General features: G+C 48.5%; 77 protein-coding genes and 2 tRNA genes (1 of these 79 only partly in view). 8 read left to right on the top strand and 71 right to left on the bottom strand.

From position 1 onward, the window contains the following. Window positions 1-593, top strand: the end of a protein-coding gene (locus MJZ26_09280; GenBank protein MCQ2105970.1) for a site-specific integrase. 646 nt of this gene lie to the left of the window's left edge; 593 of the gene's 1,239 nt are visible here — the last part of the coding sequence; its start codon lies beyond the left edge, outside the window; the stop codon is at window positions 591-593. 25 nt (window positions 594-618) lie between these two features. On the opposite strand, the gene MJZ26_09275 is transcribed toward MJZ26_09280, so the two are convergent. The 39 genes from MJZ26_09275 to MJZ26_09085 form a co-directional block, all read right to left on the bottom strand. Then, complete coding sequence (locus MJZ26_09275; protein ID MCQ2105969.1) at window positions 619-882, bottom strand: hypothetical protein; 264 nt, start codon at window positions 880-882, stop codon at window positions 619-621. Window positions 883-901: 19 nt separating this feature from the next. After that, window positions 902-1,108, bottom strand: coding sequence for a DUF3873 domain-containing protein (locus tag MJZ26_09270; GenBank protein ID MCQ2105968.1), 207 nt, complete (start codon window positions 1,106-1,108; stop codon window positions 902-904). Window positions 1,109-1,122: 14 nt separating this feature from the next. Next, window positions 1,123-1,431 carry a hypothetical protein gene (locus tag MJZ26_09265; protein ID MCQ2105967.1) on the bottom strand — a complete coding sequence of 103 codons (309 nt, stop codon included), beginning with the start codon at window positions 1,429-1,431 and terminating at the stop codon, window positions 1,123-1,125. A 12-nt stretch (window positions 1,432-1,443) separates the two neighbouring features. Then, on the bottom strand, window positions 1,444-1,644 hold the full coding sequence (locus MJZ26_09260; GenBank protein MCQ2105966.1) for a hypothetical protein: 201 nt from the start codon (window positions 1,642-1,644) through the stop codon (window positions 1,444-1,446). Window positions 1,645-1,656: 12 nt separating this feature from the next. Beyond that, complete coding sequence (locus MJZ26_09255) at window positions 1,657-1,941, bottom strand: hypothetical protein (protein MCQ2105965.1); 285 nt, start codon at window positions 1,939-1,941, stop codon at window positions 1,657-1,659. A gap of 156 nt (window positions 1,942-2,097) precedes the next feature. Then, entirely contained in the window at window positions 2,098-2,328 is a 231-nt protein-coding gene (locus tag MJZ26_09250) for a hypothetical protein (GenBank protein MCQ2105964.1), read from the bottom strand. Next, window positions 2,325-2,660, bottom strand: a complete 336-nt coding sequence (locus MJZ26_09245) for a hypothetical protein (protein MCQ2105963.1) — start codon at window positions 2,658-2,660, stop codon at window positions 2,325-2,327. Before MJZ26_09245 ends, MJZ26_09250 begins: the two co-directional genes overlap by 4 nt. A gap of 45 nt (window positions 2,661-2,705) precedes the next feature. After that, window positions 2,706-2,855: a hypothetical protein gene (locus tag MJZ26_09240; GenBank protein ID MCQ2105962.1), complete on the bottom strand. Its 150-nt coding sequence runs from the start codon at window positions 2,853-2,855 to the stop codon at window positions 2,706-2,708. Window positions 2,856-2,880: 25 nt separating this feature from the next. After that, window positions 2,881-3,105, bottom strand: coding sequence for a hypothetical protein (locus tag MJZ26_09235; protein MCQ2105961.1), 225 nt, complete (start codon window positions 3,103-3,105; stop codon window positions 2,881-2,883). 12 nt (window positions 3,106-3,117) lie between these two features. Further along, window positions 3,118-3,309, bottom strand: coding sequence for a hypothetical protein (locus MJZ26_09230; GenBank protein ID MCQ2105960.1), 192 nt, complete (start codon window positions 3,307-3,309; stop codon window positions 3,118-3,120). Between the two features lie 15 nt (window positions 3,310-3,324). Then, complete coding sequence (locus tag MJZ26_09225; GenBank protein ID MCQ2105959.1) at window positions 3,325-3,519, bottom strand: hypothetical protein; 195 nt, start codon at window positions 3,517-3,519, stop codon at window positions 3,325-3,327. A 208-nt stretch (window positions 3,520-3,727) separates the two neighbouring features. Further along, window positions 3,728-4,267: a hypothetical protein gene (locus tag MJZ26_09220; GenBank protein ID MCQ2105958.1), complete on the bottom strand. Its 540-nt coding sequence runs from the start codon at window positions 4,265-4,267 to the stop codon at window positions 3,728-3,730. After that, window positions 4,264-4,848: an N-acetylmuramoyl-L-alanine amidase gene (locus tag MJZ26_09215; protein ID MCQ2105957.1), complete on the bottom strand. Its 585-nt coding sequence runs from the start codon at window positions 4,846-4,848 to the stop codon at window positions 4,264-4,266. Before MJZ26_09215 ends, MJZ26_09220 begins: the two co-directional genes overlap by 4 nt. Continuing rightward, complete coding sequence (locus tag MJZ26_09210; GenBank protein ID MCQ2105956.1) at window positions 4,832-5,323, bottom strand: phage holin family protein; 492 nt, start codon at window positions 5,321-5,323, stop codon at window positions 4,832-4,834. The genes MJZ26_09215 and MJZ26_09210 overlap by 17 nt, the downstream gene beginning before the upstream one ends. Window positions 5,324-5,396: 73 nt before the next feature. Then, entirely contained in the window at window positions 5,397-5,807 is a 411-nt protein-coding gene (locus tag MJZ26_09205; protein ID MCQ2105955.1) for a hypothetical protein, read from the bottom strand. Between the two features lie 13 nt (window positions 5,808-5,820). Continuing rightward, a complete protein-coding gene (locus MJZ26_09200) occupies window positions 5,821-6,243 on the bottom strand; it encodes a hypothetical protein (protein MCQ2105954.1) in 423 nt (140 codons plus the stop codon). Between the two features lie 76 nt (window positions 6,244-6,319). Next, the gene (locus MJZ26_09195) at window positions 6,320-6,619 is read right to left on the bottom strand and encodes a hypothetical protein (GenBank protein MCQ2105953.1); all 300 of its coding nucleotides are present in this window, start codon (window positions 6,617-6,619) and stop codon (window positions 6,320-6,322) included. Window positions 6,620-6,658: 39 nt separating this feature from the next. Next, window positions 6,659-7,141: a hypothetical protein gene (locus MJZ26_09190; protein ID MCQ2105952.1), complete on the bottom strand. Its 483-nt coding sequence runs from the start codon at window positions 7,139-7,141 to the stop codon at window positions 6,659-6,661. 11 nt (window positions 7,142-7,152) lie between these two features. Next, a complete protein-coding gene (locus MJZ26_09185) occupies window positions 7,153-7,506 on the bottom strand; it encodes a hypothetical protein (protein ID MCQ2105951.1) in 354 nt (117 codons plus the stop codon). Window positions 7,507-7,528: 22 nt separating this feature from the next. Continuing rightward, the gene (locus MJZ26_09180; GenBank protein ID MCQ2105950.1) at window positions 7,529-8,332 is read right to left on the bottom strand and encodes a hypothetical protein; all 804 of its coding nucleotides are present in this window, start codon (window positions 8,330-8,332) and stop codon (window positions 7,529-7,531) included. Between the two features lie 283 nt (window positions 8,333-8,615). Next, complete coding sequence (locus tag MJZ26_09175) at window positions 8,616-8,984, bottom strand: hypothetical protein (protein MCQ2105949.1); 369 nt, start codon at window positions 8,982-8,984, stop codon at window positions 8,616-8,618. A 3-nt stretch (window positions 8,985-8,987) separates the two neighbouring features. Next, window positions 8,988-9,440 carry a hypothetical protein gene (locus MJZ26_09170; GenBank protein ID MCQ2105948.1) on the bottom strand — a complete coding sequence of 151 codons (453 nt, stop codon included), beginning with the start codon at window positions 9,438-9,440 and terminating at the stop codon, window positions 8,988-8,990. 3 nt (window positions 9,441-9,443) lie between these two features. Further along, complete coding sequence (locus MJZ26_09165; protein ID MCQ2105947.1) at window positions 9,444-9,866, bottom strand: hypothetical protein; 423 nt, start codon at window positions 9,864-9,866, stop codon at window positions 9,444-9,446. 6 nt (window positions 9,867-9,872) lie between these two features. Further along, a complete protein-coding gene (locus tag MJZ26_09160) occupies window positions 9,873-10,022 on the bottom strand; it encodes a hypothetical protein (GenBank protein MCQ2105946.1) in 150 nt (49 codons plus the stop codon). Window positions 10,023-10,030: 8 nt separating this feature from the next. Beyond that, window positions 10,031-11,308 (bottom strand): hypothetical protein, encoded by a 1,278-nt coding sequence (locus MJZ26_09155; protein MCQ2105945.1) that lies wholly within the window; start codon window positions 11,306-11,308, stop codon window positions 10,031-10,033. A gap of 1 nt (window position 11,309) precedes the next feature. Then, window positions 11,310-14,882 (bottom strand): tail fiber domain-containing protein, encoded by a 3,573-nt coding sequence (locus MJZ26_09150; GenBank protein MCQ2105944.1) that lies wholly within the window; start codon window positions 14,880-14,882, stop codon window positions 11,310-11,312. 3 nt (window positions 14,883-14,885) lie between these two features. Further along, entirely contained in the window at window positions 14,886-15,299 is a 414-nt protein-coding gene (locus tag MJZ26_09145; protein MCQ2105943.1) for a hypothetical protein, read from the bottom strand. Beyond that, window positions 15,296-18,598 (bottom strand): hypothetical protein, encoded by a 3,303-nt coding sequence (locus tag MJZ26_09140; GenBank protein MCQ2105942.1) that lies wholly within the window; start codon window positions 18,596-18,598, stop codon window positions 15,296-15,298. Before MJZ26_09140 ends, MJZ26_09145 begins: the two co-directional genes overlap by 4 nt. A 2-nt stretch (window positions 18,599-18,600) precedes the next feature. Then, window positions 18,601-18,813: a hypothetical protein gene (locus MJZ26_09135; GenBank protein ID MCQ2105941.1), complete on the bottom strand. Its 213-nt coding sequence runs from the start codon at window positions 18,811-18,813 to the stop codon at window positions 18,601-18,603. Then, on the bottom strand, window positions 18,810-19,325 hold the full coding sequence (locus MJZ26_09130; protein MCQ2105940.1) for a hypothetical protein: 516 nt from the start codon (window positions 19,323-19,325) through the stop codon (window positions 18,810-18,812). Before MJZ26_09130 ends, MJZ26_09135 begins: the two co-directional genes overlap by 4 nt. Window positions 19,326-19,340: 15 nt before the next feature. Continuing rightward, window positions 19,341-19,402 (bottom strand) — tRNA-OTHER (locus tag MJZ26_09125). A 33-nt stretch (window positions 19,403-19,435) separates the two neighbouring features. Beyond that, window positions 19,436-19,963 (bottom strand): hypothetical protein, encoded by a 528-nt coding sequence (locus tag MJZ26_09120; GenBank protein MCQ2105939.1) that lies wholly within the window; start codon window positions 19,961-19,963, stop codon window positions 19,436-19,438. Between the two features lie 11 nt (window positions 19,964-19,974). Continuing rightward, entirely contained in the window at window positions 19,975-20,385 is a 411-nt protein-coding gene (locus MJZ26_09115) for a hypothetical protein (protein ID MCQ2105938.1), read from the bottom strand. Next, window positions 20,382-20,825, bottom strand: a complete 444-nt coding sequence (locus MJZ26_09110) for a hypothetical protein (GenBank protein MCQ2105937.1) — start codon at window positions 20,823-20,825, stop codon at window positions 20,382-20,384. The genes MJZ26_09115 and MJZ26_09110 overlap by 4 nt, the downstream gene beginning before the upstream one ends. Before the next feature lie 7 nt (window positions 20,826-20,832). After that, window positions 20,833-21,159, bottom strand: a complete 327-nt coding sequence (locus MJZ26_09105; protein ID MCQ2105936.1) for a hypothetical protein — start codon at window positions 21,157-21,159, stop codon at window positions 20,833-20,835. Further along, complete coding sequence (locus tag MJZ26_09100; GenBank protein MCQ2105935.1) at window positions 21,159-21,482, bottom strand: hypothetical protein; 324 nt, start codon at window positions 21,480-21,482, stop codon at window positions 21,159-21,161. Before MJZ26_09100 ends, MJZ26_09105 begins: the two co-directional genes overlap by 1 nt. Window positions 21,483-21,502: 20 nt before the next feature. Further along, on the bottom strand, window positions 21,503-22,624 hold the full coding sequence (locus tag MJZ26_09095) for a major capsid protein (protein MCQ2105934.1): 1,122 nt from the start codon (window positions 22,622-22,624) through the stop codon (window positions 21,503-21,505). A 28-nt stretch (window positions 22,625-22,652) separates the two neighbouring features. Next, window positions 22,653-23,210: a hypothetical protein gene (locus tag MJZ26_09090; GenBank protein MCQ2105933.1), complete on the bottom strand. Its 558-nt coding sequence runs from the start codon at window positions 23,208-23,210 to the stop codon at window positions 22,653-22,655. 7 nt (window positions 23,211-23,217) lie between these two features. Further along, complete coding sequence (locus tag MJZ26_09085; protein MCQ2105932.1) at window positions 23,218-23,937, bottom strand: hypothetical protein; 720 nt, start codon at window positions 23,935-23,937, stop codon at window positions 23,218-23,220. Window positions 23,938-24,105: 168 nt separating this feature from the next. On the opposite strand from MJZ26_09085, the gene MJZ26_09080 reads away from it, so the two are divergent. The 3 genes from MJZ26_09080 (at window position 24,106) to MJZ26_09070 (ending at window position 25,090) form a co-directional block, all read left to right on the top strand. Then, window positions 24,106-24,336 (top strand): hypothetical protein, encoded by a 231-nt coding sequence (locus MJZ26_09080; protein MCQ2105931.1) that lies wholly within the window; start codon window positions 24,106-24,108, stop codon window positions 24,334-24,336. A gap of 45 nt (window positions 24,337-24,381) precedes the next feature. Further along, window positions 24,382-24,588: a hypothetical protein gene (locus MJZ26_09075; GenBank protein ID MCQ2105930.1), complete on the top strand. Its 207-nt coding sequence runs from the start codon at window positions 24,382-24,384 to the stop codon at window positions 24,586-24,588. A 217-nt stretch (window positions 24,589-24,805) separates the two neighbouring features. Then, the gene (locus MJZ26_09070; protein ID MCQ2105929.1) at window positions 24,806-25,090 is read left to right on the top strand and encodes a hypothetical protein; all 285 of its coding nucleotides are present in this window, start codon (window positions 24,806-24,808) and stop codon (window positions 25,088-25,090) included. Window positions 25,091-25,598: 508 nt separating this feature from the next. Here the strand turns inward: MJZ26_09070 and MJZ26_09065 are convergent. From MJZ26_09065 to MJZ26_08910, 32 genes are all read right to left on the bottom strand, one after another. Beyond that, window positions 25,599-27,413 (bottom strand): toxin glutamine deamidase domain-containing protein, encoded by a 1,815-nt coding sequence (locus MJZ26_09065; protein ID MCQ2105928.1) that lies wholly within the window; start codon window positions 27,411-27,413, stop codon window positions 25,599-25,601. Between the two features lie 203 nt (window positions 27,414-27,616). Beyond that, window positions 27,617-29,569 carry a DUF285 domain-containing protein gene (locus MJZ26_09060; GenBank protein ID MCQ2105927.1) on the bottom strand — a complete coding sequence of 651 codons (1,953 nt, stop codon included), beginning with the start codon at window positions 29,567-29,569 and terminating at the stop codon, window positions 27,617-27,619. Window positions 29,570-29,571: 2 nt separating this feature from the next. Then, on the bottom strand, window positions 29,572-29,931 hold the full coding sequence (locus MJZ26_09055) for a hypothetical protein (GenBank protein MCQ2105926.1): 360 nt from the start codon (window positions 29,929-29,931) through the stop codon (window positions 29,572-29,574). A 24-nt stretch (window positions 29,932-29,955) separates the two neighbouring features. Beyond that, a complete protein-coding gene (locus MJZ26_09050) occupies window positions 29,956-31,335 on the bottom strand; it encodes a phage portal protein (protein ID MCQ2105925.1) in 1,380 nt (459 codons plus the stop codon). Between the two features lie 18 nt (window positions 31,336-31,353). Next, window positions 31,354-33,786, bottom strand: coding sequence for a phage terminase large subunit (gene terL, locus MJZ26_09045; protein ID MCQ2105924.1), 2,433 nt, complete (start codon window positions 33,784-33,786; stop codon window positions 31,354-31,356). Window positions 33,787-33,795: 9 nt separating this feature from the next. After that, a complete protein-coding gene (locus tag MJZ26_09040; GenBank protein ID MCQ2105923.1) occupies window positions 33,796-34,266 on the bottom strand; it encodes a DUF5681 domain-containing protein in 471 nt (156 codons plus the stop codon). Window positions 34,267-34,269: 3 nt separating this feature from the next. Continuing rightward, complete coding sequence (locus tag MJZ26_09035) at window positions 34,270-36,489, bottom strand: ParB N-terminal domain-containing protein (protein MCQ2105922.1); 2,220 nt, start codon at window positions 36,487-36,489, stop codon at window positions 34,270-34,272. Between the two features lie 111 nt (window positions 36,490-36,600). After that, the gene (locus MJZ26_09030; protein MCQ2105921.1) at window positions 36,601-36,747 is read right to left on the bottom strand and encodes a hypothetical protein; all 147 of its coding nucleotides are present in this window, start codon (window positions 36,745-36,747) and stop codon (window positions 36,601-36,603) included. Between the two features lie 18 nt (window positions 36,748-36,765). Further along, the gene (locus MJZ26_09025) at window positions 36,766-37,515 is read right to left on the bottom strand and encodes a hypothetical protein (protein MCQ2105920.1); all 750 of its coding nucleotides are present in this window, start codon (window positions 37,513-37,515) and stop codon (window positions 36,766-36,768) included. 82 nt (window positions 37,516-37,597) lie between these two features. After that, window positions 37,598-38,104 carry a hypothetical protein gene (locus MJZ26_09020; GenBank protein ID MCQ2105919.1) on the bottom strand — a complete coding sequence of 169 codons (507 nt, stop codon included), beginning with the start codon at window positions 38,102-38,104 and terminating at the stop codon, window positions 37,598-37,600. Then, window positions 38,101-38,469, bottom strand: a complete 369-nt coding sequence (locus MJZ26_09015) for a hypothetical protein (GenBank protein ID MCQ2105918.1) — start codon at window positions 38,467-38,469, stop codon at window positions 38,101-38,103. Before MJZ26_09015 ends, MJZ26_09020 begins: the two co-directional genes overlap by 4 nt. Before the next feature lie 172 nt (window positions 38,470-38,641). After that, window positions 38,642-38,923 (bottom strand): hypothetical protein, encoded by a 282-nt coding sequence (locus MJZ26_09010; GenBank protein ID MCQ2105917.1) that lies wholly within the window; start codon window positions 38,921-38,923, stop codon window positions 38,642-38,644. Between the two features lie 68 nt (window positions 38,924-38,991). Further along, entirely contained in the window at window positions 38,992-39,135 is a 144-nt protein-coding gene (locus MJZ26_09005; protein ID MCQ2105916.1) for a hypothetical protein, read from the bottom strand. Between the two features lie 133 nt (window positions 39,136-39,268). After that, complete coding sequence (locus tag MJZ26_09000) at window positions 39,269-39,559, bottom strand: hypothetical protein (protein ID MCQ2105915.1); 291 nt, start codon at window positions 39,557-39,559, stop codon at window positions 39,269-39,271. Window positions 39,560-39,713: 154 nt separating this feature from the next. Then, window positions 39,714-40,076: a hypothetical protein gene (locus MJZ26_08995; protein MCQ2105914.1), complete on the bottom strand. Its 363-nt coding sequence runs from the start codon at window positions 40,074-40,076 to the stop codon at window positions 39,714-39,716. Continuing rightward, window positions 40,073-40,249: a hypothetical protein gene (locus MJZ26_08990; GenBank protein ID MCQ2105913.1), complete on the bottom strand. Its 177-nt coding sequence runs from the start codon at window positions 40,247-40,249 to the stop codon at window positions 40,073-40,075. Before MJZ26_08990 ends, MJZ26_08995 begins: the two co-directional genes overlap by 4 nt. Window positions 40,250-40,251: 2 nt before the next feature. Continuing rightward, entirely contained in the window at window positions 40,252-40,539 is a 288-nt protein-coding gene (locus tag MJZ26_08985) for a hypothetical protein (protein ID MCQ2105912.1), read from the bottom strand. Window positions 40,540-40,667: 128 nt separating this feature from the next. Continuing rightward, the gene (locus MJZ26_08980; GenBank protein ID MCQ2105911.1) at window positions 40,668-41,027 is read right to left on the bottom strand and encodes a hypothetical protein; all 360 of its coding nucleotides are present in this window, start codon (window positions 41,025-41,027) and stop codon (window positions 40,668-40,670) included. Between the two features lie 6 nt (window positions 41,028-41,033). Next, entirely contained in the window at window positions 41,034-41,345 is a 312-nt protein-coding gene (locus MJZ26_08975) for a hypothetical protein (protein ID MCQ2105910.1), read from the bottom strand. Window positions 41,346-41,373: 28 nt separating this feature from the next. Then, a tRNA-Arg gene (locus MJZ26_08970) sits at window positions 41,374-41,447 on the bottom strand. 498 nt (window positions 41,448-41,945) lie between these two features. Beyond that, window positions 41,946-42,089, bottom strand: a complete 144-nt coding sequence (locus tag MJZ26_08965) for a hypothetical protein (GenBank protein MCQ2105909.1) — start codon at window positions 42,087-42,089, stop codon at window positions 41,946-41,948. 32 nt (window positions 42,090-42,121) lie between these two features. Continuing rightward, complete coding sequence (locus tag MJZ26_08960) at window positions 42,122-42,316, bottom strand: hypothetical protein (GenBank protein ID MCQ2105908.1); 195 nt, start codon at window positions 42,314-42,316, stop codon at window positions 42,122-42,124. Continuing rightward, window positions 42,313-43,308, bottom strand: a complete 996-nt coding sequence (locus tag MJZ26_08955; GenBank protein MCQ2105907.1) for a hypothetical protein — start codon at window positions 43,306-43,308, stop codon at window positions 42,313-42,315. Before MJZ26_08955 ends, MJZ26_08960 begins: the two co-directional genes overlap by 4 nt. Beyond that, the gene (locus tag MJZ26_08950; protein ID MCQ2105906.1) at window positions 43,305-43,970 is read right to left on the bottom strand and encodes a hypothetical protein; all 666 of its coding nucleotides are present in this window, start codon (window positions 43,968-43,970) and stop codon (window positions 43,305-43,307) included. Before MJZ26_08950 ends, MJZ26_08955 begins: the two co-directional genes overlap by 4 nt. A 1-nt stretch (window position 43,971) precedes the next feature. Next, window positions 43,972-44,760: a hypothetical protein gene (locus MJZ26_08945; protein MCQ2105905.1), complete on the bottom strand. Its 789-nt coding sequence runs from the start codon at window positions 44,758-44,760 to the stop codon at window positions 43,972-43,974. A 61-nt stretch (window positions 44,761-44,821) separates the two neighbouring features. Further along, complete coding sequence (locus MJZ26_08940; protein MCQ2105904.1) at window positions 44,822-45,553, bottom strand: hypothetical protein; 732 nt, start codon at window positions 45,551-45,553, stop codon at window positions 44,822-44,824. A 19-nt stretch (window positions 45,554-45,572) separates the two neighbouring features. Continuing rightward, window positions 45,573-46,004 carry a hypothetical protein gene (locus MJZ26_08935; GenBank protein MCQ2105903.1) on the bottom strand — a complete coding sequence of 144 codons (432 nt, stop codon included), beginning with the start codon at window positions 46,002-46,004 and terminating at the stop codon, window positions 45,573-45,575. Between the two features lie 4 nt (window positions 46,005-46,008). After that, window positions 46,009-46,749 carry an MBL fold metallo-hydrolase gene (locus tag MJZ26_08930; GenBank protein MCQ2105902.1) on the bottom strand — a complete coding sequence of 247 codons (741 nt, stop codon included), beginning with the start codon at window positions 46,747-46,749 and terminating at the stop codon, window positions 46,009-46,011. Further along, window positions 46,750-47,640, bottom strand: a complete 891-nt coding sequence (locus MJZ26_08925) for a recombinase RecT (protein MCQ2105901.1) — start codon at window positions 47,638-47,640, stop codon at window positions 46,750-46,752. It abuts the gene before it with no gap. Window positions 47,641-47,651: 11 nt separating this feature from the next. Beyond that, window positions 47,652-49,592 (bottom strand): hypothetical protein, encoded by a 1,941-nt coding sequence (locus tag MJZ26_08920; GenBank protein MCQ2105900.1) that lies wholly within the window; start codon window positions 49,590-49,592, stop codon window positions 47,652-47,654. 42 nt (window positions 49,593-49,634) lie between these two features. Then, on the bottom strand, window positions 49,635-49,832 hold the full coding sequence (locus MJZ26_08915; protein ID MCQ2105899.1) for a helix-turn-helix domain-containing protein: 198 nt from the start codon (window positions 49,830-49,832) through the stop codon (window positions 49,635-49,637). A 12-nt stretch (window positions 49,833-49,844) separates the two neighbouring features. Continuing rightward, on the bottom strand, window positions 49,845-50,012 hold the full coding sequence (locus tag MJZ26_08910) for a hypothetical protein (GenBank protein ID MCQ2105898.1): 168 nt from the start codon (window positions 50,010-50,012) through the stop codon (window positions 49,845-49,847). A gap of 398 nt (window positions 50,013-50,410) precedes the next feature. Here MJZ26_08910 and MJZ26_08905 point away from each other — a divergent pair, with 398 nt between their 5' ends. The 4 genes from MJZ26_08905 to MJZ26_08890 are packed head-to-tail and all read left to right on the top strand — an operon-like array spanning window position 50,411 to window position 52,230. Continuing rightward, complete coding sequence (locus MJZ26_08905; protein ID MCQ2105897.1) at window positions 50,411-50,818, top strand: DUF3450 domain-containing protein; 408 nt, start codon at window positions 50,411-50,413, stop codon at window positions 50,816-50,818. A gap of 22 nt (window positions 50,819-50,840) precedes the next feature. Continuing rightward, complete coding sequence (locus MJZ26_08900; GenBank protein MCQ2105896.1) at window positions 50,841-51,269, top strand: hypothetical protein; 429 nt, start codon at window positions 50,841-50,843, stop codon at window positions 51,267-51,269. Next, window positions 51,266-51,904, top strand: a complete 639-nt coding sequence (locus MJZ26_08895) for a GIY-YIG nuclease family protein (GenBank protein MCQ2105895.1) — start codon at window positions 51,266-51,268, stop codon at window positions 51,902-51,904. The genes MJZ26_08900 and MJZ26_08895 overlap by 4 nt, the downstream gene beginning before the upstream one ends. Beyond that, the gene (locus tag MJZ26_08890; protein MCQ2105894.1) at window positions 51,901-52,230 is read left to right on the top strand and encodes a hypothetical protein; all 330 of its coding nucleotides are present in this window, start codon (window positions 51,901-51,903) and stop codon (window positions 52,228-52,230) included. The genes MJZ26_08895 and MJZ26_08890 overlap by 4 nt, the downstream gene beginning before the upstream one ends. Window positions 52,231-52,308: the final 78 nt, after the last annotated feature.

The following is a 52,308-nucleotide window of genomic DNA, read 5'->3' as shown; positions in this document are numbered from 1 at the left end:
ACCTGGATGTGGATGAAATCCGGAGGCTGTTCTCCTTCGTTCCGGAGCCCTGGTTCCTGGAGGCCCTGGATATCTTCAAGCTGTCGTTCTTCCTCCGCGGCATCAACATCGAGGATCTGGTGCATTTGAAAAAGTCGGATTTCATCGCGGGTCGCATCCAGTACTCCCGCGCCAAGACTCACAAGATGTATTCTGTCAAGGTGGAGCCGGAGGCCCTGGAAATTATCGGCCGTTATCCTGGCCATGGTGATTTTCTTCTCGATGTTCTGGAAAGGTACGCGAGCACCCATAATTATATGCGTCGCGTCAATTGGGTATTGAAGCATCGGGTCGGCCCGGTTGTCTCTGTCGGAAAATACGGCCGGAAAATCTACGAGCCTCTGTTCCCGGAGCTGACCACCTACGTTGCCCGTCATTCCTGGGCCACCCTCTGTGCTGCCCTGGATATCCCGAAGGAGACGATCTCTGCCGGATTGGGCCATTCCATCGGTTCTCCGGTGACCTCTGTGTATATCGCTTTCGACCAGAAAAAGGTCGACGATGCAAACCGGAGGCTTCTGGATTGGGTGCTTTATAATAAGGTGAAAAAGTAAGGGAGGCTGTTGTGCCTCCCTGCTCTTAAAGGTTGTCGTTCTCTCGGCAGACCAGCTTCCCGTTCTCATCTTCTACCCAGAGTTTGTATCCATTAGCATGGTTCCACCACTGGTAACCATCTATTTGTTGAATCATGGGCTTTTGCAGACTATGTCGGTATGTTGCAAATCCAAAAGCATACCCATCAGCCCAGGCTGTTGCGTTTGTGCTGTCTTTCTGGTTTGTAAATGTAGCCAGTGTCTGTGGCTCTTTTCCCTTCTCCTCGATTTCTTTTACTAAGTATTTCATATCTGTATGGTTTAAAATGTTATGCTTTCTTGCTTATCCATTCGTCTCTTCTTCTCCGGCATTCCTCCAGTGTTGGTGCGCAGCAGCTGAAAAGGTCGCCATCTGTGTGTCTGTAGTCATACTGGTAGGCCGTTTTCTTTCTCCGGCCTATCCCGTATGTGTATTTCTCGTAGTTCTCTGTTCCTGGTGCCTTGCATGTGCTGCACCCATGTTCGTCGTTCATCATTGTTGTTCCTCCTTTTATTTAAAGTTCTTTGCGTCTTCTTCCAGGGCCTTGTCGATTAGGTCGCGCTCGATGTGGCCTTCATCCTCCAGGATGTTGCAGATGATTGCCAGTGCCATGTCCAACTTTGGCCATCCGCAGTCCTCTGCCCCGTCATGGGCCATTTGGACTTGTTCGTCCACCAGTTCATCCCATGTCTCGTATCCACCGCTGTAATCGCTCTCTGGTATTGGCTTGAAGAGCTTTTTCAAGTTCTCGCATCCCATGCAGGTGTTGTAAACCTGCATTGATTCTTCGTCCTCAAAATAAAACCATGTCTTTGCCATTGTCTGTCCTCCTTATTTATTTATGTATTCGTGGTAGAATTCATTCCATCCATTCTCCTGCATGTACTGCTGTCTCTCTTCGTCGCTCTCGAAGCACTCGCGGAAGACCGCCATGAGTGTTTGAATCTCTGGAGTGTGAAAGGTTCTATATGCCATGATTTTGCCCTTGAACATTCTGTAGATGCTTGCTGTGATCTGTTCGTTCGTTTTCATCTTGGTTCCTCCTTATTTATTAATCTGCAATGTTGCGTCGATGATTGCACTCATCAAGAATGTGTCAGTCCAATATAAGCCAAGTTTGTGCAAGTCCTCTTCTGTGAAGTCCACCTTTCCGTTCTCGAGTCTTACCATGGCCTTGTTTACCTGCTCGAATGTTGTAGTGCATCCTACATTGTCGTCCTCTACCCAGAATCCGTTTTCATTCAGCCAATCCAGGCAGTTTGTCTTATTGCTCTTTGGCAGGTATGTGTTGTTCCAACCTTCCATCTTTGTTCTTCTTGTTGCTTTCATTGTCTTGCTCTTTTTTTGGGTTATTTCTTTTCTTTTTTTGTACCACAAAGATAAGATAATTACTTGATATAACGCAATATAAAGCGCAGAAAATCAATCATTTATTAGTTATTAAGAGTTAATAAAAAAAGGGAGGTTTTACCCTCCCTCCCTGGCTCATGGCAGTACGTAGATCTTCTCTTTCCCCTGCTTCTGTGCCTCGATCTTCGCCTGGCGCACCGCCTGGCTGTAGAGCCCGTCTGCCCAGAAGACCTTGTCCGGGTTGTCGTAGCCTGCCCGGTCTCCGATTGAAAATGCCCAGGAGCCATGGCCTCGTGGTTGGCTCACGTGTTCTCTGGTGTATAGGAATGTTGAAACCTGGATGCTTGATAGTGCTACCGCTTTCATTTTCTGTCCTCCTCTATTTTTGTTATGTTGTCGTTTTCTGTATAAATGTCGATGAATGTCTTCTTACTCTCTGTCCCGTCCTTCTTTGGCCATGCAAAAATCACCCAGATGTATCCTTGTCTCTCCTCGAATCCTTTATAAAAGACTGGCTTCCAAGGTCGATCGTTTCGGATGATCTTGTCTCCCGGCTTGATGCCGTGGATTCGCTCGTACTCCTTCTGTATCTCCTGGGCGAGTTTCTTCCTCATGGTTGTTTTGTCCTCTCTAATCTGTCGCTCAGCTTTTTTCAAGCTCTCGATGTCGCTTTTCAGCTGTTGAATGATTCCGTTCATTGTTCTGGTGTGTTGTGGTGGAGGTCGGAACCTTCACCCGGTTATTTACTTGTTTTCCTTTTCCTCTCTGTTAACGATTGCGATGGCTCTTTTGTATGCCTGGTTCCAGGCTGCTGTCTCTCCCCAGTTGTGCTCCGCGTACAAAGTCTGGAAGATCTTAGTGGCTATCTGCTGTATCTTTTCCTCGCGTGTCATTTGTTCGCCCTCCTTTGGTTTTTAATTATGGTATGTACCAGAATAAATCCTCCGGTTTGTTGATCTCGTATACTGGTCTCTCCGGGCAGTCTTCCATTTGAATGGTTGCATTCCCCTTTGTTGGTTGATTGTAAAGGTATGCAATCTTTGTCTTCTTGAATACGATATTGTATGCCCCTGGCATTTTTACCGCCTTCTCCAAGTGGTACCCTCTTTTCTCGAGGGCCTTTTTGATTTCTGTGATTGTCATATGGCTTATGTTTTAGAATTCGAATCTCTTACCTGGGTTCAGTCTCTCGAGTCTCTCGATGATCTCCTCTACCGAGTTCTCGTTTCCGTGTGCCTGGCTCCAGGTCGGCTTTGCGTATCTCTGTCCGTTCTTCTTAACGCTGTAAATCCATGCACCTCTCTGGCTGTGGTATCTGTCTACCTGGATTGTCTGTAATGCTGTCATGGTGCTGTCCTCCTATTATTCAACTACGACTCTCATTCTATTTCCGCTTGCTCTGTACTGGTAGCATCTTGATCCTGGTGTTCTGCTCTTTCCTACGATCATGTCCGGGTGCTCTGTTGCCAGAATCTTGTAGAATGACTCAGCTTCGATTGCTGTCATTGTAAGCTCTCCGCTCTTCTCTCCGTTCTTGTAGAATGTTGCCTTTTTCATTGTCTTTGTTTTTTATTGTTTCTTTTTCTATTGCAAATATAACACTTTTATTTGATATTGCGCAATGTAATCAAATAATAATCAATAGATTAGAGTTATTATTAGTTAATAGGAAATTAGCAAAAAAAGAGGCACCTGCCCTCCCGGGTTATGCCTCTTTCGTAATACCTAAAAAAATAAATTTGTATTGTGGTGCTCCTGGTGTCTCTTAAAACATCCACCCGATTCCAAAGGTTAGACCTGGCTGTATTCCCTTCGGTGTTATCGCTCCTCCGGCAGAAATGACAAACCCGATCCGCTTCTTCCTTGTGATGGTGTTGGTGATTATCTTTGTTTCTGTTTGTGTCTTCTGGTACGTCTCTATCGAATCCATGCGCACCGCAGCTCCGCTGATCCATGCCGTGTATGTGGAGTCGTCCGTGTAGACCTTCTGCTCTACCGGGATTGCCACCTGGGTGCTGTCCTCCACCAGAATCGTATCCGTTCTGGTTGTCTCCCGGTTGACCAGGAGGATTGATGGTACCTGGATGAACCGCAGCTCCGGAAGATCAGCCACCTCCCTGGCCTCTGGTGCCCGGTGTCTCATGGTGTCTATCCTGGTTTGAAGGATTGCTATGGTGTCGCTCTTCATCCGGATCTCCTCGCTCAGTCTCTTCATCCCAAGGATTGCATTTATGAATGCAAAGCCAAAGGCCACCGCTATGATTGTGACCGCTGTCGGCAGGATGAGTTTCAGTGCTTGTTTCATCTTCCTATGTATTTCTTTATCGCCTGGACGTGAATCCTGGCCAGTGTTTTCATTCCCTCCTCGGTAAGCAGGTACTCCACGTCGCTCCGGCTGTCCATGAATAGGTTCTCTGTCAGCACCGCTGCGCATAACGTGTCCCGGCAAATCGCCAGGTTCTGTCTCCAGTACTTCTGGTCGGCCGCAGGCTGTCTGGTTTTCAGTCCGGCTTCCTTCGCTGCATCGGCCAGGCACTCTGCCAGTCTCTTCGATCCTGCTCCCGCGTTCATGGATATATGTGCGCTCCACCCGGTCGCGCTCATCCACTGGCTCCCGTTTCCGCTTGCATTGATGTGCAGTGAAACGGCCATGCAGTTTCCGGTACCTCGCTCACGGCAGAACTCGTTTATCCTCCTGCACCTCTCGCTCAGCTTGATGTCCTCGTTCTCCGGTGTGACCAGGTGGGTCTCGATGTTCTCATCCTTCAGCATGGCCACCACCCAGTCTGACAGGAGCCTGGTGTATGAGAATTCCAGGACTCTTCCGTCCGGTGACCTCTTTCCCGGGGTCTCTGCCCCGTGCCCGTTATCAATCAGCACTACCATCTGTCTCTGGGATTGTCTGGTTAATGTATGCGGAAAGGTACGGGATCTTCTTCACAAACTCCACACTTAAAATGTGGTATAGGAATTTCACGGCCGAGTGTGCCGCTGTCCCTTGCTTGAAGATGTTCTGGAGGTTCCTCAGTACGTTGACGCTGTAGAAATAAGTAACTGCGTAAACTACGAACGATACGCACTGGAGTGCCCCGGATGCGTTCCCCTTGAATTTGCCGACCGCGAAGATCGAGGCAATCAAGACAAAGAACATGGCCGCTTCGATAACGCACCGGAATGCCTTTTTAAAGTCGAAGTCCTCGCCCTTGCAATATGCGGCTATCAGCCCGCACAGAAAGTTCACCACGAAGACCAGGAGCAGGCTGTAAACGTCTCCGGAAATCGGGTGCAAGAATGCCGTTAATCCGGTAAAGATGCCTACAAGCAGTGTTTTTATGTGATCCATTTTTTTCTTTTCTTCCATTTGGTTTTACCTGCTTACAAATTTACGGATTTTCGCTTGTTATACAAGCAGTTTTTGCTCTTTTTTTTGTTTTTTAATGCTCCCGGCAGTGTTGGCAGAGCAAGTCCCGGACTTTGGGGTACATCTTCATGGCAATGTCTCCCATGATGTAGCAGATTTCCTCTCCCTCTGTGCTTATCCGGAACTGCTGTGCAATGTGGCATGCAAGGTGCCCGGTCTCGTGCATCAGCGAGTTCAAGAACTCCTTTGCCGATGAAGTCCTGCCGATGACAACCACCGACATTCGCTCCATCTTGTTCGTGTAGCAGATCCCGGTGTTCTCATTTCCTCTGGCAAGTTGCGCGTATGCCGTGTCGAGGTCTCTGCCTCTGCAACCGATGTGCATCAGTGCATGGGTCACCTCCCGCGTGTTTAGGTGTGTGACCGCCACGTAGATTCTGGCCATCCAGTCGTATTGCTCCAGGTAGATGTTGAATGCCCGCATGGTGTCCTCCTTCCTATTCCATGTCCTCCCATTCCACCGGGATTCCCGCACGGATCATGTCGCTGTACCATCTTGCGAAGATGAACCCGTCGCCCTGGTCTCTGTCGTCGATGAAGTCCTTTATCATCCTGGCCATGTGCTGTTCGTCCTCAATTGAAGACCTCCAGAAATCCGCGCGTATCATGTTTGCCACATAGACGTGGTCGTACCCGGCCGCGTTCTCGAGCTTGATGCCGTTCCTCTTTAGGATATCCTCCACCTCATCCTTTCCGATTGCCTCCACTGGCTCCATCTTCCCGGTCGACTGGTTGTATCTCCTCATTCTTGTAACGGCAAGGTTGCAGGCATTCTTCGAGAAATGCCACCCGTTGTGCCGCAGGTATGATTTCATGGCCCTTGGCATGTCCATGTAATAATCGAGTGCTTGTCTGTTCATAATCAATGATTTAAAAAGGGCACTTCAAATAAGCATGTTTAAATGTGCCTATTTTCCATGCCCTCTAGGTTGCTGTTTACATAAATCTGCCTCGGCTGTCACGCATTCTGCGCATACCCATCACAGGGTTGCCGTACTCGTCATAGTGAGGCTCTTCCTCGTCCTCACGATAGCCCATGCTTCTGCCACCATAGTTGCCACGCATACCAATCCGGTATCCAGAACCACCGCCATTATAGCCAGAGCCGTTCCTGTAGCCAGTCTCACCGCCACCGCAAAGCTCCTCTGCCACTTGCATGGCCTTACCGATATAGCGGATACCCTTCTCAAGGTTTTCTGCGATATTGCCAACCTTTTCGGTCTCAAATTCATACATATATCCCATAGTAGTATCTTTTTATACGTTACACACCTGTCAGCGAGTGCTGAGAGAGTCCAGAATCTTGTCCAGTTTCTCGTCGAGCGAGTTTATCCTCCTGTCCATGTCATCAAGCCTCTTGTCCTTTGCGAACGATGGATTGATAGTGGCCAGAATGTCGTCATACGCCTTCAATGCCTTTTCATGCAATGGTGTTGTCTCTACATGCTCTGCCGACATCTGCCGCATCTTCTCCACCTCCATGTTCATGGCATCCCTTGAGTCTGTGACCACGACATTCTTAAACCTGTACAGGCCCTCTCTGGATGGCAACTGGGGGATGTCAAAGGTCTCATCGCCAACGCTTACCTTCAAGTCCATGACACATTCAACTTGCGGATTCACATAGCTGAACGAATTTGGGTACTTAGGCACAGGCTGAGTGTAACTCACGACCTTGCCAACCTCCAGTTTTGGAGCATCGATTCTTTCCTTTGTCAAGATATAAACTTGACTTCCTTCTCTCAAATCGCTAAACATATAATTCTCAATTAATTAGTTATACCGAACACTTGTAACTTCTGGTTAGCTCCGTTATAGAAGCAAATCAGCACCCCACCAGTTGTAGTGACTAGCTCTGCGGCTGTTGCCTGTGCGCCATTGAACATATACAATGGCTTAGTCTCGGCAACACCTCTTGTAGCAAAAACGACTGGCTGAGCTCCGGTTGCTATTGTCCCGTCAACGAATACATAGAATCCGCCTGTCCACTGGTTGCCCATAGCAGCATGTGGCTCAAAGGTAATTACCAGATTGCCACTTGTAGCGTCAACGGATGGAATACCCTTCAACAAGGGAAAACCCTCAGTATTAGCCCTGTTCGGATAGGTTAAGAACTCTGCCATAATAATACAAACAATTTAAGGTTTAACTCCAAATCTGTCCGCTTCTGCCACCGCCATAAGGGAATCCGCCATAAATTGCAGCGTTCCATGCCACGCAGTTAGGAATAGGTGTTACTGGCGAGTAAGGAATGGTCACCGTGTTAGGCTGCTTGCACTTGATTTCGTTGATGTCTGCTTGCATAGGTGCAACCATCGATGCGAATGTTGCACTCTGGTGCTCCTGTGACAACTGATTTGTCAAGGCCAGATTCTTAGCACGCTCTGCATCCAACTTGTTCTGCATCTCACGCATCTCCAACTGACAGAACTTATCGTTAATCAGTGTGGTCTGCGCATCAATCTTGCCACCCAGGAAAGCAGCCTGAGCCTGATCAGCCAGTCTTCCCTCATAGTTAAGGTTAGTCATTAATGTTTTCATGTCACAGCAACATGATTGCAATGTGTTGGCCAGGGCTGCATCTCCATTATTGATGGCGTTTACAACCTGCATAAAGCTGATGCCATCCTGTGAGGCTTTGTTCGCAATCTGCTGCTGAATAGCATTGATAGCTCCTTGCATAGCATTGTAGTTGCAATTTGTAGCTGCTGCCAATTCCTTTGTTGCTGTCACATTTGCCGTGCCCTGTGTTGTGATAGCATTCATCAGCAGAGTGTTGCCTTGATTTGTATTCAAGGTGTCTTGAATCTGCGACAACTGGCTGTTATTGCCGTTCCCATCAAATCCCCACTGACGAAGCAGACCTACAATGATAAGCGCCCAGATTGGGTTGTTGAATGCTCCGCCACCGAAGCCACCGCATCCGTTCATCATACTGCCAAGCAACATACCTTCCATTCCGTTGCCCCCGAAATTACCGCCATCGGGAACAAACACTCTTGTTACGTCTCCCATAATTCAAAAAATTTTTTAGTTGAGTTTTTAGTTTTCCCACCTCTATGTGGTTTGTTGCAAAGGTAGCGAGTTCCTTTGTCCGGTGCAATTCTTCGTTTTTCAGTTACTTTCGCGTTTCTTTTGGATTTCTTTCCGGTTGCTTTCATGCACAAAAAAAGCAGCGACCCGTCACGGGCAGCTGCTCTCAAACCTTATTTAATATCTATGAAAAAAACAATCAGTACTTTCCGGTAATCTTTCGGATGTGGTTTATCGGCTTCCATATATCGAAGTCCTCATCTATGCTGTGGGCAAAGTCCAGGAGCCGCTTGCCCACCTCCTTAACCAGGACATGGAATGCGTATTTCTCCGTCCAGTAATACTCAATCCTGGCCTTTACCGAATTGATGGAGTGCGCGTTGTTTGTTTCAGTGCACTGCACCATGCTCTCTACTGAAAATCCGGCAGCTGTGGCCCAGAAGACACAGATCGTCCTGGCTGTGACCACGTCTTCCTTCCTGCACCCGTCCATGATGTCCTCATGGCTGACGTTGCAGACTTCCGCTGTGATTTCCACGATCTTGTCGAAAATTTCCTTTTTTGTCATAGGCTAACAGATTACGTCCTGGATTGCTATCATCTGTTCGGTGTTCCAGTCGTTGCCTCCGATGAGCTGCATGAACGATTCGTCGGTGATTTCCTTTACGTCGATCTCGTTCTCCTTCTCTGCCTCCTCCTTCAAGCATTCATTGATGCTCTTGTTATATTTCTCAAAGTATGAATTAACGGCCACTCGCTCCTCCGGTGTTAGAGTTTTCTTCTGGCCATCTTCCTCCTCCTTCTGCCATCGCTGTGCGAGTTCCAGGATTTCTTCATGGTTCTCTCCCTTCAGTGCCTCCACTGAATCTGCACGGAAAGACTCGAAATCCTCCGCCACCTTCTTCAGCGCACGGGTTGTCTTGATGATGTTAAACTTGTCGGCATCGACTGCCACCTTGTTAATCTTCGCAGCCTTCAGCAGATTGTATGCTGATACGGCTTCCTTTGTCTTTAATGTCTTCATGATTTATAAATTTTTCTTGATTACTGAATCTCCAATAGTTCCGATAGTTCCATTTCCGATTTCTACGTTAAATCCTTCACCGCCAATCTTTTCAAAATTAGCCACCTTTGCTTCTGCTGTTGATAGCTTCTCCCTCAGTTCTGCCATAGATGTGGTTTGACGCTCGATTGTTCCAGTCTTCTCGGCTACCTCGGCTTCAAGTTCACCAATTCGTCTTAGGCTTTCAACCTTGAAAGCCTCAAGTTCATTGAGCCTCTGCTGCTGCTCTTGTGGTGTCAATAGCACCAGGTCGCTTACCTCAGTCCACTCGTTACAGCCACCTCCAGTTAACCAAATCTCCCTTACTATCTCGCTTCCCTTGGTCATCACATATCCCTCATGCGCCTTGATGTGGGTAAGTCCGTTGCTCGTTGTGTCAGTGTACATCTTTACTTAAATTAAAGCGTTAATAACTACGGCTGCGACTATCGCTACGATAATCATTACAGCCACGATGTCTGCTCTCTTTGACTCCTTCTCGTCATTCTTGGTGGTGTTAATGCCTACACCGCCATAGTCTTCGTCCTTATGTTCTAATCTCATGATTATAATTATTTAGTTACCTCATTTGAACTATTTTGTAAATCAAAATATTTGCCCTCGTTCATTGTTTGACAAAGCACTGAAATAGTGATAGGGTCAGTCGTGTTGAATCCGGCATCCAAGTAATCAAAAGCAAGTCCGGTGATTCCATTATACACGATTGTGTCAGCAGTTGCACTGGTTATCGTTGAAGCCAATTTGTTTGCTGTGATAATTTTCGGTGTTGATATATAGTCGTTCTGCCCTTGCCTTGCGCTGACTACAGAATAGATACCCCATCCACCGATTGATACACTTGAACCCGCTTTTTTCAGTCTTCCGCTCAGTGTCATCGTTATATTGATTCTTCTGCTTGTGCGTGTGGCCGTTATGGTTGTTGTCCATACAACATCAGTGCTAATCGGTGGAACTACAACCGATGTGCTATTAGTTGCTACACAAACCTGGTGTGCGCATGGTAGAGGGTAGAAGATTGCTTGCTGATTTGCCGTTGCTCCCGATGCGGTCGTTCCATCATTAAACGCTTCTTTGCTCGATGACATTACCGGGATAATCCAGTAAGTACCGGAGCCATCAAATAACTTGCATAACTTTGCCCCGGCAGATAGGCTCGATGTGCTTTCAATCATCAGTTCGTTATTTGAACCGGAAACAAGATACCTTGGATTTGAACGTGCCGTGATAGTTGCTCCAACCTTATAAACGACAATTCCGAAATATCGCTTGTTGCTATCTACCTTCCCAGTGTTATTCATGCTGCCCATTTCCCACGGCAACACCTGGCTTTCGCCATAAGGGCAATAAACACTGAAAGGGATTCTTGTTTGTGCCGGGGGCTGTGCAACATTGATGCTGTCGAATGACTCGAATAGCATAAGGTTGTTCCCTACGTTATTGTTGTAACCTCTAAAGTCTCCAATTCTGCAAGGAGAATCCGCTCCTCCCGATGGCTTTTGGTAGTACCATCCGTTTTTGATTGCAACCAAATCGCTACCGCTACGGGTTAGATTCTTGCCGCTTGCTGTACTGATCCCGGCAAGGAAATTGCAAAGTTCCTGGGCAGTCAGCAATGACGGATAAAGATACCCGTAATCAACTGAGGCAAAATCAGCCTCAGTCATTCCGGTATCTTGTTTCTTCCGTACTGGTTTGTAACGACTGCAAGGTTTGACGTTTGCGTGCTTGCAAAGTTCGGTCAAATTGTTCGTACTGGCTTGTATTGCTGTTTTAACGTCTGCTCTTGTAATCGTATCGGTTCTGCTTATAATTCCACCGCTTACACTCATATTAACTTGCCTTTAAAAGTTTTACCTCATTCTCTAACTTACTGACTCGCTTCTTAAGCATCTCTATTTGCTTGTCATGCTTATTTGTTTGGCAAGCAAGAACAGCCGTGATTGCTCCGTAGTTCAGTGACAAGTAACTATCCTCGGTTTCCTCGCCATGCACCAATTCGGGATATAGTTTTCTTACCTCTTGCGCAATAAAGCCGATGCTCTGCTTGCCGTCCTTAACGAATGACTTTGGCATCAATGCGCCACGGAAATCCAAATCCTTGATGTCGGTTTTCAGTCTGGCATCGGAGTAGGCTGTGGACTCGCCAGTTACAAGGATATTTCCGTAAACACTTGCACCATCTACTAAACTAATAGAGTATTTAGGTGTTATTGATGTTAATGTAGGGGTTTGTAAATCAATTTGTCCTACAGCACTAATAGATACACTATTATCAGAACCTCCTTTATAATAGATATAGACATCACCACCAACATCGCTTGCGTGTGGAACTATTGCAACCTTTTCTATCAGTCTTGAATTGGCAGCACCACTAATTTGTGTAATAGCACCTTTTGCATCGTGTGTGTCGTTTACTGAAACAACATAACTTTCATTATTAACAACACTGTAAGCTCTATTAATGTAGATAATAGCACCATTTCCATATACAGAAGCATAAACCATTCTACCAATCTTATACCATCCAGCAGCAGATAATGAAGTATTAGTTGTTCTGCGTAAACTCACAGCATAAGTAGTAGTAGTTCCATAAACGTGTAGTTTAGTGGAAGGTGATGTTGTTCCTATACCTACATTACCACTTGTGGTAAATGTCATGTGTGTGCTGTTATTCGCTCCCAAATTAAAGGAATTATTAGTAGCACCTCCTACCCATCCAAAATATCCTAATGTCCATCTTGCATTATTTGTTCCAATTTGATGAGTGTTATCAGCAATCGGAATTAATGAGCCTCCAATGTTTGAAGAACCATCAAAACTATTGCCCCATAATGAACGTGCGGTTTGGAGTTTGGTGGCACTTGTCACGTTATCATCTATATATGCTACGGTCTGCCAATCACTCCAACCATTGTAAGATAGGTGTCTTGTTTGCAATCCTCTCCCACCATCTTTAACGGCTAATTGTGATTCCCACTTGCCATTATCCCAACTACAATGTATAATTTGGCTATCGCCTTGTGTAGGTTTTCCAGTTGTCATTGATGATGTAGCCAAATAATAATGCAAAGCACCATCAGCAAAGTTGTTGTTGGCTGTAGTATATCTTGTATTTGTTGATGGATGGTCTTTATCCCTCGTTCCGTGTGCATACATGACACTTTGTGAGCCAATATTTCCAGTTGTTATTGCATCAGTTATTCCGTAGCCCGATATGGTTGTAGGCTTAGCACCTATCTCGCTAAAGTTGTATGATGGTTTAGACGCTCCAATCCAAGTTGGCTTATCGGTCAAGTCGTTCCAAGAAGAAACACCGCCAGAAATGTTTATTTGGCTGATGTCGATTACACCATCAACCGAATTGAAGATTTGAGAGCCGTACTTGATTGATGATGCTCCATCACCGCCTCCACCACCGATATTCAGTCCTTCTCCGTTGTAATATCCTACAAGTTCTCCCTCGCTGACTACATGGTATTTTGACTTTACCGCCCATATAGGACTTGAAGCAGTTCCTATGTTCACCTTCTCCCATAGATCGGTCATGTCGGCCACGTTCTTCATGGTTACGTTGGTACCGAGGATTTTTGCAGTTTCGGATAGTGTTACCTGGCCGTTGCTGTTCCATGAAATGTTGCCGTTTGCAACAAATCCGGATCCGTCAAATCGGAAGAGTGTCTTTGCCGAGTCCATGGCTCCTCCGTACCAGGCTGCTGCTCCACCTCCCTCTGCCGATTCATTGTAGAGTCCGTTCATTCCGGCCATGATGTTGTCCCCGGTATCTGTCAGTGCTATCATTTTTGACAGAATGTATCCACCATTGATTTCTGTCATTCCGAGCTTGGCCGTTGTCTCTGCCCATGTCTTATATGCTGAAAGATCGACCTTTGAGCTCTTGTTCTGCAATTCGTTGATGCTTGCTGCAGTCTCAAGGCCACCCTTTTTGATCTCCTTGCGGAGGTCGGCCATTGTGCTGTACTTTGGCGAGTTGCCTATGGTGTATGTTGGTGAGTCTCCCGGTATGTCCAGTTTGATTGTGAATCCGACGACCCTGGAAGCCCTGGACTCTTCTCCATTCTTTATTGTAACCTTTCGTCCTATCGGGAAGATGTTAGAGCCATCTGCGATGCTCTTCATCGTTATGCTGCTGCTCACCCCGTCCTCATCCATGTTTGCCATGTAGCTCTGGGCGCACTGCTTCAGCTCATTCTCTGCATTTGCAACCAGGCCGAGGTCTTCGATCCTGGTAGAGTCCCATCCGGTTAGGATAAAGCTGTTACCTGGTGCCGGGTGCAGGCTCCCGTTTGGCAGCTCGATTCCGTAGTCCTGGTTTACGATAATCTCGAACATCTGGTACCCGTCATCCGACGGATCCACGTTCTTCGGATTGAATCGGGCCTCAAATGTAAAGCCGGAAAGCGGGCCGCTCGTGAATTCCACGCGCAGTGTCTCTCCCGGAAGGATGAAGTCATCGCTGAATGTGAAATCGTTTGTGCTGATCCGGTAGTATGTCTTCTGCTCCTCGCCTTCCCCGACCTCCGGTGTGTATGTCTCCACACTGCTAACGGCTGATGTGAATCTCGGGTAGATTCCGTCGAAGATAACGACCTCCTCGACAATCTCCTTCGGATTCAGTCCCGCCACCTTGTCCAGGTATGGTGTGTCCGATGGCATCATCAGCCTTTTCTGGATGACTCCATCCTGCACCGGGCTTCCGTTGTTCCGGTAGCTCTTGGGCAGGTTCCTGGTGCTGCCGAATGCTATCAGCCTGGTTGTCGCTGACTTTGAGGAGCCGCCAGGTCTGTAGTCCGAGACGTTTCCACCGACCACCAGGTTCTCTGCCGTTCCGCTCTCGCACTTTCCGAAATGCAGGACACTGCCTTCAAACCACCATTCGCAGTTCCATGCCTCTGCAATCATCGTGATTGCGTCAATCAGTCCGGTTGCGTTGTATTCCAGGAACTTTGAAGTTCCCGCGTCCTTCACGCTGTCATCGACCGAGCAGGTTATGGTTCCCATTCCTGCCGCTGCAAAGTTTGCCACGATGATGCTCGCCTGCCTCTGGAGTGTGGTGGTCATCTTGAATGCCACCTCGCAGTTTCCGCTCGCAGGCTGCAGCTTGGTGATGATTCCCTTTGCCTGGAAATACCATGCATCGAGGCGCAGGCTGTAGTCGTATCCTCCGGTTCTTCCGTTCCAGGTAGGCTTGTAGTTGTCAGTAACCTCAAAGCGCACTCCGTCGATAGTCGCGTAGCTGCCCTTCTTGAACTCCTGGTATTCCAGTGCTGAGAACGGAATGGTTACGAAGTCCTCCTTCATCAGCTCTGCCTTCCTGGTGCTGCCGATTGGCACATTGTCGAACTGCTTGATGACATTGCCCGAAATGTTGTAAATCTTAATCATGCCTTATCTGTCAGTTGGATCTGGTTCTGTAACATTTAGAATAAAGTTTGCAAGTCTCCCGTTGAATTCTGTAAACTGACGGAAATTGTTGTACTTCAGCTTGAACGTAACGTCTGGCAGGTCGCTTGTCTTCAGTGTGAAGAGCCCGGCCTTGAAGACCGAATTGTAGAGGGTGTTCAGTGCCGTGTACATGGCAGTTATGTTGTCTGCCTTGATGTAGGCCTCGAGTGTGAGCTGCCTCTCGTCCGGTACCTGCGCCCCTACGATGTACTGCGCTCCCGGTGTAAGTCTCGACTCGTTCCTTATCAGTTCCTTGTTTGCCGGGGGACAGATGAGCGCGGATATTGCCGCCTCGCTGATTCCCAGGCCGTATGTGGTGTATGCGTCCACCCCGTTTATAAATAAATCCCCTTTCATAGTCTTGATGTGTTATCCTCGATCCTGCCCAGTCTCTCGTTGATCTGGTACAGCTCGTTGGTGTTCTTCTCGATGTTTGCCAGGTGCTCCACCTGCATGACTGCAAGTCCTCGCATCTGCTCCAGATTCATGGCTATGCCCGCTGTCTTCTCCTGGATATCCTCCAGGGCTATCTGCTGTGCTGTCTCGCGGCCCAGGAGCTCGTCTCCGGTCTCCTGGTTCATCGAGCTGTAGCCGCCCTTGCTTGCGCTCTGTGTGTATTCGTCCATCTGGCTTGCCTTGTATCCGGTGATCTCTGCGATTCTGTCCCGCTCCTCCAGTGCTGCGTTGACCATGTTCATGTATTCCTGGCGCAGTGCAGTCATCTCGGCCTCTGTCAGCTGCCCGTCGTTCATGTCCTTCGCGAAGTTCCGGTACCACTCGTTCAGCTTGTCCTTGTACTGCTTTCCCATCTGTTGGCTGAGTATGGCCGATGCGAATTTCTCGCTTATGTCGTCAGCGAAATCCTCCGCAGGCTTCCTTAAGTCCATCAGTGTGCTGACGAATCCGTCGTACACGCTATCGAAGCTCGTATTAGTCAGCTGCTCGTTTAGGCTGTCCTGGAGCTCTTCCAGTTCCTCCCGGTAGTCCGCTATGTTCTGGAGGTAAGTCAAGAAGTCGGAATTAACGGAATTCAAGACGGACACGAACTTGTCGCTCTCGAGTGCCTTGGCTATCTGCTCCGGCTTTAGGCTGAGAATGTCCCCGAACTGGTTTATCCTGGCTCCTGCGACTGATGACAGATTCCTCCAGTCCGCATCGCTCATGTTCTTATTGATTCTGTAGCCCAGGCTGTGGCTTCCTATTGACGCACCGCTTCCTGCCAGTGTCTTTATCAGCTCGTAGTTGTCTGCCAGTTTCTTCTTTAGGATGTCCTCTGCCTCCTTCTCCACGGCCGCAGCCTCCATTCCGTAGCTCTCAGCGATGTATTCCTTCTTCTTCGCTATCAAGTCGTCCCAGACTCCGGACAGCAGATCGTACTGCTCCTTCATCTTGTTGTACTGGCTGTAGTCGGCCCCGAACAATCCGTCGAGTGCACTGACCACCTGGCTGATGCCCTGCACCGCTGCCATGGCACCGCCCACGATATCACCGCTCATTATCTGGCCCACTCCCTGGCCTGCTGTCATGAGGCCTCCCAGTCCGTCCGTGATCCCGGAAATGGCAGAGTCATCGGCTCCGAAGATGTTTGCTATCTCGCTTCCGAATTCCTTTAGCGCAGGCATGAAGTCCTGGATTGACTTTGTAATCTGGTAGACTCCCTGGCCAAGTCCTCCCTTCTCTCCGGATCCCAGTTTCTTGATTCCCTCATTCACGTTGCGCATGAATGACTGCCATGGGGATCTGTCTGCGAGCTCGCCCTTCAGCTCCTTCAACTGGTCGGACAGGTCTTTCAGCTTAATCTCGCCCTTCTGGATCTTCGCGATGTCATCGTCGCTGAATCCCAGGCCCTTCAGCTTGTCCCGGTCAATGTTTCCGCTCTCCATCATTGTGATCAGCTGCTCGTACTTGCTGATGATCTCCTGGATTGCCATGACGGATTTCTGTGATGAGTCCGCGAAGAGGTCAGCCATCGCCCTGGTTGTCTTTCCGAACTTGTCATCAAGTGCCCGCAGCGCATCTGCCTCCTCCGAGTCAGCAGTCTTCCTCTGCCACTCGTTCTCGGCCTTTGCCCGCTGCTCCGCATATCTGTTTGTGATTGCGAGTCTCTGCTCCTGGTAGTCCCCGAACTTTGCCAGATAGTCGTTCATGTCCTTTACCTCCATCTCGAAGAGGTCGGCCTGCTGCTTTGCCGATTTCTCACGGATCTTCTGCAGGTATTCATCGAACATGGCCACCTCCTCCTCCGTCAGCTTGATGCTCTCCGGATCGAACACGCGGCCCTTGTTCCTGGTGTCGGCATCAAACTCTGCCTTCGCGTCCTGGATCTTCTGCTGCAGGTAGCTCTGCTTCATCTGCTCTGCCTTGTTCAGCATCTGCCGCTCATCGAGTTCCATCTGCCTTATTGTTTTCTCGGCCCCGTCATCCATCGCGTCAATCCTGGCCTGGGCCACCATCATCTCGAGCTCTCGCACCTGGCTTGCCCGCTTGTTTGCAGAGTTCAGCATCTTCATGGCAAGGGCATTCTCTCCCTTTGCCATTGTCTCGTTTGCCTTCTGCATCTGCTGTTCCAGGCTCGAGTTCCTTCGCACGAACATATTTAGCTCGCGGTTCATAGCTGCCCGCTCCCTCTCTACCGCTGCCTCAAGGTCTGCCTCATGTTCCAGGTCTTCCTGGCTCGATGTAGTCAGCGAGTTTCGCTTCTTCACGATCTGGTACTCCCTCTCGGCAAGTTCCACTCGTGTTTCGTATTTCTTCTTGATCAGTTCCTCTGCATCTGCTGCAGCCTTTGCCCGGTCTGCCGCCTTCTGTGACGCGTCGCTCATCTTCACGCGCAGCTCAGCTATCTGGCTGTCATACTTTGCTTCGTCGACTTTCCATTTGTTTCTGTCCTTACGCAGTTTTGCCTCCTGCACTGACAGATCGGAAGTCGCAGGGATGATGTTCTTTATGTCGCTGAAACCCAGGAGTGCCTGCTTCAGTGATTCCAGGGCCTTCTTCGGCTCGCTGAATGCATAGAACAAAGCCTTGCCGATGTCCATTGCCACCTGCTTGAGTCCGGAAAGAAGACCGGACACGCGCCCGGTGATTGCAGCGAAATCCTCCAGGGCCTCGCTGTCGTTATGCAGCCACGTGCTGATTGCCTCAAAAGCCAGGATAAGAGCGGCAAGGATTGCACCCAGTGGTGTTGCGATGAAGGCCTTCGACGCATTGACCATTCCGGTCATCTCCGTTATGAACATTCTCATTCCTGGAGGCATTGCATCCAGGATAGCCTTGTATTTCTCCTGGCCACCGCAGAGCTTGTAGATGATTGACTCGTGCTTCTCCTCCGCACCTGCCATCTCCTCATTTGCCGTGACGACCTGGCTTGCAGCTTCCCGGTTCTCACGCATCTTCTGGGTGTTGTCCTCGAGTGTCGAGTTCACACTGAACATGGAGTCGGCCATTCTCTGGCTCGTGCTCTCCATCTTTCCGGCTGTCTCATCGAGAGCGATTCCGGTCTGCTTAATCTTTTCGGCTGTCTCATCGACCTTGCTTCCGGCCTTTGCCGCAGCTTCTCCGATTTCGTCGAATGCCTTGATGACCTTCTTTGTCTTCTCCTCGACGTTGGGGTCGTCTATGGTAATGGTGTATTTTACTGGTGTCTCCTCTGCCATCTTTATTCTTCCTCCTCTATGTCTAAGTCCTTGAAGTTATCCGGGTTGTTTGCGTCGAGCTCCGGGTGCTCATCCTTGTTCCACTTTCCTTTTTCTCCCTCCCCGTCCCCGTACTGAGGCAGTGCGCTCGAATAGAGGGTAAGGTTTGCAAATGAATAGTCGTATAAGACCTGCTCAATCGTGAGTCCCAGGTTCTTCGACCAACATATTATCATTGCCCAGATGCTGTCGCTTCTGGCTCCCGGGTTGGTCTTGTTATTGACGCAGCGCGTAGGAAAGTGGTAACTGCGAAAAAATCGGCCACCTGCATGTCGCCCAGTCTCTCCTGGAGAAGGCTGCGTATCTGCTCCATGGTGAGCTCCTCCAGGATTGTTTCGGCCAGGTGATCGAGCTCGCTTTCAGTTACCGGAACGTCCCGCCTCCATGAATACCAGTGTGCCCGCTTACGGCCAACCTCCACCTGGCGGTTCTCCTTTATACGTTTCGCGCCAAGAATCAAGGTAGCGGCTATCTTGCCTATGACCTTGCAATCCCTGGCGGTTCTCAGTGTCTCCCTTAAAATTGTAAGTCCGTTACTCTCAATCGGTGGCAGATCTGCCACGAGCTCGCTGACCATGATGAGTGTAGCCGGGGTCGGTGCGCAGGCCGTGTACTCGGTTCCCGCTATCGTGATGGTCTTCTCCCTTTGGAGAATCGTATCTGCTGTCCTCTGCTCTGTCTTTTTCATATCTCATTAACTATGTAGTGCAGGCGGGATTCGAACCCGCGACCTCTGTTGCGCTCTGGCCACTGAGCTACTGCACGTCCCAACTTTATAAAATCATGACGAAGTGCCACTTATGATTCCGATGGTGCCTTCTTCTTGAAGCGGGTGTACCACTTTTTCTTGCCTGTTGAATTCTTGTGCTGCAGGATCTCAAAGCGCAGCTCTCCGTAGTTACCTTCCTGGTCGCTGAATCCTGGCTTGTATGTCACGTTGCACACTGGAGCCTTGATGCCGACTGCACCAACATTCTTCGGTGTTACCTTGAATGCGAACTGCTTTTGTACGATGTGGGTTGTAACGTCCAGTTCGTCTGCTGATGTTCCGTCCTCTGCCAGGCCGAGCTTCTTCAGCAGCTCGAATGTAGGCTCTGTGACGCGTGTGTTCAAAGCAAAGCCTCCCTCGTTCTGCTCACGTGCAACCAGACCGCCACCGCTCTTGCGTGACTCCAAGACCTGGCCATCGGTGTTCTCCAGAGTAGTCGAGTTGTCTGTAATTACTCCGATGCTCTCCATTGAGGTAGGAAATGAGTTGTCGGATGTGGTCTCTCCGATCTCAATCTCGCACTCGCTCCAGGCCATGATGATTTTATTCTCTGCCATATTTAAATGTTTTAGAATGTTGTTCTTTTGAATTCAAGGCTGACGGAGACAAAGTGCTGATTCCCGTACTGGGATTTCATCGTCCTGGTTGCCTTCTCGAGCCTCCAGTTGTACTCCGCGTCCTTGCTGTTTAAAATCTCTACAATGTAAGCATCCATTGTACTGAGTGCCGTTGTCTTTCCCTTGGATGGTACCAGGCTTCCAGTGCCGTTGTCGGTGTCATTGACGTAGATGTTCACTTTTGCCATGCCCCTCTGGATCTGTTCCGCGTCAGCTGCCGAGACCGATATTACGGCATCCTCCCCGGTTGAGTCCAGTGGCCTGCACTCGCTCCGATAGACCTTTCCGGTGATCGTGTCCTCCAGAAAGTCTTTCAGTGCTTCAAAAATGAATAGCTCTATCTGTTCCTCGCTCTTTATCATTTGCTTAATTTTAAGGCTTTTGTGAATAATTCGATTACTCTTCCCGCCTCGAGCTTGGCTGAGTCCAGTACGTCGAGCCCCATGGCTTCCACGTACCCTGCGTATGGCATCCCGGCCACTATTATTAAAACCAGGCCTTGTGCGTTCTCCGCTATTACTTGCTCGAGATAATCCCTCCCCAACTTGGAGCCATCGGCTCCGTCCTTTATCACCTCGAAGGTGCTCTTTTTGATTACCTGGCCGTTGTGGACTATCGCGTATCCCACGGAACTGGCAAGGTTGCCAGTCTGGTTTAGGTACTTGTGGTTCAGTCTCGCGACCCTCACGGCCTCCTCCCCGGCTCTGTCCAGAATATTGGCCCATACCTCCATTCGCCTCGCGAATTTCTCATCGAGGTACTCCCGGATTTTCCGGCCGTTGGTGTTGCAGGTGATTGGCATTGTCGGTTTATGGTTTTACCGCTTTAAGTTTTATGGCTCCCACGCAATCCAGGAACTGCTCGTCTTGAATCTGGAATTCTCCGATATCGTTTTTCCGGTTGTCATACAGACGGATCCGTCTGGCTGTCCATGGCTGCTGATCTATTAGGATCGTGTAGCTGTGGTTGCTGTAGGTTCCGTCCTCACTGACACCTCTCCGGTCATGGGTGTCCGTCTGGATATTGCAAGGGATCTCCTCACCCTCGACCCTACTGGCCGGGATTGGTGACCCGCTTCCGTCGTAGCCTCCTCCGGTCTCGGTGATAGGCCTTATCGTCCCGTTTGCAATAATCATTAGAAATCCTCCCCTTTGTATCCGTACTTGATAACGTCGTCTTCCGGATCTCCAACCTCTGTCATCAGCTCATCGGCCTTTCTCGCGTACCTGCTCCTCTCATCCGATGAGAATGAATAGCTGATACCTCCCTGGCTCACGTTCGGTGCCTCCGACAGAAACTGGTAGACCTTTGCCTTGGCTCTCTTGTATGCAGAGCTCTGCCGATCCTTGATGTTCAAATCCGAGAGGCTATCCATCCCCACCTCCTCGCAGATGTTCTCTATCGAGGAGGCAGGGATCGGGTAGCTGCTCAAGCTCTGCAATGCTTGCAATACTTTCATTGTGTCTTCCCTGGTTTATGTTACTTTGCTGATGCTCCGTTTGCCCAGGTGGTGTTGTCGGTGTTGATGAACACCAGGCTTCTTCGGTTGATCAAGCCAGGCTGTACGTATGCCTCTGCCATGGTACCCTCGAGCATTGGGTTAACCTCGCCCCAGATGGTTACCTTGTAGAATGCGCCATAGGCCTGGATTGCTGCTGTTGCCTCTGCCTTAGGGACAGTCTTGTAGTAAGTCCAGCCCAACTGCTGAGTAGGTGAAAGTGTTACCACGTTCACGTTCCAAGGCTTGATCAGCTCGCGCTTGCCATCCTTGTGCTCGATAGTCACGTAGGTGTCCAGGACACCGATCTGTGGGTAGCCCTTGCCTCTCATGTACTGGTTGATGCGGTTGATGTCCACCAGGTCTGCGCTAACCATGCCCAACTGCTCGGCTGTCAGCTGTGGGTACAAGTGCTTCAGTGTAGCCTTCTGGCGGCACAGCTCCTCGAACTTGTCCTTCTCCATGTATGCGAAGTTTGGCTTGTCACCGCCATTCTTGATGATTGCCTTCTGTGCGTCTGAGATGTCCTTCAAGCCATCGGCATTCTCTGCGTCGCTCCACTTGTGTCCCACGCCCTTGAAGTTCTCCTTTGGCACGTTGAAGTTGATAACATCCTCGGTTGCCATGTCTCCCTCGATGCTTGCAGGGAACGAGTGGATACCGCTCGAAGCGATGCGGCAAGTGTCGAGCTCGACCTTGTAGTCCATCGCGTTGTGACAGAACTTCACGTCGTCGTATACCTGGTCTACCAGGTCGCGTGCTGCTGCCTTGTCCTCGTTCTTCTCCGCCAGTGCCTTCGCATCCAGGTACTCCACGCACTCGATCTCATCCTTCTCACGGCTGACTGCATACTTTGCCAGTTTGCCGTTCCATGAGCCGATGGTCTTGCGGGTCTTCTTCGGTGCCTTGGTGTTGAATGCCACGCGGTCTGCTGCCACTGGGATTCCTTCGGTACCCTCCAGGCCCTTGATATCGAACTTCTGGGTATACTTCAATGGGAACAACGATTTCCAGGTCAGTCCGTCACCTGGCTTGTAGCTGTTGATCTCAACCTGCAGGCCAGGCTGATCAATGTCCATGAGGGGCTTTCTAATCTCTGCCATATTCTTTTCCTCCTTTTTACGTTAATGATTAAACCAATGCGATGCTCTTCATCATCTCTACAAGTTCCGGTGCGACCATCGCTGTCTCCTTACGCAAGTTTGCGCCATTCAGCAGTCGTACCGGGAAGTCGCCCTCGTTTGCAGGCACGCGGTTGCCGATTACATACTTAGGTGCGTAGATTGGCTGTGCTGCATCTGCCGATGCTTCCTTTGCCTGGTACAATACCTGGCCAGCCTTCAATGCGACACCCATGCTGATTGTTACCACGTCGTAGTCCGGTGATGTGGTGGTGTCTACTGCTGTGCAGGCTACACCCTTCTTCCCGGTTGCCAGAACGTCGCCCTTAACGATACCGCTGCCCTTCTCGATCTTGATGGTGGTTGCACCGCTTGCTGCTGCCTCGACTACCTTGTAGCCCTTGATCAGCTTCAACTTTCCGTTGCTGTCCTCACCGACTGCGGTTGATGCAGGTGCACTGAATGCAGGATTTGAAATCATGCCGCCACCTGGAACCTCTGCGAATACCTGCTCGATATAGATCTTCTCAACTGGAGCAGGATCCTGGTACTTGAATTTTACGTCCATTTGTTAGTTATTTGCTTTCTGGTGTCAGTCCGATAATGGCAGGGGCTGACGTTTCTGCCTTTCTCGCATCGATTCTTGCCTGGAGCTCCGGTGAGATTGTTCCGCTTCCGGAACCACCGCCCTTTGGTGGTGTTGTCTTTCCTGGCTTTCCTGGAGCTGAGAATTCGTTGCTCCATTCCTCGCTCTGGGTAGTCAGTCCCTCGATGTAAGAGTCGAAGTCCTCATCATCCTTGAATGTCATTCGCTCAAAGTCGGACTGGTAACGAGTGCGGATCTTCTCCGGGGCTTTCTCGAGAGCCTTGGCCAGTTTGTCCTTTCTGGTCGACTGCCGCTTCTCGGTCTCCAGGGCATCGATTCTCTTCTGTAGTGCCTCGTTGGTACTCAGCAGTTTCTTAGCCCACTCCGGTGTGTTGTCATCTGCACCTGGCTTCTGGCCTTGTTGTCCCTCTTTGCCTGGATTTGGCTCTGGCTCTTGAGTTACTGGCTTTCCGTCCTTCAGTCCGTGCTTTTTCTCGTAATTAGTTACTGCGGAATTGGTCGCTTCGGTCGCGCGGCTGTCTCCGTAGTTCTCCATCAGCTGCTGAATGGTCACCCCGTCTGCTGCGGTTTGAACCTCATCCTCAGTCTTGACCTTTTTAGCCAGTGTCTTAGCGATCCTGGCCAGGGTCTTTGCATCTACCCCCTGGAATCGGGTTTTCAATGCTTCAAGTATTTGCTCTTCAAACATAATGAGTTATTTTTTTATGAACGATGCGAATATAGCAAATATTAGTGAATTGCTTGTATTAAAAGCAAATAAAAGTTATTAATTTCTTGAAAATAAGGGATATTGCGCAATAAAAACGTAACTTTGTAGTACAATAAATGAATGAATAATACCTAAAAATTAGCAATTATGAAGACTTACAAAATCGTAGAGGAGCACAACAATGAAGTTTCAATGACTGGTTTCACCTCAACCCGCAAGCGCGAGATCGAATCAATGTTCAGCCGCTTTATCAAAAGCCTAAAGAAGGACGCAAGTTTCGACATCTTCCCAGTCCACCAGGGTTATGTCCGCTACACCTTCTGGGGAACCGCTTCTCATGTTGATGGTGAGTACTATATCGTTTGCGAGAATAATTAATCAACCCCGGGGGAGGGCAATCCTCCCATCCTAAAAAATAAAGCTATGAACAAAGAAATTGCTATTGAGTTGCTGAAAGAGTTCCAGGATTCCATGAATCTCAATATCCATATGAAGTCCGGCAGTGTTATCCGTATCTCCGGTGGTATCGAGGCTATTTTCAATAACACCGATGATTTGCTGACAATCCTTACCGAGGACGATGGTACCTATGTCGTTCCCGCTTCATCAATCGAATTTATCCACGTTTAAAATTGTAAGCTATGCATCCATTTCAAATTGTTAAAGTCTTGAATAGTGTTGTCGATTTTGGCAGTCATGCCTTGATCGGTTTGAAGTCCGGCCGTGAGCTCGCTTTCTATTTAATCGAAAGTTTCGAGGCCTCCCCGGATTATCAGTTGGAAATCACGAGCGACGAGGGTGTCTTCTTTCTGTCTGCTGAGTCTATCGAATATATCCGTGTTGAAAAATGAAAGAGATTGTATCTGTAAAATTCGAGGACGGGTTCGGCCTATTGCAGGCCCGCGTCTATCGCTGCAATTATAATGATGACCTGGAGCTGATCCGGTTCAGCCGCTATTGTTTAAGCCACCAGGAGGCTGCATCTTTCCGGAAGGGATGGGAGGCTGTAAAGGCTCCCTACCTGGAAAAGGTGACCACCTCTCTCTCCCGGTTCCCGGCCTATAAGACCTACCGGGTAGTCGTTACCCTCCATGCCCGTATTGGAAGTTATTCAACACAAAAATTGTTTTAAATATGAAGAGTGAAAAGTTAACGAGCACCCGCTGTGTTATCCGGGTGTCTGTCTTCGAGACTGGTAAGATTATGTATTTCGGATCCCTTCGCGCAATCTTTGAGGCTTTGTCTCCGGAAGTCCTGGGCGCGACTGAATCGAGGCTGTATGCCTCCCGTATTAACGAGTACAATCCGTTTGAGAACGGAAAATGCAGAATTTCAAAGCATAGGGTTTTCTGCATGAAAAAAAATAACGTACCTTTGCAAAAGTAAAAACCAACCGGGAGCCTGGGTGTTGCTCCGGCTCCCGGTGTAAAAGTTTAAAGTTATGAATGAACTAAATGTTGCTAAATCTTACGCAAAACATCACGGGTTTGATATTGTTGAGCTGTATAAAGAAAAGAAAGGCAGACGCATTTTTATCTTCTATGTCAGCAAGTATATCGGAATGAAGACCGGACTCCCATGTCTCGGTGAGGTTTTAAATGGCAGGCTTGTCCGTCTGTCTCCGGAGCAGGTTATGGCTCTCATCTGCGACGACGTTTTGCCTTCCTGGTGATAAGGTTCCCTGCTTTTTCGGTCGCGCAGACCATTTTTTCTGCCAGTCCTTCCCTAAATAATAATCCGTCTACCTTCGTTACTGACAATCCCGCAGACCGACTGACTGCACTTAAAAATCCGGTGCTCCAGAATCTTCCGCTCTGTGCGTCGTAGATGACAAGATGTCCGTCCGGCAGTCTCTCTGCTGTCATTGTATGTCCGTATCGGGTTCCTTCAACATCAAACGATAGATGGTATCGTCCTCTTTCCTTTGTGGCCTTATTCAGCATTCCTGCTGTAACTCCTTTTTTGTCTTTTAAAACCTTCACTCCTGGGTTTTTGAACATCTGCTCCGGATGCTCGAGGATTCCATAGAATTCCGTTCCCTTCTCTGCTGTAAACGGACGCACTGCTGTCACATCGAGACCTCTAAGTCTTAGCTCATGGGCAAATACTGAGTTTATGCAGTTTAATTCAAAATCTCGCTCTTTTCCGTAGTTTACGTTTCCCCGTCTTTCATTTGCCTCCCAGAAGTTCATCGGTTTCCCTGGCTCTATTCCGAGCTCGCTTGCAATATCTTTTATGTTTTCCTTTTGCTTATTCGTCATTCTTGTTTCAACAAGATTCTCCGGCTTATTGTATGCTTCTGTCGATATTCGCTTTGATTCCTTCGTCTCGAACAATTCACCGATTCCTGCTTTTGGATTTGCCTTTATTACCATGTCCGCGTTGTCGGATAGGAAATAAGGCAAAGTCTTCGATCTGTCGATCCTCTCCTGGTTGTCCTCCACCCATTGGTTGAAGTTGTCCGGGAGCTTGTCGATCTTCCCGCTGAATTCAAAATCCGACACGTCCTCCCCGTCCAGGATCCTCTGGTTGTACTCTATGAATTCGTCGTCGCTGCAAAGTTTGGCGACCGCCACGCATCGGCAGTTCGGGTGCCACCCCACGAACTTGAATTCTTTAGGGTATGTCCCCTGGAGCTCATCGCAGATGTCGTGCAGTTCCTCCGGTTCTCCCTTGCTGTTCTTTATGGTGTGGTTGTTCGATAGGTGGATCTCTATTCCGATCACGCACGGGTTCTGCTGCCACCGCTCGTGGTCGGCCGTGCGGTATGCCATGTTCGTCTCGGTTGCTGTCATTCGGAGTGCGTTCTTGTAGCTGCTCCGGTAGACTCCCTGGCCCGGGTGGTATGCCGCTGCTGCCTTGCTCAAATGAAGGACTCCCTTCTCATCCCTTACCCTCCGGAACAGCTTGTCCGGCTCATTGAGGTATTGGCGAACGTCCCGGCTGATGTCGGCCGCGCTCTTCCCGGAACCGATGCCCATTTCCATTGCCAGTTCGAGCTCTCCTTTGAACTTGTCGGTGAGGTTCCAGACGCGGTCGCTCAGTCCCATGCCTGCTACCTTCCTTTCCTGGAATGCGGCCAGTGCTGTTAGGTTCGTCTGCTTCATCATGTCCAGGAGTCTTCTGGCTATGCTTGTCCTGGCTGCAATTGCATCTACCATTGCGTCGTTCTTCGCATTGGCCAGGTGCCACTCCGCTTCTTCCGCGTCTGTGATGAAGTCCACCAGGTCGTCGTGCATGGTGTCTATCATTGCGTCGATCCTCTTCCTTGCTGCAGGGTGTTTCTCAAGGATGAAGTCCTTCTCCGGATCCTTGAATCCGGATGCAAGTCCGATGACAACAGCCTTCTGGGCTGCGCTGTCGAATATTGCCTTTATCTTCTTTGCCCTGGCTGCGAGGTTTGCCCGGTGCTGTCTGTCGTATGCCAGTGGATCGAATTTATTTTTCTTTGCCATCTGCTGTTAAAAAATGAATGACCGGATTGCTGTCCCGGCAATTGTTCCCAATGCGTCAGCCAACAAGTCCCACCAACACCAGTGGTTTCCGCTTGCGCATTTATCTCCGTACTCCTTTCCTAAAGCCAATCCGATGGCAAGCCACGGATTAATGACCGCAGCCGCCATGCAGATTGAGAAATGCTTAATTTTGTCAGTTTGTATCATCTTTTAACTGATTCAACAATCCATCCCTTTGAGGTTGCAATGTCAATATCTCTGCTTCTCAATAGTCCGTAAGTGTGTGCAGATAAGGTAATTGTCTTACCCGATACCGCTCCATCCAAAGCATCAAACAGCACAAGCGCAGACGCCTTTGTCAGCGGACTCCATGAGAAATCAACAGAGTTGCTTATCTTACCGCTCGCTGTGATTGTAGTCAAGTCGTAGCACTCCTTAAACATATTGTTTGTGTTTGATGTCGCAGTGATTGACGGAACACCGAGTACACGAATCTTTGAAAACGAGAACACTGAGCCATCATCGTTGTGCGCTGGATCAAACAATGCGTGCATGTCACAGCCCTCCTTTGGCAGCCATGATGACAAGTCGATTTCCTCGATTGCAGAACCCGCAAACATGTTGTTCATGTCAGTAACCTTTGAAACGTCCCAGTTCAGTTTCTTGCCTATGCTCGTTAGGCTCTTGCAACCCCAAAACATGTGGTTACAAATTGTTAGCGATGTGGTTTGCCAGTTCGACAAGTCGCCAGCATCGGTCATTGCGTAGCAACCATTAAACATTACATCCATTTCCGTAGCATTCCCGACATTCCAGTTAGACAAGTCGCCAACAGATTTAAGTTTGTGGCAATTTAAAAACAATCCGCTAAATCTTGTAACATTCCCGACATTCCAATTTGACAAATCAAGTTCTTTTAACAACATTGCCCGACCTTCGTTTGCGCCAAGCATAAGATACATATCAGTAACTTTTGATGTATTCCAGCCATTCAATCCAACAATATTTTCCATGCTGATGCAATTTGAAAACATTTGTTTCATTGTTGTAACATCACCAACATTCCAATTAGATAAGTCACCAACTGATTTAAGTTTGTGGCAATTACAAAACATAGATTGCATTGTTGTCACCTTACCGACATCCCAATTTGACAAGTCACCTATGCATGATAATTCATTGCATTCATAAAACATGGCTTGCATTGTTTCAACATTTGAAACGTCCCATTTTGATAAATCGCCAACCGATTTTAATTCTTTGCAGTTTGAAAACATTTGCAACATTGTCGTCACATTGCCTACTTGCCAATTAGATAAGTCACCAACATTTTCAAGTTCATAGCAGCCCAAGAATGTGTTTTCAAATTTAGTAGCACTATGAGTGTCCCAATTTGACAAGTCACCAACATATTTTAACTTTTCGCAATGTGCAAATACTTGTCTAAAATTACCGCATGACGATACATCCCAGTTTGACAAGTTTCCTATATACTCTAAATTATAACAATTATACAAGATAGACGTGAGTTCGGTAACATTTGAAACATTCCAATTTGTCAAATCAATACGTTCAAGGTTGTTACACTGCTGAAAAGTTGTCAGTAATGATGTCATGTTGCTCGTGTCAAGATTCTCTGCGCCAAATACATATTTTATATTTTTGCAGAGATTAAACATTCTTGCGCCCGAAGATGCACTACTTGATTTTAAACTTGCTATATTTGCACCAACCAAGTATGTATTACCTCCATTGTTGTTGAACAGCGAGAACAAACTATCGATTCCCTTGTCCACCACAATCTTGATGGTGTACTTACCCGCAGACGGAAACGCCCAGTTCTTCGCCACTGGAATGCTCTGCCCGTTTACCGACATCTCCTTGATATACTGCAATCCTGCAAACTGAGCGGACGGGTAGTTGCCCAAAATGTTGTACGTTCCCGCTGACGGAATGTCAAACAGCAGATAGATGACGCTCTCACCATTGGCTGAGTCACCAACCACCTTTCGGTTCTCATCATACACAAAAGTTCCCGAACTTGGCAGATATGCCACATCTCCAGTATCGTCAGCCAAGGCTACGTGAGGTGTTGCAATGCCATCTTTAAGCAGCATATCCTCCTCGCTCTTATATTTCTTGATATACTTTCCCATGATTATCCTATTCTTGTGTTAAGGTCATTTAATGCAGCAGCAATAATTTCCTCATTTTCTGCCTGGCTATCAGTTCTGGTGTTACCAGTTGTAATTATTGCAATATTTACACTGGTAAATGTTGCCACTTTGATTGTCTTAGGGAATACCTTACCAATGTTTGGTTCATGCTCAAAATTTATACCATCGTTTTTATAAACGATGTACTTTCCAAATTCATAGCCTGCCGTTTTTGTTGCTACCATTACGTCTGTTCCTTTCTCTTCAAATTCGATGTGCAAATTGAAATTTTCCATTATTTCAATTTCATTTGAGACAAATAGGCCATTGTCTTCTTTTGTGAAATTTAAAATGTAATTCATAAATTAAAAAAAATAATTAATTATTTACTCTGCTAAAGTGTCCATAATGTCTGCCACCTCTGTCTCGCTGTTGATTGCCTGGAGTTCCTCATCCACATTGTCAACTTCTCCGAGCAACTTGATTGCTGTCTTCTGTGACATAATCTGCTTTCCTCCAGTTGCATTGGTGAGGTTGCTGATCCTCTCCCCGTCGTCATTAATCTGGAACGGGTTGATCCTGGTCTCCACCTCCAGGCTGTCGATTGCTGCTGCCATGTTTTTGAACATGTTCTTAAGGTGTGCCTTGACCACGTTGATTTCCCGGTCGAATCCCTCGAGCCAGATTCCGCTCTCATCGCCTGCCTTCATCTGTGCGTCGATGAACATCATCTTGCGGCTCTCTCCCGACATGGCCACGGATTTCATGTTCTCCATGCTCATGTCCGGCAGCTGTATGTTCATGAAGTAGTCGCGCTTCAATTCCTCGACGTGGAACTTGAGGGATTCCGTTGCCTGCTCCCATGTCTCGAATCCGGCCTTTGCGTCCTTCGGGTACTGGAGAACGTCGCGGCTCCTCTTCTCATCGTTTCCCTCATTGTTAAACTGGATTTTCTTGTCGGAATAGACCACCCACTTCGGCCTTGCGTTCTTTCGCAGGTAGTTTCCGTTTCGGCTGATTGTCCACTCGAGCTCGTAGACGTTGTTGCTCTGGTCTTCCCAGATTGGCTCCTCCCGGTGCATGTAGACGCATGGGATTTTACCGATCGGATTATTCTCCTCTACGTCCACCTCCTGGCTGCTCGATGTCATTCTCCACCGGATGTGCCTATCGTTGGTGTATGTGTCAAAGTAACGCACGTTGGTTCCGTCCTCCTTACGGCTGTACTCCATTGACTGGGCCACCATGTCGTCGTATTCATCGAAGAGCGGGTACAATGCCATTCCGCTCTTTGGCGAGTAGACTCGGCAGCGTAGCTTTAGGTCGCTGTGCTCTCCCGCGTATTCCGCGTCCTGTTCCTGGGTGTACCAGAGTGTGGCCACCTCGCAGCAGCTGTATAGCATCTTCGCCCTCTCGATGTTAACGCTGTCGATTCTGTTCTTCTTGAAGACTGCCTCCATGATTTCAGCGACCTTCTGCTCTGCCTCGTTCTTTGGCTTGTATACGCGCACCACCGGAATTCCGAAGAGGAGGCCCGCGATTCGCTTGGTTGCCAGTTTCTGCAGTCCGAGTGTCACCTGGGTTAGCTGTCTCTTGTGGCCCGCCCTGGTCTCCGGCTGATACTCCGGATCAGTCATGACCGGGTGCTTCCTCGGATCGTACTCCTTCTGGAGATCATCCCATGATGGCACCTCGATTGTCTTGTTCTTCAGCTTCTGGATCTTCTCCTGGGGATTGTCCATTGCCATGATCTCGTTTATGTCCATTGCTCTGTGCTGTTAAGTTTATAAATCCTCGTATATGATATCTTCCATCTCTTCAAGTTCCGCATCCGTCATGGCTGAGAAAGTCTGGAAGTTCTCGCACATTCCGGTGCATGCATCCGGTGCATCATCGTGAGCATTGTTTCCGTTCTTCCGGCAGCTCTTCATCGCGTTGGCAAATTTCGGCCATCTGGATTCCCAGTCTACCGGGAAATAGATGAGGTTCTGCACCTCGGCCGAATGGGAGAAAATGCGCGACAGCTTGTTGCTTGTCTGGGTAAACCATGAAACGGAGCACTGCTTGTTTCCAAGGCTCCGCAGGTTCTTCTCCACGTTCCTGGCAAATCCGCGGCCTCCGTTGTTGCTCTCCACGAGCATTTCCTGGGTTCCTGCCCGGTCTGCCATCCTCGCTGTCTCCGGCTCTGTGTACTCCATCGGCTTGTCGGTGTAGAGGATGTCCGTCACGAACATTCCCTGCTCGAATTCGTCGTAGCAGATTGAGCAGAGGAAGTCGGCACCCGTGTCGGCCGTATCGGTGTAGTTCTTCTTTACCGGGAGGTGTGCCTCGATGGGCATCGTCTCATATGTCTTGAATCTCTGGTACATCAGTCCCTCGAGCGGTGTCGGGTTCTGCATATACTGGGTGTCAAAGACGAAGGAGTTTGCCTCCTCGATTTTCCGCAGCTCATCCATTGTATGCTTGAACGGCCAGAGTGGTTCACTCTGTCCCGTCTCCTGGTTCTCCTGGATGCAGGGAAGGCTCAAAACGTCCCAGACGTCCGGCTCCAGTTTCTGCAGGTATCCGCACAGATCCATTTCGTGCAGTCGCTGCATGATGATGATGATTGGTGTGTTTCTGCTGTTAACGCGGTTTCGGATGGTTGTCTCAAATCTTCGGTTTACGTTCTCTCTCATCACGTCCGAGAGCGCGTCCTCCGGCTTGATCGGGTCGTCGATGACGATTGCCCCTGCAAACTTGTAGGGCTTCGGGTTTCCGTTCTCGTCTATGTCGTCCACTTCTCCGGCTCCGAATCCGGTTATCTGTCCCAGTGTTGATGTGGCATAGACACCGCCACCCTGCTCTGTGTCCCATCTGCTCTTTGTGTCGCTTCCGAATTTTATACGTGTTGCAAAAAGTCTCCGGTACTCATCCGTGTTGAGGATGTTCTTGATGCTGATGCTGTTGTCCTGGGCCAGTGTGCCGGAATAGCTCAAGTGGATGAATCGGCTTTTCGGGTTGAGGGCCAGGCCTGCTGCGATGAAGTTCTTCACGGCCACCTCCGTGTTGTGTGTTACCACCAAGTCCCGGCCTGCAAGGTATAGATGATCCAGGTTGTCCACCTCGAAGCAGATAGTCTCCCTTCTCTCCACCTTCTCTATCGAATGCACAAACCTTTTTGTGAAGTGGTGCTTATTCAGCGGCTTCCAATACTGGGCCTTTCTCTTCAGCTTGAAAGGGCAGAAATCCGCACGGAAGAACACGCTCATTCTGTACTCGGTGTAATAAATGCCAAGTGATGCAAGGAGTGTTTTCAAGTCTTGGCGCAGTTCGTCGTTTGTTAGGCAGATGCTTGTCTGCCCGTTCTTTCGGTTGCAGGTTCCGTCAGTGTCGCTCAATCCTGCCAGGAGCTCGCGTCTCTGGCTCTCGCTTGCGAGCAGGTACTCTGTTGGGATTCTTTTATTCCCTACAAGTCCCATTCTTTTCAGCTTTCCGATGAATCCTCCACGTATTCCGTATTCTGTCGCCTTTCCTGCATTCTGGTGTGTCCGGATTGTCACCCCGTAATGCTCAAATGCCGAGATAATCTCATCATCCATTGTGGTTATCTCTGCTTTGTATGATGCCCCGTCTCCGAGCCAACAGCCAAGGAGGTATGGCTCTATATCGAGCTGTCTCTCCTCTGTCTGCAATGGTTCGGCAGATGGGATGTGCCATCTATGGTGTCCGTCTGTATCGAATAGGTCATGGGCCATGTCGCTTGTTTTTACGATCTCCCCGGTGTATCCTGGAGCCTGGTGCCTCCTTCTTCTGTATGCCCACCATAGGTGCTCTCCGCAAGTTACAAGACTTGTATTATCCGTGAATGTAACATGGTATGCATCTGTCACTCCCTGCGGATAAACTGCAACCACTTTTGTCGGTTTGCCATCCTTTCCATAGAGTCTGTCTCCTGGCTTGATGTCTCCTGCCCGTTTCCACCCGTCTGTTGTAAGCATTGGTGTTTCCACATCTATTGCTTTCCCATATCTGGGAGCTATGTTTATAATCAAGTGGTTTGTCGGGTGCTCTCCCGTGAGGATCTGGTTCAGCTTGTCTGCGATGAGTCTGTGGTGGTTTCCTATGATAAACCGCTTACCCGTTATCTCGTGGAAGAAATAGCGGGTAAAGAAGAGGGAATCGTTCAGCAGCCATGAACGCTGCCAGTCGTCCTCTGTCGGGTTATTCAAGTTCACGGCCATTGCTTAGATTTCGCTGTTCATCTTGTTATAAAGTTCCTTTGCTTCCTGGGCTGTCATGACCTTGGAGTTGATGAGGGCCTCCCCGTCCTTTCCGGTTAGCTCCACCCTCTGTACTGGCTTGCCGCAGATGCGCTCGCGGATTTTATCCAGGGTTGTGGTTCGTCCGTTCTTCATGTCGAGCAGGAGACTGAATGCCTGGTTTTTCGCATAAATCGGGCACTCATCCATCTTTGCCAGGGCCTGGAGCTCCGGTGTTCCCATGGATATGAGCTTGCTGTCCCAGAAGTCCATGTCATTCTGGGTGAGCTCCTTCTTGTTCAGTTTCTTGAATCCGTCGATTCCCAACATCTCGCGCAGCTGCTGCTCGGCCACAAGTCTTGCGGCCTTCTCCCTGCGTTTCTTCTGCGAGCTCCCGCTCGGGTTCCCGCTCTGTCCTTTCTGGAACTGGTACCCGGTGATGTGTTCCTTTGTCATGGCTTATTCCTCCTTCTCCTTTTCGTTCATGAAATTGCCCAGGTACTCAGCCTGGCACCCGGTGAGCTCCTCCCATCTTCTCACGATCACGTCGCAATATACGGGATCGAATTCCACGGACGCGCATCTTCTGCCCAGTTGCTCGCAGGCTATCAGTGTCGTTCCGGATCCTCCGAACATATCCAGGACGAGCTGTCCCGGCAGTGTGCTGTTCTTTACCTGGCGACCGATCAGCGGTATCGGCTTCATGGTAGGATGGTCTTCGCTCTTTGATGGCTTCTTCTCATCCATGATTGTTGTAGGAATGTTGAGCATCTTTTGGATTAAATCCTTCATTTCCTGCTTTGTCAGTTTCTCGATGTCCAGTTCCTCCGCTGTTTCCTGGATTGTGGTTAGGTCGCGTCGGCCGATGAAGTAGTGGCCTGCCCCGTCTTTCCATCCATACAAGCAATTGTGAGTAATGATTCCGTCTGCAATGTAGTGTTCGTATTTATCAACAGCAAGAGAATAAACCCTACACACCTCATTAGTGTATGTAACGCTGTCGATGTCATTCCATTCAAAGTTCTGTTCTCCGTGCTCGTTTTTCTTTGGTATTGGGAGCTGCATAATTCCAGGCAAAAGGTTACACGCGTTGATTTTTGCAGTAACTCTCCGGCTGAATTTCTGCCTTGCTGTTTCTTTTGTTAATAACGGATACTTTGATGATCTTCCGAAGTCCTCAAGCAGTCTATTCGCGTTTTTCTCCATTTCCTGGAGGTTCAACTTGCTATAGATTTCCTCAACCTGCTTCTGGCTTCTCTTCATTTTCCTGCTCATTGCGTTTGTCTCCCAGATTGTATAAGGGATTCCGTACTTGCAAGTTATAATCTGTTCCATTATCTGTGCCTCTGTATTGTCTTCATGGATGGATATAATCCATGCTGCTTCTGCCTGCTCATTATGGAATCTTGTTTTTAGTCCGAACTGACGTGCATCATAGGTTCGGCTAATTCCAACTCTCCACCAGTTTCCCCTCTTCATGAGGTATGTGCAGTACTTGTTTTTTGCATCATTATTGAATCGCACAGAGAACTGGTGGTTATCCGTTGTTTTTGTTGTCTTGTCTCCGACTTTAACGCTGTAGATATTCCCGGAGTATTCTCTGCTTGCAGTTTTGATTGCATAGCCTCCGTTTCTGTATCCTTTTACCTGGCCACTCAATGAATCGAATGAGACTACCCGGTCATTTTCTGTAAGCAGCTCTATAGGTTTCTCTCCTTCTGTTGTTAATACCATAGTGCCTGCAGGTTGGCATGGCTCATGGATCCACTGGTAATCCTGGCGACCGAGCACCAGGCTGTTCTTTCTCCAGATTAGGCATTGGCGAACCTTCCACCCCACGCGCTTTGCCGCTGTTCGGAAGTTGTAGCCCTCGCTGTCCGCGTGCCAGATGTAGAAGACTCCGCCCGGCTTGAGGTGGTTGTTTGCGGCATTGAATGCGTCTGTTAGAAAATCTTGAAAGGCTGCGTCGGCCATGTTGTCGTTCTCGATCTTCTTTCCGTTGCTTCCCTCATAGTTCACGTTGTATGGTGGATCGGTGATGATGCAGTCGGCCTGGTCTGCCCCCATGAGGATTGCGATGGTTTCCTGCTTCGTCGAGTCTCCGCAGATAAGTCTGTGGTTTCCGAGCTTGTAGATGTCTCCCAGTTTGGACACGGCCTCTTTCCTGGCAGCTGCCTTCACGTCGAATCCGTCCTCTTTGGCTTCCTCCTCCGGCTCAACCTCTCCGACCTCCGGAAGGTCGATGCAGCAGGAATCGAGCAGGCCCTTGTCCCACTCGTTCGCCAATGCCTCCCAGTCCCAGTCTCCGAATGATGCGTTATCCAGGAGGGCCCATTTGATGAGCTTCTCCTTTGGGGTGTCCTCCGGAAGAATCTTACAAGGCACGGCCTCCTTCTGCAGCTCCCGGCAGGCATGGTATCTCATGTTTCCTCCGATGGTGATGTATTTCCCGTCGTAGAAATAGACCATGAGCTCGCGCACCGCCATGAATTCCGGATCGTTCGTTATGCTCTCCTTCAGCTTCCTAAACTTTTCGTTATGGATGAGTCTCGGGTTCTTTGGCACCTCCGGTATCTGGCCGTTGTTTGGCGCGATGTCCTTTATCGGCATGAGCTGTGGCTGCAGGAGCATGAGTTCCTGGAGTTCCTTGTAGTCGATTTTCGGCTGTTCTTTAGGCATTGTCTTTTAAGAGTTACGGGAGCAGTTGTGCTGCTCCCATGGTTGTTTTTTAAAATTCTATTTATTTTCGTTCTTTTTGTGCTGCCTCCGGTTTATCCGTGTGCTGCTAAGTTAATCGAATGGAGTAGTGAAGCTCTTATCATTCTTCATTCTTTTTGCCCATCTCTGTGATGCAGATGTCGATCCTTTGATTCTCGGGCCATATGCCTCGTGAAGTTTCGCCCACTTTCCGCTTCCGCTTTCATTTGCATTTGCCATGTCTGTTCCTCCTATGCTTTAGTTGTTAAATCGTTTTCTGGTGACGATGTCCCATTGCTTTGATTTTCTCACGGCCTTGTTTATCGTCTTGTATTCATCGATAATCTTTTCGAATGCTTCCTGGTACCAGTCGTAAAGTTCCCCGGATTCCTCGATTGTGAATTGCTCGATGTTTCCGGAAGACCGAAGGTTTGCCGATCCGTGCATCACGATGCTCTTCCCGTCTGTCTGCTTGAACTGGCAGGTCTTCGTGTGAACGTCTGCCACGGCCAGTTGGAATCTGTTATCTTTATCGAGCTTGCTGTACATATACGGCACCAGGCAGTGTGCCTCGTTCCCGTAAAAGTACGCGCTGATGATCATGTCGAGCTGCTTGACGTATCCGTAGTCCAGAAGTCCTGCCAGGCTGTCGATGTTCTCCTGGGAAAGCGAGATGGTTGTGATTATCATTCGCTCGCATTGGATCTGGTGCTCTACCAGGTATGCCTCGATGAAGTCTCCGAATATGAATGTGCCGTTGACCATGCAGTCCACTCTCTGGTTCCAGTCGATGCTGATGTCCCGTGCCAGTTTCTCCGCGTTGTCGTACATGACTCTGTCGTCCTGCATCGGGTTTCTCTTCGGCTTGATGTATCGGTTCTCGCTGATGTCCGCGATGTCTCCCAAGTCCGCGCCCAAATTAAAGAGCACGTCCATGTCCGGTATCGAAACGTCGAGGCCGATGTCCCCAAAGTTCAAATCCATGTTATCGTTTTCCTGCTTTCCCATTGTAATTTGTTGAATCCGTTAATGCAAAGATAATCGTTTTGCTTGTATTACAAGCAATTATTTAGTTAAATTTTAAATCTTTTTATTTCTTTGGTGGTATGCGTATCGGCAAGTCCGCGTAAATCCAGGCAAGAAGTGCCGCGTCTCTCTGGTCTTGGTTCGTGCGTCCCATGATCCCGGTAAATGCCGCGAGCTCATCGTGTGTTATCTTTCTGTCCTTTCCTGCCCAACATTTCGGCAGCGGTTTTGCCTCCTTGACCTCGATGTTCCAATGCCTGCAACTCTCAATGATTTTTGCTGCTGTCTCCTGGTTCCTTCCTACCCGGCATCCAATCTGTGCAGCCATTCTCGGTGTGCTGTTCGGTGGCAGATGGAAGTTCGGCTTGTTTAGGTATCCGGCCTCTACTATGACAGCGAAGGTCTGCCCGCTCTCACTTGCTGTCTTCTTTGCAAACTGCAGGTAGTCCATGAGAAGTGGAAATGAAAGCGCGGAAAGTTCGAGCTTTCTGGTCTTGACCTCAAGGAAAGCCACCCCGGATTTCTCCACGTCCGGGTCGATTGCTATAATGTTATCGTATTTGCTGTTCATTCTTTTTTCTTTTTATTGATGACTGCCATTGCGAATAGTTCCCCGCTTGACAGCCTGGTTTGTATCTGTTCCGTGACATCCTTTATGTCTTCGTAGAAAACCTTGATTATGTCTTCGTCCTTGATGTTTTTGTCTCCGAGGAAGTCTATCAGCAAGTCCTTTGCGGATCTCCCTTTTTCCTCACCCCCTATAGTCCCCCTCTCCTCTTCCCCATGTTGGAGTTGCTTCAACCAGTAGAGTGTGTCCTCCGCGTAGTAGCCGGGATCCTTTCCAAAAGTCCGGCAGGCCTCTATGTAATCGTCCCAGTGTGCTATGACCTCGCCCAGTGGCTTGTGTTCCATTTCCGGAAAAAGTGTATTATCCATACCTCTCTATCGTTTTCGGACAAATCCTTAACTTTGAAATATTGACCGCATGGTTGGTCGTCCAGGCCCTTCTCTTTGTAATAGCTGCAGGCTATTCCCTTGTTTGTTCCCAAATGCTTGCAGTACTCGCAGCGGATGTCTCCCTTCGGGCACCATCTGTATTTGTCGTTGCTCATGCGTCTGCCTCCTCTGTTACGTTCATGTATAGCCGCTTCAGCTCATCCGGCAGCAAGTCTCTCTTGCAAATCATGATGTTTATCTCATCGCTCATTTTGAGTGCGAGCTGTGATAGGATTATCAAATCCTCATCCGTTAAATCATCCGGAAGTCTCGGTACCTGGTTCCTGGTGCAAACGATTTCCATTTTGTCCGTATTTCCGTCGTAGCGGAATCCGCAAGTGTAGCGGCTGCTCTTCTTTCTCTCCTCAAATTTTTGTTTGTTGATCTCTTTCATGTCTATCTGTTTTTATAAATTGTCGAAAAGTGTAGGGTAGATTTCCCTTTATCTCCATGTGTGCTTGATTAATCGTATAAAAAACTTTCATTTGTGTAGGCCTTGGCGGTCTTGTTCTGCTTGTACAAATCTGCCGTATTGTGATCCTCTCTTTCTATGAAAAGAATCAGCGCCTTATCATATGCCTTTCCGAATCCTGCGAGATTGTTCATGTTCATTCTTCCATAAAGTAATGTTAGTCCAACTCTTGTTCTTGTCTATCGAGTGATTCTGCATTTACACCAACAAATGATTCGTCTACAGAATTACCTTCATAAGATGTATATCGAATTATTCTTTTCATGCTCATTCCTCCAATGATTTAACAAAACATATAACATCTTGCATTTCAAAAAAATTCATTGCTTTGACAATATCTTCAATCGTTTTTATCGGTGTACTTACCTCTTTGTATGATGGCGAAAACTCATATTTTCGATTGTTTAATTTTAAATGATATTCATTTTTGGAATACTTATTAAAAAACACATATATATCATTGTAAGGAAGACCCATTGTGATTTCGTCAGTCCTTAAATCATGAAACCAAAAATTAAACTTATGGCAAATAATTTTTATTTGTTCTTCAAAACTCATACTCAGTCCTCCGTGTGTTCAAAAAATGTAAATACTCCACCAAGGAATATCGAAAACATTCCTATGGATATGACAATATCCCTAATTAAAAGCAATGTTACTCCACAAAAAATGAAAATGAAACTTAACGCCCTTAATATATTCTTTTTCATACTCATTCATCCTTTTGCTTAATCAAATACTCCAACGCAGCGTCTATGGCTGCTATGGTTGCTTCATGACGAGATTGATATATATTATTAGAAGATACAAGTTTATCTCGTTTATTAGTCACAAGATATGCCCAAGAATGAAATGCTCTATTGCGTAATATTGTTATTTCTTCAATATCGTCTTGTTCTTCCAACCAACCAAGCATCTGCTCGGAGGTTGGGATTTTTGTTAAAACATTGTCATTTAAATAATAGCCATTAGGCGCTCCAACTGTAGTCACACCTTCATGTTTTATTATCGGAGCACCTAATTCAAGAGCCTTAATTGTTTGCTCTTTGGTGCAGTAAATTGTGTACCTGTTCATACAACTTTATTTTTTAAAGAATTAATCTTATCATTCTGCTCTTTCTTTATGCGCTCTTCAACAGCATTGTAAATCAAAAAAGCCTTATTGACACTCTCATCTATCGATGCATTTATAAAAGTAACATAATATTTAATTGCAGCCTCAAAAATCATTTCTTGCTTTGTTTTCATGCTCATTCCTCCCAATGGTTTTTAATTTCCACCTCTGCCTCGAGCTCTATTACCTGGAGTCGGAGTTGGCTGATTGTGTCCCGGTTCTGGTGGATCTCCCACCTCTGCTCATCGATCTTGTTCTCGCTGTAGATAAAGTGGATCAATCCGAGAAGGATGACAATCATCACTAATGCCACCGCTGCGAAGATTGCGCCTATCGTGTGGTCTCTGTACATTCCATCTTCATGGGTGATGGTCTCCCTTTCATTTAAACTCTGCATTTCCTCTGGTATTAACTTGTCTAACATAGAGCTCCCGCTCGATTGTCTGTCTCTGCACCAGTCTCACGTAGTTCGGGTTGTGCTTCGTGAACTCGTTTACCGCCTGGCCGAAATCCAGAAAGGATTTCATTGTGTCCCCGTTCTTGTTGAGGATGTCAAAGGTTTGCTTTTTTATCATTGCTCTGTCTTTTTTGTTTTACGACGTTGTGGTAATAATTATTCGAGTTCTTCAGTCTCTTTCTCCGGTACTCATCGTTGTTCCGGTAAAGGAATCGGTACCGCTCGTTTTCCCGTCTCCTTCTCTCCTCCCTGTGCGCGTTCCTATAGGCTGTTCCCCTTTCGATGATTTTCCGGTAGTCATATTTGCCTATTCCCATCTTTGCTGCCTGGTATTCGACCGCGCAGGCCGTGCAGCCTATATCCCTGGCTATCCGTGCAACCTTCCATGGTTCCTCGCATCCCTCCCTGGGATAATGGTCGCGGATGAGCTGCAGGTGTTCTTCTTTCAGTTTCATGCTTCTTTATTTTTCTTTTTTGTACTCATCGCTTCTCGCTATGATTCCGCAGACCAACCTAACGCTTAATCCGGTAATCTTCGCTATCTCTGTCACCGGGTGGTCGCTGTGCAGCTTCATGACCTCCATGACCTTCTCTCCGCTCGATCTGCTCCATTTCTGCGTTCCGTTTTTCCTTGCATAGTAACTGATGGTGCAGTAGCTGCATCCTATGTAGTCCGCTATGATCTTGTAGTCTTTTCCTTCTCCGATCATCCGGATGATGTCCTCTTTGTCACTTTTGGTAAGCCTTACCAGTGTCTGTCCTTTGTTTGCCATTGATTGATTCTTTTTAAAGTTTGTTTCGTGGATCCTGGTGGGCTCGAACCACCGACCTGCAACTTAGGAGGTTGCCGCTCTGTCCTGCTGAGCTAAGGATCCGGGTGCCCACCGCTGTGGGCTTTCAGTGTTCAAAAGTTCAAAAATCGCATTTACGTCTCCCGACGCGTTGTGGAAGTCTCCGGGCTCGAACCGGAGCGCATCGTTGCGCTGCCCAGTTAAAACTAAATGAAAACCTTGCAGCCTTCCCCCATGTATTGCTGCCACCGCTGTGGCCCGTAAAAAGCTTAAAAAATCTATTCCGTGGGTGCATCGCTGCAACCGATTGTAATTTGAATGAATTTTAATTCCCTGCCGTTTATCCAGTCGGCTTCTGGTGTGAAAAATAGTCTATAACTTAAGCGTTCTATGTTTCCAGGATTCTCGCCTGGTGGAGTTCCTACCCCCGTTTCGTTGTTTGTAAAAAATGGTTTTATAACTCGTCGTCGTTCCTTCGTTGCTTATTCATCTGTCGGGTGACGGATCGGAAATGGTTTCCATGGGCCAGTGACCGATTGTGCGATTGGCATGACATTCTGCTTCGCGTTTTTGTCTGGGCCTTTACCTTCCAGGGCCTTGTCGACCTTGGGTCTTTGCACCCTTGTTGAATGTTGCGGTTGTCTTAACTGATGCTGCTTCTGCCTGCTCATCGAACTGGCTATCTGCGCATGAGCAGAGGCCCATGGCGATTGCAGCGAAAATCACAAAAAATGTGCTCTTTCTAATTTCTGTTGCTTTTAAATGTTTATATTTGGTTTCTCCCCGGCTCTATCCGGGATTTTCTCGACCTCTTTCTTGAAGTAGAATTTTATTCCTACCACCACGCAGAGCTCCCATCCCTGGCACCCGTATCCGTCCAGGTAGCTCTCCAGTTCCTCGTTGCTTGAGGCGATTATCGTCTCAACCCGGTAAATGAATTTCTTGTCTTTCATGGCTGTTGTTCTTTAAAGTCCTTGCAATAATCCTCAAATTTCTCTATCTTATGGAAGACCGCTTTCATGTTCACCCATCTCTGTAGCTTCTTGTATAATGGGCTGCAGTTGTCCTTGTCATAGACCATGATGTACGGCTCGTATCCCATGTCCCTCAAAATGTAGACCCTATCCAAGTCCTGCTCTATGGTGGTGTCGTAGTTCACGATTGTGAAAACCAGGACGCTTCTTCCCACCTTCTTTCGCCAGTTGTCTTTGAAGATTTGGAGGCCCTTGATAACCCTCTCCTTCTCCTGGTATCTGTCCCATGCAAAGTGGACGTTCTTCATCTTGATCCGGTTCAATGCCTGCACCTTCTCCTCAGTCAGCAGCCTCGCGTCCAGTCCCTGGTTGATATCCACCCATGCCTTGCTGTCTGCAAGCTGTCCCAGGAGGTCTGCCCATTCCCGGCAGGCTACGATGTTCGGGTCGCAGAGGATGATGTTCTTCTGGCCGTTCCACCACTCCGAAAGGTCGGCCACCTTCCTTGACCGCTGTCCCTCCTTCGGTGCCACGTGGCAAAAGCTGCAACCCCTCGGGCATCCCCTGGATAGGAATCCGTATGCAGTGTCCTCGATTCCGTAGAGCCCGTAGTCCGGGTATATGTGCTCGATCTCCGGTTTCAAGATTCCCATGAAGTTCGGGTCTCTCGGCTCCCGGTATACCTCCTTCCCGTTTTCCTTGATGATGCAGAATCCGGTACCTCCGTAGATGACCTCATCTGCCTGGATGTGCTCTCGGCTGTCCGGTGTCGAGCTGAAGACCTTTGAAACGTACACCAGGTCGTATCGCTCGTTCATTCCGCAGTACCATTCCACTTCGTCTCCCCTCTGCTTGTGGTATGCGGATAGCTTCATGATCGCCAGGTTTGGGAATGGCTTCTCGCCCCCGTATCTGTTCGCGTGGTCTTTCTTTCTCCACATCTTGTCCGCGTCTATCAGTCCTATTCTCATTTTTGTCCGTTTTTTGCTGTCTCTTTTCGCTTCTGCTGCGTTTTCTCGTCTTTCCGGTGTGTTTCTCTACCGCGGAATGAACCGCCCTTAAAAGCCACTCTTTTCGTTGTCTGTATGATTCTGTCGTACACTCCCTGGCCGTATCGGTCTATGATTCCCTGCTTGTCCAGGTTGGTGGTGATGATTATCAGCTTCCCGTCCTGCTCCACCGTGTCCATGACCTCATCCATGATGTTCCTCCGGTTTCCGTATTCCACCGCCTGGCTCTCCACTCCCATGTCGTCGATTACGATGACCTTCTTTGTCAGTGCCTCGTCGAGTTTCTTTGCCAGAGCCGTTGATTTGTAATAGTTGCAGATGTATGCCGGGTGGCTGAAATAAAGCAGGATTGCAGGAATCATGTACTTTGCCAGGATTGTCTTTCCGCGTCCGTGGTTTCCGAAAAGCAGGAGCCCCTTTCCCTGGTTGTCCTCGAGCCAGTTTGCAATCTGTCTGTATTCCGGTATCGGCTTGAATTCCTTTCCTACGCGTCCGAAGTACCAGAGTGCTGCCCGGTATAAGATTTCATCTGCCTTTTCGATCTTGATGCTCACGCTGTCATCGATTGATGGCATCCCCCGGTCTTTCATCATCTGCTCTATGTCTTTCTCGAAATCTTTCATCTTAGAATTCCTCGTATATTTTCCCCCGGTCATCCCGAGGTGCTGTTTTCGATGTTGTTCCTTGTCTCTCGATAATCTTCTTTAATTCGTCGAGTGTGCTCCGGTAGAGGCTCGTGCGCTTCTTTGGGAAATCCCGCCAGTTGTCCAGGGCCATGATTGCCTCCTCGACCATCTTGTTTCCGTATAATGTTTGCAGCTTTATAAACTCGGCCTCTGTCATCTGCCTCTGTACCTTGGCTGCGTTCGGGCATTCCGTCTGGATCCAGGCTGTGAATTTTTCGTACTCCGTTTCTGGCTCCTGGCCGTTCAAGACCTTTGAAACGTATATTTGCCCTTCCTTTTTTTCTTTATTTATTTCTTTTTTTATAATTCTTATGTTCTTATATTCTTTAAGTGTGGTTAGTTGTTGGTTAGTTGTTGGTTGGTTGTTGGTTAGTTGTTGGTTAGTTTGTTGGTTGGCTGTCTGGTTATCTGCTTTGTCTGCAAGTTGGTATTTGTCAAAGTTACAGATAGTTATAATGCTGTACTTGTTGGTTGCCTTTATGGTTATTGTGTTGGTTGATTTTAGGCGATTGATGCAGGTGCGTATCGTTTGTTCCGAGATTCCCGTTTTTTTGCTTAATTCTTTACGTCCGGTTACGATCTGCCCTCTCTCCACCATCGTTCCGTGCCACTCATGGTCTTCTGTATTTGCCATGCAGAGCAAGTGTACGAAGAGGGCCACCATCTCCGGTTTGTCTGCCCATTCCCAGTCCAGAAGTCCCCGGTGCAGCTTTATCCATCCTTCCATCTGTTCTCTCTATTTTATGGAGCCTTTCCGGTTTCCCGTACTCGGCTCCTTCTGTTTTTTTTTAGATTTCAAGTACCGCAATTCCTGGCAGTGCTGTTGTAATTCTGTCGATCACCACGTCCATGATTTCGTTCTTGGTGTCCTCTATCACCTCGTTAGCCTGGGCTGATACCAGGGTGCAGCATAAGTCCTCCGCTCTTACGTAGACCTCGCATTCGATGTTTGTCTTCGGCTGTCCCTTAAACAAAGGGATGCTCAGTGTGAAAGCCTCCGGCAGGTTGTGCTCCACGGCCTGGTTGAGGATAAGGCTCTTGTTTCCCCGGTTGTTGTCGCTTGATTCCACGTACTTGTTTACCTTCGCTTTGAAGCTCATGAGGTCGCTTGTCAGCTTCATGGCCTGGGTTCGGTTCTCAAAGTATGCGCGGTTCATCTTGATGAGTTCAGCGAGCTGCTGTGCTGTCATGTAGTTGTTTGTGTTGATTCCGATTTTCTTGAATTCCATACTCCATTCCAGTCTTCCTTCGATATCTGTTCCGTATGGGCTTGTCTCATCGATTTTCAGTTCGATGGTCATCCAATCTCTGTTTACGGATACGTGCGATCTGTTGATGTCGATTCCGCTCTTGGCTTCTGCCCATCGTGCCGGGCTGTCGATGGTTCCTACAATGCGGACAGCCTCCGGTTCTCTCAATTCCAGGGCCTTCCCCTCCCGGATTACGATTTCATTGATGGTTCCGTTTGTCACTGCCTCTGCGATTGTCTCCTGGATCTGTTCCTTGATTTGCTTTTCCATTTTTATTCTTTTTTAGGTGTTAGTCTTCTGTTCCGGTCTTCATGAGGAACATTGTCATCTGTGTCTCCTCCGGCTTCATCGCTCTCTCGTATACCAGGTCGCCCAGTTTGTTGTAAAATGCCATGCGTCTGGTTTCGTAGTCCGGGAATTTGTAGCACTCCTCCTGGCTCACAAACTCGCTTTTGTTCTTTAGCTTGTCGATGATGACCGCCTGGGTGTCTTCCAGGTCTTTCTGCTTGTCCGTGTACTGGCGCAGGATGATTTTCTTCTCCTCCTTAAGGTTTCGGATGTCGATGTTGTTCTCCACCAGGTTCCTGCTCAGCTCTTCCAGTTCGTCCTTGCTCAGCTGTCTGGTGTAGGAGATCTTCTCCGATGCCATGGCGTTGTCCTCGATGAACTGCTTCCTCTCAGCCAGGTTCTCGATGTCTTTTCCGATGTTCTGTTCAATCATAGTTTTATCTGTATAAATCAATTGTACTTATTTCTTTCTTCGGTGCCACTCTCACTACGATTCCGGCTCCTGCAATCTCCTGGATTTCTCTTGCGAATCGCTCCTCATCGCTGTTCCCGTCGGAGAGGTGTATCAGTGTGATGTCCCATGCCTTTGACAAGTCCTGGCTCTGGAGGTATTCCTTGCAACCCTGGAGGCTCATGTGGCTCTTCAGTGTTCTGGTGTACTGGCCCTTGGTAATGATGCCCCTCTTGTAGTTTGCCTCGATCAAGTCCTCCGAATAGTTGCACTCGATTACGATGTGGTTTATGCCGTTGATTGAAACCGGGATGCAGTAGGTGTCAGTTGCGAATAGAAGCCACCCCATGTCCTCGTGCCATATCAAGAATCCGAAAGGTTGTGCCGCGTCATGCATTGCGTCCCATGCGATTACCTTAAATCCTCCGATACGAGTCATCTGGTTAGGCTCTATCGTTATGATCCTCTGGTTCCCGGTCGCCTTTGCTGTCCCCTGGCTCGCGTATGTCGGTATCCGGTATTTGCGTGTTACATCGCGGAGGTCTCGCGTGTGGTCGCCATGCTCGTGGGAAATGAGGCACCCCGCAATCCGCGCGATGCTCATCCCCATCTCTTTGACTATTGTATTCTTGATGTTCACTCCCGCCTCGATCATCAGTGCCTCCTTTCCGTTGTCCAGGAGGTAGCAGTTTCCCGCGCTTGAGCTACCGAAGATTTTCAGTCTCATTTAGAATCCTGGATTTGGTTGCTCGTTCTGTGTTTTTCCCTCCGGCTCGCTTGTTCCTTCTTTCGGACTCCATGTTGCTGCAGGCTCTTCCTTTATTTCCCCGGTCTCTGTGTCCACGTTAATCTTGACCGATCCGGCAACCGCAGCACGCTCGCGTCTCATTTCATCGGCAGGCTCCTCGACGATTACCGCATCCTGGATGTCTTCCAGTTCCTCGGTTGTCTTCATGCCCATTATGATCTCCGGTGCGTAGAGTCTCTGCCAGAATGATGCGGCTCTGTACATCAGCATCTGCTTCGGCATGGTTTTCCATTTGCTGCCGCTCTTGGTGTACCATCCCTCATCGATTGCCATGCGCAGGCTGATCGGTGAGCTCTCCAGGATTTCGTCGCTTCCCTTCTCGGTGGTGTATGCGATGCACTCCAGGTTCATGATTTTGGTTCCGTCGAATTCCTTCTTTACCTCTGTGGTCTTCTGGTAACGCTTTCCATTTGCCCCCGTCTCCCAGGTTTTCTCGTACTCTGTGTAGTCAAACTTGCCGAGCATTCCCAGTTCGCGGATTTTAAACTTCAGCGGCTTGAATCGTCCGCAGGTGTTGATGGTTGCGATTAGGAATGTAGAAGAGAATGAAGGCTTGCCGTAAATGACCACCATGTTCTGCATGATTGGAAGCACTCCCGCTCCGATTCGCTGTGCCATTTCCATGGCAATGAGGCAGTTTGCGGTTGCCTTTTCCTTCGTGTTCTTCTCGCTGATTTTGTAAATGTCCGGCACCAGTTCGCTGTTCGCGTACATATTGCATAGTCTCTGGCAAATCTCGAAGCTCTCCTTGTCCAGGAGATTGAATGTTGGTGTGCTCTTCTGCTGCACCTTGATTTGATTGTTCTCCATCTTGATTGATTTTAAAAGTTGTTATTAATTGTCAGCTCGCAGTCTGCAACCTGGAGGTTGATGATCTGCGTTCCGTTCATGTCCGGTATGTCCTGGATGCTCTCGCGGTTGTCTATGAAGATGACCGCCTGGGTGTTGAAGAAATTCTGCAAGACCTTGATGATGTCCAGTCCTGCCTGGATGCGTCCGGCTGTGTTTGCTGATGGGAATGGCACCCCGTTGACCATCGGTGTGCAGACCTCAAATTCCCCGCCCTCCAGGGTGTAGTCGAACAGCTTCCATTTTACCAAAGTGAAGAGGTGGTTCACTCTGCTCTCGCACTCGCGTATCTTTGCTTTTGTGAATGATGATATTATGTCCTCCTTCTGCTCGATTCCTGCAATCTCTCCGGCCAGGAATCGTCCGCGCTCCTCGAGCTTGTCGATCTCCTTCTTCATCTCATCGCGGGTCTCGCGGTCGTTTAAAATCTTGACCAGTGCATCTCGGTGCTCCCGTGTCATTCTCTTCTCCTCCTTGGCCACGTCTGCTGTGGTGTTCTTCTTCGGTTCCTGGATTGAGTTCTGTATCTGCTGAATCTGCAGGTCTATGATTCCGCATTCCTTGAGGTCGCTTTCCTTCAGCACCTTTGTTTCCTGGTGGTTTGCCTCGTATTCCTTTTTGGCCTTTTCCAGGAAGTCTGCGTATTCCTCTTTTTTAGCTGTTAGATCCTCCATGATGGATTTCTGGAACACGAGTCTGCTCTCCTCTTCCTCCAGTTCCTTGTTCAGCTGCTTGCCCCTTGCTGTCATGCTCTCGAGGGCCTCTGTCTTGTCCTTCTCGAATCGGTCGCGGATTTCACTAACTCTGTCCCACGGCAGCTTCTGGCCGCAATGTGGGCAGATGCTTGAATCCTCCGGAATGGTTTCCTTGTATTTGTTGTACCAGTCCTGGCGCAGCTGCTTGATGTCCTCCACCAGTCTGGCTTTGTTGGATTCATTTCGCTCGATGTTCTTCTTCGAGTCTCCGATGGCAAGTTCAATGTCCACGATTTTCCATTCGTAGTCCTTGATGGTTTTCCGCATCTTTCTTTCTGCCTCCTCGCTTGCCATGGAATCTTGGCGCAGCTTCTGGTTTGCCTCTGCGACCAGTCTCTGCTTGTCGGCTTTCAGCTCCTCGATCTTGGCTCTCTTCTTCGCGTTATCTGCCAGGAGCTCTGCCATCTGGACGTCGCTGTCGTTGATCTCATTCTCCAGGTGCTCCAGTCTCTCGTCGCAGTCGTTTATCTGGTTTGCAATCAGTGACCAGTCCTGGTCTTTCGGCATAAGGCTGTAGGTTTGGTCGATTCGAGGCTGTACCTGGCTCAGCTCGTCCTTTGCCTTTTTCTTTCTCATGGCTATCTCTTTCCGGTAGTCCTCCATGCTCTTACCGCTCAGCTCGTCCAGAAGTTTGCTGTAGTCTGCGTTTCCTTCGGCTATCTGCTTGTCTGTGACCGATCCGGCAATGTTGAACAGCATCTCTCGCTGCTTCTTCCAGTCCATGGTTGCGAAGTACAAAGGGTTGGTCAGCATCTTCATGAGGCTGTCGTCCATGATCTCTGTCACGCGCTTTGTGTATTCTCCCACGCTCATCGGCACGTCGTTGATAAAGCATTCGGTGTGGTGTTTCTTCAGCACCTGCTCCTTCTGTCCGCGTGGCTTTACCCAGTCCTCGACAAATGCCCTCTTGAACTTGATGACCTCATCGTTGATTCTCATGGTGGCTGTTACCGAGGTCTCCACCTTCTGGAGCTGTGTTCCCTGGCTGTCCCTGGTCTTCAGCTCGTAGTCCTTTCTGTCCTGGCTGTCCTTTCCGAAAAGGCACCAGAAGAATGCGTCAAAGTGCCGGGTCTTTCCGCTTCCATTGCGTCCGCTGATGACCGCTCCGGCCTCGCTCAGTTCTGTAACCTGGCTCTGGCATCCTTTGAAGTTCTGCATTTCCAGGCTCATTAATCGTATTGTCTTCATCTCTTTTAGGTATTAATATGCTGCGTCAAAAAATTGCAAAATGTCGGCACCCAGGTAGTATTTCCGGCAGGTGCCCATCTGGATGTGGTGCTTGATCCAACCCAGGCTCGTGTATTTCCGCAGGGTGTCCTTGTTTATCCCAAGGTGTCGGCAGGTCTGCGTCACGTTGTAGTGGCCATCCTTCGGTATGTTCGGGCGCACGTTCGTCATTTCTTTTCTCGGTTAATAGTCCTTGTTTATCTCTTCCAGGTAGTTCACGATCCCTGCTTTCTGGACGATGACCATGTGTGCGATTACGCAGGCAATCGCTGCAACCGGGTAATTGTCCACCAGGCCTCCCGCAACAAAAAGCAGGATGAATGCGATGCAGAATGCTGTTGCTTTTTTCATGGCTTAAATGCTTGTGAATGAAGTCTGGATTACTCCCATCGTCTTCATTATGTTCTTTACACTCGGCAGGCTGAGTCCGTTTTGCTCTGCGACTGCCTTACAGATTCTCTGTACCGATGCGTCCGGATTTTGCTTTCGCAGCTCCTTGTACTGCTCAGCCATCCTTGCGTTGCGCTCGTCTCGCTCCTTTTCAGCGGGTGTTCTTAAGTCAATTTTTTCCGTCATAAAATTTTGATTTTCCGTCTTTTCTTTTTAATTTTGTTTTCGATAACCTTTTGATTATCCTTTTCGTATGCAAATATAGATATTTTATCAATAACACGCAAGTAAATATAGATATTTTTTCAATAAAATTTAATATGGACTCAACTCGAATAATTGACAGATTTGATATTTTCGTGAAATTCAAGGGATTAAACGACAATAAGGTAACAAAAGAGTGCGGGCTTTCCGTTGGTGCTCTCGGCCAGGCTCGAAAAGGTAAGTGTGATTTGGGTAAGAAAACTATAGAAAAAATATTGATAAAGTATCAAGATTTGAGTCGCGTCTGGTTATTGACCGGAGAGGGTGATATGCTTGTCCCTCAAGCGCAAATCGTGAATTCAAATGTTAAGGGCAGCACAATCAATGCTAAAAATTATAACGTGGGATCCGGTTCGATTACCGAAGGCCAGGATCCTTCTCTCCTGGCTCGCATCGCTGTTCTGGAAAACGAAAACGAGCACCTTCGTTCTCTGGTTGAGTCCCTGGAGGCTGATAAGAAATCTTTAAATGAAAGAATTGATAAGCTGATGGATAAATTGTGACACCTTATTAAATAATAGTGCTATGGGTAATTTCGAGGAAAATGTGAAGGAAACCCTGGAGGCTATCCTTCTGTGTGTGGAGGCAAATGCGAAAATCCAAAAGGATACCACATCCATGTTTTTTGAAATCGTCAAAAACCAGGAGGCCCATTATCAGCGAGTCCTTGACCGGATGGAGGATTTCCTGGAAAGGATTACAAAGGAAGGCTCCGAGATGATCATGCGTTCGGAGGCCCGCGTCGGGAAGATTAACTCAATGGTGGAGCATCTTGTTTCTCTGGATGAATCCGCAAGGAAGGCAAATCTGGAGTACCTGGGCGAGTACAAGCACCATATCCGTCGCGTGTGCGATGCCCGGGACAAGGCTCTGGAAATGGCAAAGACTCTCACGGCTCTTGTCGAGCATCTGGCCTCGAAGCCCGTTATCTCAAATTCGAATAGTCAAGTATGAAAGAAAAAAAACCGGGGTTCGTGTACATTCTCACAAACCCGTCATTCCGGGAGGACTGGATAAAGATCGGCAAGTCCTCGCGTCCGGTTGATGTCCGTTCCCGTGAATTGGACAATACCGCTGTGCCTCTTCCTTTCGATGTGTATGCGACCTTGCAGACCTGCAAGTATTCGGAAGTCGAGCAGCTGCTCCATAAGACCATCGACCGATTGACCGATCTGCGAATCCGTCAAAGCAGGGAGTTCTTTAATGTCTCACCTGCCGTTGCCTTGGGCATCCTGCAGGATATCGCCTTGACTCTGGACGATGCTGTTCTGTCCGTTCCTGGCCAGGATTCCGTACAGAAAGAGGAGACCGCTGATTCCGGTTCCCGTCGCTCCCCGTTCAAGTTCTCGATGATTGGATTGAAGCCTGGGGATCTGGTTGTGTTCTCCCCTACCGGACTTGAGGTAAAGGTGGCCACCGATGACCAGGTGGAATATGAGGGCAGGCTCTGGAAGCTGTCGCCATTCGCAGGCACGTTCATGCCGGAGGATCTTCGCGTCCCTTCCAATGCATACCAGGGTGCAAAGTTTTTCACGTTCAATGGCGAGGCTCTTACCGATCTTCGTGAAAGGATGGAGGGTTGCGCATGATTGCTGATAAGAACACCCCGGCCGTTGTTGCCAGGTTCTTCCTGGCCTTGCAAACCCTAAAGGCCGATAAGGTCATCCGTTCGGTCTCATCCTTTACCGAGGCTCACGGCATAAACCGCAGGAACCTCTGGTTCATTGAGAAGAATCCCTCCTCCGGAATGTTCGAGGTCGGTTGGCTGTCTGTCCTGGCTGTGGACTACCATGTGAATCCTGCATGGCTGCTCACTGGCTCCGGGCCCTTCTATTCCCCCCGTTGGACAGCTGAAAAAGTGAAAACGTGCAGGAATCGTGCAAAGGCCCAGGAGGTCGTTGCCGAATCTGCCTAAGAATAAGCGAGTTGAATCCTCCCGGCTGCACGTCTGGGGGGCGTGTGGTCGGCAGTTCGAGTCTGCTCACCCCGACTG

It is taken from the genome of Fibrobacter sp. (assembly GCA_024398965.1).
GTDB lineage: Bacteria > Fibrobacterota > Fibrobacteria > Fibrobacterales > Fibrobacteraceae > Fibrobacter.
Note: the sequence above shows the minus strand (reverse complement) of the source record. Positions and strands in the feature narration are given on the sequence as shown.

Bases quoted from the DNA above. Each gene is read 5' to 3' on its own strand.
- MJZ26_09185 (MCQ2105951.1), bottom strand. From the start codon at position 7,506: ATGGCAGAGTTCTTAACCTATCCGAACAGGGCTAATACTGAGGGTTTT.
- MJZ26_08910 (MCQ2105898.1), bottom strand. From the start codon at position 50,012: ATGAAAAAAGCAACAGCATTCTGCATCGCATTCATCCTGCTTTTTGTT.
- MJZ26_09015 (MCQ2105918.1), bottom strand. From the start codon at position 38,469: ATGGATAATACACTTTTTCCGGAAATGGAACACAAGCCACTGGGCGAG.
- MJZ26_08990 (MCQ2105913.1), bottom strand. From the start codon at position 40,249: ATGAAAACAAAGCAAGAAATGATTTTTGAGGCTGCAATTAAATATTAT.
- MJZ26_09055 (MCQ2105926.1), bottom strand. From the start codon at position 29,931: ATGAATTACATTTTAAATTTCACAAAAGAAGACAATGGCCTATTTGTC.
- MJZ26_08925 (MCQ2105901.1), bottom strand. From the start codon at position 47,640: ATGGAGAACAATCAAATCAAGGTGCAGCAGAAGAGCACACCAACATTC.
- MJZ26_09245 (MCQ2105963.1), bottom strand. From the start codon at position 2,660: ATGAACGGAATCATTCAACAGCTGAAAAGCGACATCGAGAGCTTGAAA.
- MJZ26_09025 (MCQ2105920.1), bottom strand. From the start codon at position 37,515: ATGGGAAAGCAGGAAAACGATAACATGGATTTGAACTTTGGGGACATC.
- MJZ26_09240 (MCQ2105962.1), bottom strand. From the start codon at position 2,855: ATGACACGCGAGGAAAAGATACAGCAGATAGCCACTAAGATCTTCCAG.
- MJZ26_09195 (MCQ2105953.1), bottom strand. From the start codon at position 6,619: ATGTATGAATTTGAGACCGAAAAGGTTGGCAATATCGCAGAAAACCTT.
- MJZ26_08920 (MCQ2105900.1), bottom strand. From the start codon at position 49,592: ATGCAGAACTTCAAAGGATGCCAGAGCCAGGTTACAGAACTGAGCGAG.
- MJZ26_09180 (MCQ2105950.1), bottom strand. From the start codon at position 8,332: ATGTTGCTTGGCAGTATGATGAACGGATGCGGTGGCTTCGGTGGCGGA.
- MJZ26_08940 (MCQ2105904.1), bottom strand. From the start codon at position 45,553: ATGGAAAAGCAAATCAAGGAACAGATCCAGGAGACAATCGCAGAGGCA.
- MJZ26_09060 (MCQ2105927.1), bottom strand. From the start codon at position 29,569: ATGGGAAAGTATATCAAGAAATATAAGAGCGAGGAGGATATGCTGCTT.
- MJZ26_09130 (MCQ2105940.1), bottom strand. From the start codon at position 19,325: ATGAAAAAGACAGAGCAGAGGACAGCAGATACGATTCTCCAAAGGGAG.
- MJZ26_09005 (MCQ2105916.1), bottom strand. From the start codon at position 39,135: ATGAACAATCTCGCAGGATTCGGAAAGGCATATGATAAGGCGCTGATT.
- MJZ26_09190 (MCQ2105952.1), bottom strand. From the start codon at position 7,141: ATGTTTAGCGATTTGAGAGAAGGAAGTCAAGTTTATATCTTGACAAAG.
- MJZ26_09225 (MCQ2105959.1), bottom strand. From the start codon at position 3,519: ATGAAAAAGGCAACATTCTACAAGAACGGAGAGAAGAGCGGAGAGCTT.
- MJZ26_09255 (MCQ2105965.1), bottom strand. From the start codon at position 1,941: ATGAAAGCAACAAGAAGAACAAAGATGGAAGGTTGGAACAACACATAC.
- MJZ26_08985 (MCQ2105912.1), bottom strand. From the start codon at position 40,539: ATGTTAGACAAGTTAATACCAGAGGAAATGCAGAGTTTAAATGAAAGG.
- MJZ26_09160 (MCQ2105946.1), bottom strand. From the start codon at position 10,022: ATGAGATTAGAACATAAGGACGAAGACTATGGCGGTGTAGGCATTAAC.
- MJZ26_09120 (MCQ2105939.1), bottom strand. From the start codon at position 19,963: ATGGCAGAGAATAAAATCATCATGGCCTGGAGCGAGTGCGAGATTGAG.
- MJZ26_09200 (MCQ2105954.1), bottom strand. From the start codon at position 6,243: ATGAACAGACAAGCACTCGATTATTACATGGACATGCCAAGGGCCATG.
- MJZ26_09110 (MCQ2105937.1), bottom strand. From the start codon at position 20,825: ATGCCAATCACCTGCAACACCAACGGCCGGAAAATCCGGGAGTACCTC.
- MJZ26_09215 (MCQ2105957.1), bottom strand. From the start codon at position 4,848: ATGGTAGTGCTGATTGATAACGGGCACGGGGCAGAGACCCCGGGAAAG.
- MJZ26_09260 (MCQ2105966.1), bottom strand. From the start codon at position 1,644: ATGAAAACGAACGAACAGATCACAGCAAGCATCTACAGAATGTTCAAG.
- MJZ26_09210 (MCQ2105956.1), bottom strand. From the start codon at position 5,323: ATGGAAGAAAAGAAAAAAATGGATCACATAAAAACACTGCTTGTAGGC.
- MJZ26_09265 (MCQ2105967.1), bottom strand. From the start codon at position 1,431: ATGGCAAAGACATGGTTTTATTTTGAGGACGAAGAATCAATGCAGGTT.
- MJZ26_08935 (MCQ2105903.1), bottom strand. From the start codon at position 46,004: ATGATTGAACAGAACATCGGAAAAGACATCGAGAACCTGGCTGAGAGG.
- MJZ26_08930 (MCQ2105902.1), bottom strand. From the start codon at position 46,749: ATGAGACTGAAAATCTTCGGTAGCTCAAGCGCGGGAAACTGCTACCTC.
- MJZ26_09175 (MCQ2105949.1), bottom strand. From the start codon at position 8,984: ATGACAAAAAAGGAAATTTTCGACAAGATCGTGGAAATCACAGCGGAA.
- MJZ26_09145 (MCQ2105943.1), bottom strand. From the start codon at position 15,299: ATGAAAGGGGATTTATTTATAAACGGGGTGGACGCATACACCACATAC.
- MJZ26_09090 (MCQ2105933.1), bottom strand. From the start codon at position 23,210: ATGGACGTAAAATTCAAGTACCAGGATCCTGCTCCAGTTGAGAAGATC.
- MJZ26_08975 (MCQ2105910.1), bottom strand. From the start codon at position 41,345: ATGGCAAACAAAGGACAGACACTGGTAAGGCTTACCAAAAGTGACAAA.
- MJZ26_08980 (MCQ2105911.1), bottom strand. From the start codon at position 41,027: ATGAAACTGAAAGAAGAACACCTGCAGCTCATCCGCGACCATTATCCC.
- MJZ26_09070 (MCQ2105929.1), top strand. From the start codon at position 24,806: ATGAAAGAGATTGTATCTGTAAAATTCGAGGACGGGTTCGGCCTATTG.
- MJZ26_09020 (MCQ2105919.1), bottom strand. From the start codon at position 38,104: ATGAACAGCAAATACGATAACATTATAGCAATCGACCCGGACGTGGAG.
- MJZ26_09205 (MCQ2105955.1), bottom strand. From the start codon at position 5,807: ATGCGGGCATTCAACATCTACCTGGAGCAATACGACTGGATGGCCAGA.
- MJZ26_08895 (MCQ2105895.1), top strand. From the start codon at position 51,266: ATGAAAGAAAAAAAACCGGGGTTCGTGTACATTCTCACAAACCCGTCA.
- MJZ26_09080 (MCQ2105931.1), top strand. From the start codon at position 24,106: ATGAAGACTTACAAAATCGTAGAGGAGCACAACAATGAAGTTTCAATG.
- MJZ26_09115 (MCQ2105938.1), bottom strand. From the start codon at position 20,385: ATGATAAAGAGCGAGGAACAGATAGAGCTATTCATTTTTGAAGCACTG.
- MJZ26_09170 (MCQ2105948.1), bottom strand. From the start codon at position 9,440: ATGAAGACATTAAAGACAAAGGAAGCCGTATCAGCATACAATCTGCTG.
- MJZ26_09040 (MCQ2105923.1), bottom strand. From the start codon at position 34,266: ATGACAAAGGAACACATCACCGGGTACCAGTTCCAGAAAGGACAGAGC.
- MJZ26_09220 (MCQ2105958.1), bottom strand. From the start codon at position 4,267: ATGAAACAAGCACTGAAACTCATCCTGCCGACAGCGGTCACAATCATA.
- MJZ26_09235 (MCQ2105961.1), bottom strand. From the start codon at position 3,105: ATGACAATCACAGAAATCAAAAAGGCCCTCGAGAAAAGAGGGTACCAC.
- MJZ26_08950 (MCQ2105906.1), bottom strand. From the start codon at position 43,970: ATGAAAGATTTCGAGAAAGACATAGAGCAGATGATGAAAGACCGGGGG.
- MJZ26_09035 (MCQ2105922.1), bottom strand. From the start codon at position 36,489: ATGCCTAAAGAACAGCCGAAAATCGACTACAAGGAACTCCAGGAACTC.
- MJZ26_09050 (MCQ2105925.1), bottom strand. From the start codon at position 31,335: ATGGACATAAACGAGATCATGGCAATGGACAATCCCCAGGAGAAGATC.
- MJZ26_09155 (MCQ2105945.1), bottom strand. From the start codon at position 11,308: ATGAGTGTAAGCGGTGGAATTATAAGCAGAACCGATACGATTACAAGA.
- MJZ26_09030 (MCQ2105921.1), bottom strand. From the start codon at position 36,747: ATGGCAAATGCAAATGAAAGCGGAAGCGGAAAGTGGGCGAAACTTCAC.
- MJZ26_09075 (MCQ2105930.1), top strand. From the start codon at position 24,382: ATGAACAAAGAAATTGCTATTGAGTTGCTGAAAGAGTTCCAGGATTCC.
- MJZ26_08960 (MCQ2105908.1), bottom strand. From the start codon at position 42,316: ATGAAAGACAAGAAATTCATTTACCGGGTTGAGACGATAATCGCCTCA.
- MJZ26_09105 (MCQ2105936.1), bottom strand. From the start codon at position 21,159: ATGATTATTGCAAACGGGACGATAAGGCCTATCACCGAGACCGGAGGA.
- MJZ26_09140 (MCQ2105942.1), bottom strand. From the start codon at position 18,598: ATGGCAGAGGAGACACCAGTAAAATACACCATTACCATAGACGACCCC.
- MJZ26_08955 (MCQ2105907.1), bottom strand. From the start codon at position 43,308: ATGAGAATAGGACTGATAGACGCGGACAAGATGTGGAGAAAGAAAGAC.
- MJZ26_09100 (MCQ2105935.1), bottom strand. From the start codon at position 21,482: ATGAAAGTATTGCAAGCATTGCAGAGCTTGAGCAGCTACCCGATCCCT.
- MJZ26_09270 (MCQ2105968.1), bottom strand. From the start codon at position 1,108: ATGATGAACGACGAACATGGGTGCAGCACATGCAAGGCACCAGGAACA.
- MJZ26_09095 (MCQ2105934.1), bottom strand. From the start codon at position 22,624: ATGGCAGAGATTAGAAAGCCCCTCATGGACATTGATCAGCCTGGCCTG.
- MJZ26_09135 (MCQ2105941.1), bottom strand. From the start codon at position 18,813: ATGATAATATGTTGGTCGAAGAACCTGGGACTCACGATTGAGCAGGTC.
- MJZ26_09000 (MCQ2105915.1), bottom strand. From the start codon at position 39,559: ATGAGTTTTGAAGAACAAATAAAAATTATTTGCCATAAGTTTAATTTT.
- MJZ26_09275 (MCQ2105969.1), bottom strand. From the start codon at position 882: ATGAAATACTTAGTAAAAGAAATCGAGGAGAAGGGAAAAGAGCCACAG.
- MJZ26_09250 (MCQ2105964.1), bottom strand. From the start codon at position 2,328: ATGAAAGCGGTAGCACTATCAAGCATCCAGGTTTCAACATTCCTATAC.
- MJZ26_09165 (MCQ2105947.1), bottom strand. From the start codon at position 9,866: ATGTACACTGACACAACGAGCAACGGACTTACCCACATCAAGGCGCAT.
- MJZ26_08890 (MCQ2105894.1), top strand. From the start codon at position 51,901: ATGATTGCTGATAAGAACACCCCGGCCGTTGTTGCCAGGTTCTTCCTG.
- MJZ26_09230 (MCQ2105960.1), bottom strand. From the start codon at position 3,309: ATGACAGCATTACAGACAATCCAGGTAGACAGATACCACAGCCAGAGA.
- MJZ26_08995 (MCQ2105914.1), bottom strand. From the start codon at position 40,076: ATGAACAGGTACACAATTTACTGCACCAAAGAGCAAACAATTAAGGCT.
- MJZ26_09065 (MCQ2105928.1), bottom strand. From the start codon at position 27,413: ATGGCAAAGAAAAATAAATTCGATCCACTGGCATACGACAGACAGCAC.
- MJZ26_09010 (MCQ2105917.1), bottom strand. From the start codon at position 38,923: ATGAAAGAGATCAACAAACAAAAATTTGAGGAGAGAAAGAAGAGCAGC.
- MJZ26_08900 (MCQ2105896.1), top strand. From the start codon at position 50,841: ATGGGTAATTTCGAGGAAAATGTGAAGGAAACCCTGGAGGCTATCCTT.
- MJZ26_08945 (MCQ2105905.1), bottom strand. From the start codon at position 44,760: ATGGAAGGATGGATAAAGCTGCACCGGGGACTTCTGGACTGGGAATGG.
- MJZ26_09150 (MCQ2105944.1), bottom strand. From the start codon at position 14,882: ATGATTAAGATTTACAACATTTCGGGCAATGTCATCAAGCAGTTCGAC.
- MJZ26_08915 (MCQ2105899.1), bottom strand. From the start codon at position 49,832: ATGACGAACGTGCGCCCGAACATACCGAAGGATGGCCACTACAACGTG.
- MJZ26_09085 (MCQ2105932.1), bottom strand. From the start codon at position 23,937: ATGTTTGAAGAGCAAATACTTGAAGCATTGAAAACCCGATTCCAGGGG.